61 protein-coding genes (2 of these 61 cut by a window edge) are annotated in these 57,671 nt (G+C 41.4%); 37 read left to right on the forward strand and 24 right to left on the reverse strand.

The features are described from left to right. The 15 genes in view from G613_RS0110200 to G613_RS0110270 are tightly spaced (at most 55 nt apart) and all read right to left on the reverse strand, a layout consistent with a single transcriptional unit that may run on beyond the window. Positions 1-66, reverse strand: partial view of a plasmid mobilization protein gene (locus G613_RS0110200; protein WP_022770701.1) — the start only. Its footprint begins 285 nt before the window's first position; the window shows 66 of its 351 coding nt (coding positions 1-66); it begins with the start codon at positions 64-66; its stop codon lies beyond the left edge, outside the window. A gap of 3 nt (positions 67-69) precedes the next feature. Further along, positions 70-582, reverse strand: a complete 513-nt coding sequence (locus G613_RS0110205; protein ID WP_155828066.1) for a hypothetical protein — start codon at positions 580-582, stop codon at positions 70-72. 55 nt (positions 583-637) lie between these two features. Continuing rightward, positions 638-991, reverse strand: coding sequence for a hypothetical protein (locus G613_RS0110210; protein ID WP_022770703.1), 354 nt, complete (start codon positions 989-991; stop codon positions 638-640). A gap of 46 nt (positions 992-1,037) precedes the next feature. Beyond that, positions 1,038-1,427, reverse strand: a complete 390-nt coding sequence (locus tag G613_RS0110215) for a single-stranded DNA-binding protein (protein ID WP_026489185.1) — start codon at positions 1,425-1,427, stop codon at positions 1,038-1,040. Between the two features lie 12 nt (positions 1,428-1,439). Next, positions 1,440-2,075: a CD1107 family mobile element protein gene (locus G613_RS0110220; RefSeq protein ID WP_029232570.1), complete on the reverse strand. Its 636-nt coding sequence runs from the start codon at positions 2,073-2,075 to the stop codon at positions 1,440-1,442. Then, complete coding sequence (locus G613_RS0110225) at positions 2,072-2,350, reverse strand: DUF4315 family protein (RefSeq protein ID WP_022770706.1); 279 nt, start codon at positions 2,348-2,350, stop codon at positions 2,072-2,074. The genes G613_RS0110220 and G613_RS0110225 overlap by 4 nt, the downstream gene beginning before the upstream one ends. A 12-nt stretch (positions 2,351-2,362) precedes the next feature. Further along, complete coding sequence (locus G613_RS0110230; RefSeq protein WP_029232572.1) at positions 2,363-4,048, reverse strand: C40 family peptidase; 1,686 nt, start codon at positions 4,046-4,048, stop codon at positions 2,363-2,365. Beyond that, positions 4,041-6,512: a VirB4-like conjugal transfer ATPase, CD1110 family gene (locus G613_RS0110235; RefSeq protein WP_029232573.1), complete on the reverse strand. Its 2,472-nt coding sequence runs from the start codon at positions 6,510-6,512 to the stop codon at positions 4,041-4,043. Before G613_RS0110235 ends, G613_RS0110230 begins: the two co-directional genes overlap by 8 nt. Before the next feature lie 9 nt (positions 6,513-6,521). Continuing rightward, positions 6,522-7,022, reverse strand: a complete 501-nt coding sequence (locus G613_RS0110240) for a PrgI family protein (protein WP_026489187.1) — start codon at positions 7,020-7,022, stop codon at positions 6,522-6,524. A 23-nt stretch (positions 7,023-7,045) separates the two neighbouring features. Then, a complete protein-coding gene (locus tag G613_RS0110245; protein ID WP_029232574.1) occupies positions 7,046-7,912 on the reverse strand; it encodes a VirB6/TrbL-like conjugal transfer protein, CD1112 family in 867 nt (288 codons plus the stop codon). Between the two features lie 54 nt (positions 7,913-7,966). After that, positions 7,967-8,188, reverse strand: coding sequence for a Maff2 family mobile element protein (locus G613_RS0110250; RefSeq protein WP_022770711.1), 222 nt, complete (start codon positions 8,186-8,188; stop codon positions 7,967-7,969). Between the two features lie 50 nt (positions 8,189-8,238). Next, on the reverse strand, positions 8,239-10,068 hold the full coding sequence (locus G613_RS0110255; RefSeq protein ID WP_022770712.1) for a VirD4-like conjugal transfer protein, CD1115 family: 1,830 nt from the start codon (positions 10,066-10,068) through the stop codon (positions 8,239-8,241). Next, positions 10,068-10,730, reverse strand: a complete 663-nt coding sequence (locus tag G613_RS0110260) for a PcfB family protein (protein ID WP_022770713.1) — start codon at positions 10,728-10,730, stop codon at positions 10,068-10,070. Before G613_RS0110260 ends, G613_RS0110255 begins: the two co-directional genes overlap by 1 nt. Next, a complete protein-coding gene (locus G613_RS0110265; RefSeq protein WP_022770714.1) occupies positions 10,711-10,926 on the reverse strand; it encodes a hypothetical protein in 216 nt (71 codons plus the stop codon). Before G613_RS0110265 ends, G613_RS0110260 begins: the two co-directional genes overlap by 20 nt. Before the next feature lie 15 nt (positions 10,927-10,941). Then, positions 10,942-11,151, reverse strand: a complete 210-nt coding sequence (locus G613_RS0110270; protein ID WP_022770715.1) for a helix-turn-helix domain-containing protein — start codon at positions 11,149-11,151, stop codon at positions 10,942-10,944. 266 nt (positions 11,152-11,417) lie between these two features. Here G613_RS0110270 and G613_RS18655 point away from each other — a divergent pair, with 266 nt between their 5' ends. After that, positions 11,418-11,741, forward strand: coding sequence for a helix-turn-helix domain-containing protein (locus G613_RS18655; RefSeq protein WP_022770716.1), 324 nt, complete (start codon positions 11,418-11,420; stop codon positions 11,739-11,741). A gap of 14 nt (positions 11,742-11,755) precedes the next feature. Here the strand turns inward: G613_RS18655 and G613_RS0110280 are convergent, their stop codons facing one another. Together G613_RS0110280 and G613_RS0110285 are read right to left on the reverse strand one after the other, a co-directional pair. Then, positions 11,756-12,070, reverse strand: coding sequence for a hypothetical protein (locus G613_RS0110280; protein ID WP_022770717.1), 315 nt, complete (start codon positions 12,068-12,070; stop codon positions 11,756-11,758). A gap of 26 nt (positions 12,071-12,096) precedes the next feature. Continuing rightward, on the reverse strand, positions 12,097-12,360 hold the full coding sequence (locus G613_RS0110285; protein WP_022770718.1) for a hypothetical protein: 264 nt from the start codon (positions 12,358-12,360) through the stop codon (positions 12,097-12,099). A gap of 637 nt (positions 12,361-12,997) precedes the next feature. Here G613_RS0110285 and G613_RS0110290 point away from each other — a divergent pair. The 12 genes from G613_RS0110290 (at position 12,998) to G613_RS0110345 (ending at position 27,239) form a co-directional block, all read left to right on the forward strand. Then, positions 12,998-13,804, forward strand: coding sequence for a ParA family protein (locus G613_RS0110290; RefSeq protein WP_026489190.1), 807 nt, complete (start codon positions 12,998-13,000; stop codon positions 13,802-13,804). Beyond that, a complete protein-coding gene (locus G613_RS0110295) occupies positions 13,797-14,204 on the forward strand; it encodes a hypothetical protein (RefSeq protein WP_022770720.1) in 408 nt (135 codons plus the stop codon). The genes G613_RS0110290 and G613_RS0110295 overlap by 8 nt, the downstream gene beginning before the upstream one ends. A gap of 1,205 nt (positions 14,205-15,409) precedes the next feature. Beyond that, the gene (locus G613_RS0110300; protein WP_022770721.1) at positions 15,410-16,747 is read left to right on the forward strand and encodes a replication initiation protein; all 1,338 of its coding nucleotides are present in this window, start codon (positions 15,410-15,412) and stop codon (positions 16,745-16,747) included. A 135-nt stretch (positions 16,748-16,882) separates the two neighbouring features. Further along, positions 16,883-17,110 (forward strand): hypothetical protein, encoded by a 228-nt coding sequence (locus tag G613_RS18020; protein WP_022770722.1) that lies wholly within the window; start codon positions 16,883-16,885, stop codon positions 17,108-17,110. 382 nt (positions 17,111-17,492) lie between these two features. Next, entirely contained in the window at positions 17,493-19,631 is a 2,139-nt protein-coding gene (locus G613_RS0110310) for an ATP-dependent helicase (protein ID WP_029232575.1), read from the forward strand. A gap of 14 nt (positions 19,632-19,645) precedes the next feature. After that, positions 19,646-20,335 (forward strand): YoaK family protein, encoded by a 690-nt coding sequence (locus tag G613_RS0110315; protein WP_026489192.1) that lies wholly within the window; start codon positions 19,646-19,648, stop codon positions 20,333-20,335. A 44-nt stretch (positions 20,336-20,379) separates the two neighbouring features. Then, on the forward strand, positions 20,380-20,670 hold the full coding sequence (locus G613_RS0110320; protein WP_022770725.1) for a Lar family restriction alleviation protein: 291 nt from the start codon (positions 20,380-20,382) through the stop codon (positions 20,668-20,670). A gap of 11 nt (positions 20,671-20,681) precedes the next feature. Next, on the forward strand, positions 20,682-21,692 hold the full coding sequence (locus G613_RS0110325) for a hypothetical protein (RefSeq protein ID WP_022770726.1): 1,011 nt from the start codon (positions 20,682-20,684) through the stop codon (positions 21,690-21,692). A gap of 135 nt (positions 21,693-21,827) precedes the next feature. Further along, positions 21,828-23,210 (forward strand): ATP-binding protein, encoded by a 1,383-nt coding sequence (locus tag G613_RS0110330; RefSeq protein WP_022770727.1) that lies wholly within the window; start codon positions 21,828-21,830, stop codon positions 23,208-23,210. Positions 23,211-23,233: 23 nt separating this feature from the next. Next, positions 23,234-23,947 (forward strand): sce7726 family protein, encoded by a 714-nt coding sequence (locus G613_RS0110335; RefSeq protein ID WP_022770728.1) that lies wholly within the window; start codon positions 23,234-23,236, stop codon positions 23,945-23,947. A 54-nt stretch (positions 23,948-24,001) separates the two neighbouring features. Beyond that, positions 24,002-24,901, forward strand: a complete 900-nt coding sequence (locus tag G613_RS0110340; protein WP_022770729.1) for a DMT family transporter — start codon at positions 24,002-24,004, stop codon at positions 24,899-24,901. 115 nt (positions 24,902-25,016) lie between these two features. Then, on the forward strand, positions 25,017-27,239 hold the full coding sequence (locus G613_RS0110345; RefSeq protein ID WP_029232576.1) for an EAL domain-containing protein: 2,223 nt from the start codon (positions 25,017-25,019) through the stop codon (positions 27,237-27,239). A 54-nt stretch (positions 27,240-27,293) separates the two neighbouring features. Here the strand turns inward: G613_RS0110345 and G613_RS0110350 are convergent, their stop codons facing one another. Further along, entirely contained in the window at positions 27,294-27,764 is a 471-nt protein-coding gene (locus tag G613_RS0110350) for an RpiB/LacA/LacB family sugar-phosphate isomerase (protein ID WP_022769249.1), read from the reverse strand. Positions 27,765-28,126: 362 nt separating this feature from the next. Here G613_RS0110350 and G613_RS0110355 point away from each other — a divergent pair, with 362 nt between their 5' ends. The 3 genes from G613_RS0110355 (at position 28,127) to G613_RS0110365 (ending at position 29,477) form a co-directional block, all read left to right on the forward strand. Then, positions 28,127-28,552 carry a hypothetical protein gene (locus G613_RS0110355; RefSeq protein ID WP_155828067.1) on the forward strand — a complete coding sequence of 142 codons (426 nt, stop codon included), beginning with the start codon at positions 28,127-28,129 and terminating at the stop codon, positions 28,550-28,552. Positions 28,553-28,572: 20 nt separating this feature from the next. After that, positions 28,573-29,031: a DnaJ domain-containing protein gene (locus G613_RS18660; protein WP_026489094.1), complete on the forward strand. Its 459-nt coding sequence runs from the start codon at positions 28,573-28,575 to the stop codon at positions 29,029-29,031. Between the two features lie 179 nt (positions 29,032-29,210). Continuing rightward, entirely contained in the window at positions 29,211-29,477 is a 267-nt protein-coding gene (locus G613_RS0110365) for a PspC domain-containing protein (RefSeq protein ID WP_029232577.1), read from the forward strand. 356 nt (positions 29,478-29,833) lie between these two features. Here G613_RS0110365 and G613_RS0110375 read toward each other — a convergent pair whose 3' ends face one another. After that, on the reverse strand, positions 29,834-30,142 hold the full coding sequence (locus G613_RS0110375; protein WP_022769245.1) for a hypothetical protein: 309 nt from the start codon (positions 30,140-30,142) through the stop codon (positions 29,834-29,836). A gap of 89 nt (positions 30,143-30,231) precedes the next feature. After that, a complete protein-coding gene (locus G613_RS0110380; RefSeq protein WP_026523002.1) occupies positions 30,232-30,558 on the reverse strand; it encodes a hypothetical protein in 327 nt (108 codons plus the stop codon). Positions 30,559-30,906: 348 nt separating this feature from the next. Here G613_RS0110380 and G613_RS0110385 point away from each other — a divergent pair, with 348 nt between their 5' ends. Together G613_RS0110385 and G613_RS0110390 are read left to right on the forward strand one after the other, a co-directional pair. Continuing rightward, positions 30,907-31,743 (forward strand): DUF5688 family protein, encoded by an 837-nt coding sequence (locus G613_RS0110385; RefSeq protein ID WP_081647148.1) that lies wholly within the window; start codon positions 30,907-30,909, stop codon positions 31,741-31,743. Positions 31,744-31,807: 64 nt separating this feature from the next. After that, positions 31,808-32,140, forward strand: a complete 333-nt coding sequence (locus G613_RS0110390) for a hypothetical protein (protein WP_022769241.1) — start codon at positions 31,808-31,810, stop codon at positions 32,138-32,140. A 556-nt stretch (positions 32,141-32,696) separates the two neighbouring features. Here G613_RS0110390 and G613_RS0110395 read toward each other — a convergent pair. Beyond that, positions 32,697-34,412: a hypothetical protein gene (locus G613_RS0110395; RefSeq protein ID WP_029232578.1), complete on the reverse strand. Its 1,716-nt coding sequence runs from the start codon at positions 34,410-34,412 to the stop codon at positions 32,697-32,699. Positions 34,413-34,527: 115 nt separating this feature from the next. Here G613_RS0110395 and G613_RS0110400 point away from each other — a divergent pair, with 115 nt between their 5' ends. The 3 genes from G613_RS0110400 to G613_RS0110410 are packed head-to-tail and all read left to right on the forward strand — an operon-like array spanning position 34,528 to position 36,249. Next, a complete protein-coding gene (locus G613_RS0110400; RefSeq protein ID WP_029232579.1) occupies positions 34,528-35,208 on the forward strand; it encodes a DUF4417 domain-containing protein in 681 nt (226 codons plus the stop codon). Continuing rightward, a complete protein-coding gene (locus G613_RS0110405; RefSeq protein WP_022769237.1) occupies positions 35,195-35,710 on the forward strand; it encodes a YwqJ-related putative deaminase in 516 nt (171 codons plus the stop codon). The genes G613_RS0110400 and G613_RS0110405 overlap by 14 nt, the downstream gene beginning before the upstream one ends. Beyond that, positions 35,707-36,249, forward strand: a complete 543-nt coding sequence (locus G613_RS0110410) for a hypothetical protein (protein ID WP_022769236.1) — start codon at positions 35,707-35,709, stop codon at positions 36,247-36,249. The genes G613_RS0110405 and G613_RS0110410 overlap by 4 nt, the downstream gene beginning before the upstream one ends. Before the next feature lie 71 nt (positions 36,250-36,320). Here G613_RS0110410 and G613_RS0110415 read toward each other — a convergent pair whose 3' ends face one another. Next, on the reverse strand, positions 36,321-37,553 hold the full coding sequence (locus G613_RS0110415) for an ATP-binding protein (RefSeq protein ID WP_029232580.1): 1,233 nt from the start codon (positions 37,551-37,553) through the stop codon (positions 36,321-36,323). Positions 37,554-37,821: 268 nt separating this feature from the next. Between G613_RS0110415 and G613_RS19495 the strand changes: the two genes are divergently transcribed. The 4 genes from G613_RS19495 (at position 37,822) to G613_RS18665 (ending at position 41,036) form a co-directional block, all read left to right on the forward strand. After that, positions 37,822-38,094: a hypothetical protein gene (locus G613_RS19495; RefSeq protein ID WP_155828069.1), complete on the forward strand. Its 273-nt coding sequence runs from the start codon at positions 37,822-37,824 to the stop codon at positions 38,092-38,094. Positions 38,095-38,563: 469 nt separating this feature from the next. Next, positions 38,564-39,739, forward strand: a complete 1,176-nt coding sequence (gene dnaX / locus G613_RS0110430) for a DNA polymerase III subunit gamma/tau (RefSeq protein WP_029232583.1) — start codon at positions 38,564-38,566, stop codon at positions 39,737-39,739. A 78-nt stretch (positions 39,740-39,817) separates the two neighbouring features. After that, positions 39,818-40,201 carry a hypothetical protein gene (locus G613_RS0110435; protein WP_029232584.1) on the forward strand — a complete coding sequence of 128 codons (384 nt, stop codon included), beginning with the start codon at positions 39,818-39,820 and terminating at the stop codon, positions 40,199-40,201. A 79-nt stretch (positions 40,202-40,280) separates the two neighbouring features. Further along, entirely contained in the window at positions 40,281-41,036 is a 756-nt protein-coding gene (locus tag G613_RS18665; RefSeq protein WP_029232585.1) for a metallophosphoesterase, read from the forward strand. A gap of 30 nt (positions 41,037-41,066) precedes the next feature. Here the strand turns inward: G613_RS18665 and ftsZ are convergent, their stop codons facing one another. Then, positions 41,067-42,245 (reverse strand): cell division protein FtsZ, encoded by a 1,179-nt coding sequence (gene ftsZ, locus G613_RS0110445; RefSeq protein WP_029232586.1) that lies wholly within the window; start codon positions 42,243-42,245, stop codon positions 41,067-41,069. Between the two features lie 164 nt (positions 42,246-42,409). On the opposite strand from ftsZ, the gene G613_RS18670 reads away from it, so the two are divergent. From G613_RS18670 to G613_RS0110495, 10 genes are all read left to right on the forward strand, one after another. Then, positions 42,410-42,853 (forward strand): helix-turn-helix domain-containing protein, encoded by a 444-nt coding sequence (locus tag G613_RS18670; protein ID WP_029232587.1) that lies wholly within the window; start codon positions 42,410-42,412, stop codon positions 42,851-42,853. After that, positions 42,831-43,259 (forward strand): ImmA/IrrE family metallo-endopeptidase, encoded by a 429-nt coding sequence (locus G613_RS18675; RefSeq protein WP_029232588.1) that lies wholly within the window; start codon positions 42,831-42,833, stop codon positions 43,257-43,259. Before G613_RS18670 ends, G613_RS18675 begins: the two co-directional genes overlap by 23 nt. Positions 43,260-43,341: 82 nt before the next feature. Next, on the forward strand, positions 43,342-43,989 hold the full coding sequence (locus G613_RS0110460) for a hypothetical protein (protein ID WP_029232589.1): 648 nt from the start codon (positions 43,342-43,344) through the stop codon (positions 43,987-43,989). 128 nt (positions 43,990-44,117) lie between these two features. Then, the gene (locus G613_RS0110465; RefSeq protein WP_242826135.1) at positions 44,118-45,155 is read left to right on the forward strand and encodes a helix-turn-helix transcriptional regulator; all 1,038 of its coding nucleotides are present in this window, start codon (positions 44,118-44,120) and stop codon (positions 45,153-45,155) included. Beyond that, the gene (locus tag G613_RS0110470; RefSeq protein ID WP_029232591.1) at positions 45,152-46,552 is read left to right on the forward strand and encodes an MBL fold metallo-hydrolase; all 1,401 of its coding nucleotides are present in this window, start codon (positions 45,152-45,154) and stop codon (positions 46,550-46,552) included. Before G613_RS0110465 ends, G613_RS0110470 begins: the two co-directional genes overlap by 4 nt. Then, positions 46,552-47,574, forward strand: coding sequence for a hypothetical protein (locus G613_RS0110475; RefSeq protein ID WP_029232592.1), 1,023 nt, complete (start codon positions 46,552-46,554; stop codon positions 47,572-47,574). Before G613_RS0110470 ends, G613_RS0110475 begins: the two co-directional genes overlap by 1 nt. Before the next feature lie 128 nt (positions 47,575-47,702). Then, entirely contained in the window at positions 47,703-49,136 is a 1,434-nt protein-coding gene (locus G613_RS0110480; RefSeq protein ID WP_029232593.1) for a hypothetical protein, read from the forward strand. A 97-nt stretch (positions 49,137-49,233) separates the two neighbouring features. Beyond that, positions 49,234-50,496, forward strand: coding sequence for an AAA family ATPase (locus tag G613_RS0110485; protein WP_029232594.1), 1,263 nt, complete (start codon positions 49,234-49,236; stop codon positions 50,494-50,496). A gap of 13 nt (positions 50,497-50,509) precedes the next feature. Next, the gene (locus tag G613_RS0110490; RefSeq protein WP_029232595.1) at positions 50,510-51,484 is read left to right on the forward strand and encodes a ParB/RepB/Spo0J family partition protein; all 975 of its coding nucleotides are present in this window, start codon (positions 50,510-50,512) and stop codon (positions 51,482-51,484) included. Between the two features lie 48 nt (positions 51,485-51,532). Next, positions 51,533-52,186, forward strand: a complete 654-nt coding sequence (locus tag G613_RS0110495; protein WP_029232596.1) for an HTH domain-containing protein — start codon at positions 51,533-51,535, stop codon at positions 52,184-52,186. 48 nt (positions 52,187-52,234) lie between these two features. On the opposite strand, the gene G613_RS18680 is transcribed toward G613_RS0110495, so the two are convergent. Then, entirely contained in the window at positions 52,235-52,732 is a 498-nt protein-coding gene (locus G613_RS18680) for an SLOG family protein (RefSeq protein ID WP_029232597.1), read from the reverse strand. Between the two features lie 224 nt (positions 52,733-52,956). On the opposite strand from G613_RS18680, the gene G613_RS0110505 reads away from it, so the two are divergent. Beyond that, positions 52,957-53,241 carry a hypothetical protein gene (locus G613_RS0110505; protein WP_029232598.1) on the forward strand — a complete coding sequence of 95 codons (285 nt, stop codon included), beginning with the start codon at positions 52,957-52,959 and terminating at the stop codon, positions 53,239-53,241. Next, positions 53,238-57,671, forward strand: partial view of a PolC-type DNA polymerase III gene (locus tag G613_RS0110510; protein WP_029232599.1) — the 5' portion only. Its footprint extends 27 nt past the window's final position; only the first 4,434 of its 4,461 coding nucleotides appear in the window; its start codon is at positions 53,238-53,240; the stop codon falls past the right edge of the window. Before G613_RS0110505 ends, G613_RS0110510 begins: the two co-directional genes overlap by 4 nt.

A 57,671-nucleotide genomic window follows, 5' to 3' on the forward strand; every position in this document is an offset into this window, starting at 1 on the left:
TCGAAGCTCTTCGTCCGAAACCCATAGTTTAATTTGATGTGGACGCTGTCTGGTATAGTTCTCCATTCATCACTTCTCCCTGTCAGGCGAATACATTTCAAGAGCCTTTATATCAAGCCTTATTGACTCCTTCAAATCATCAAGTCTCTTCTCTATTCTCTCGAGCTCTTTTTCAATACTGTTTTTCTGTTTTGCCTCCTTGTAATGCTTAGCTTTACCTACAACACCTTTATGAATATTTCTGCTTGGCTTAGAGCTCGAAATACTGTCTCTGTCGTCATAACCATCATGGGTATCAGGAACATCAACGCCCTGTTCCGTGTCCGAGTAAATCGTCTCTTCTTTTACATCTGGCTTCATCGTCATCTCCTCTTCCTTTCTGTCGAATCTGTGAAATCTGGGGCCTTTATCGGGTCTGTTTTGAAGGTAAGCATCCATCTTTTCTCTGGCATAGGAATCTAGCGCTGCAGCGTTCTTATCCTTTGCTATATGCCCCTTAAATTCATCTCTATGGGCACTTATGTATCCGTTTATGATATGAACATCTACGCCCTTTTTTGAAGCGTATTTTGCTATGTTCATAAATTCACCCGGGGATGAGTTTTTCTTTGAATCCGGGGCTATATTTTCGTTTTTCTCACTCATTCTTTTGCCCTTTCTTCAAATCCAGCTCCTCATAAAACTTTGTATCCCGCTCCAGCATCTGGTCTGTAAAAGACTCCATTTTATCCAGGCAATAATTTAGCCAAGGCTCATCATACAGAAGCCTTATATACATGTCTCTGATAGCCATGTAATCATCAAAAAACAGACATGTCCTGATGGTATCCGTCATCTTTTTAGTCTCTTTATCTCGGACCACATGCGAGAAACGGATTATTCTTTTATAGCGACTGTTTTTGTCGAGCTTTATTGCTGTCACTATCAGATTGAACTCATCAAAACACAGCTCCTGTTTGAACTTTTCGTTTGTATGTATTGTGCTGATCATGCTGTCCTCTTTTTATGAAAGCCAGGGCAATGCCCTGGCCTTATCTTTACTTGAATGGCAGATTTTCATCGTCCGGCATAGAGAATGTTTCCTCTGCTTCTGATGATCCTGAGCCCTTGCTATCTGCAAATTCCTGATCTTCTGCAACAACATCTGTCGTGTACACCCGCACACCATCCTTGTTGGTATAGCTGCCAGTCTGTATGCGACCTACAACAGCCACTTTCATTCCCTTTTTGAAATACTTTCCGGCAAAATCTGCGGAAGACCCGAAAGCAACTATGCCTATAAAATCAGCTGTCTGTTCCTCTTCTGTCTTCTTGGATCTTCTCCTGTCAACCGCAAGTGTATACCTGGTTACAGATGTCGAATTGTCCTGGGCAGGCTTCACATCAGGATCCTTTGTGAGCCTCCCCATAAGTTCTACTTTGTTCATGGCTTCTCCTCCTTAGTCGAATGCATTTGTATCGTCATAAGATGTTTCCTGCTCATCCTCAAACTGATATGCTTCCTCAAATTCCTCCGCTTCTTCCTGATCTTTCTTTGGCTTATATACCCAGTAGTAGAAGATCACTCCAACTCCTGCCAGGCCTATGAGGATAAACACCATGATCAGGGAAGCACTTCCTGACTTCTTAGGCTGTTCCGGCTCAGGTTCCTGGGGAACTTCCGGCTCTTTGGGTTCTTCCACCAGAGGTGTCTCCTCTTCCTTAATCTGAACTGTTCCATCTTCTTCCTCTGCTTTTTCAGCGAGTGCTAACAAGTCTCTCTCCTTAGTCGTATCAAGGAAATAAACGTTATTGTTCTCTTTATCAAGATCGATGATCAGGTAGAATACATTTCCCGCATCAGTTGCTATTGTGTAGAACTGTTTTGAGCCATTCAGGACATTATCTATCACAGTGCCCGTTCCATCATATGACAGCGGTGTGTGGTCATCCTCCTGCACAGGTGCGGTTTCAGGATTCTCCGGAAGGGTCTGTGTCTCTTCAGATTCAACCGGATCTCCCTGTGCCATTACAGGCACAGTAAACATGTTTATCAGAAGCCCCATCAGGGCTAATGTCTTAACCACTTTCTTCATACTGCTTTTTCCTCCAACTCTTCTTTCTGAGGTGCCTTTACAGGCTCTGAGACAGGCTTCCCTGACTTTATACTGGCCAAAAGAGCTCCCAGCTCCTCCGGGGAAATATTCAAAGCCCTTATACTTGAAACCATCTGGGCATTTTCAGCTTCCAGCCTCTTGTTCTCAAGGCTCCTTATCCTGTCGTTACAAGCTTTAAGTTTTTCTTCCAGTGCTTTCTTTTTCTCAAGCTCTTTCTCGATATCAACAGCAATCTTCTCCATTACCTTATCCATCTACTCTCCTCCTTAAGCTCTATATCTGCCGTAGCTATAAAAATGTCGTCTCCACCATCCCGTAGTGATGTTGCAGTATTTTACAGGGCTACCGCAGTTTATTACCATGTAATTTCCAACGTATATGCACACGTGAGTGACAGGATTACCGGATGCATATGTTCCTGATAAAAACACAAGATCCCCGGGTTTTACCTCATCTGCCGATATCGGATTGCAGTGGTTATACAATTCCTGTGCCGTTAGTCTCGGCATTGATGCGTATCCGGAAGTGTTATACACGTAATAGACAAAGCCTGAGCAATCAAATCCATCAGGCGTAGTTCCTCCCCAGACATATGGGGTATCTATGAGACTATCTGCAAGTGAATACAAAGAAGCGAAAGCCGGATCATCACTAAGGATATTCGCAGGAGCCTTGTAAGTATTCCTGGAGCCTCTGCTCATGCCTTCTGAATCGTCAGCATTGTACCCGTCCCACAGATACGCCTTATGCCCCTTTACTCCAAGCTGGACTGAAAACCTTTCATCACCCTGGCTATCAAGAAGCGCATACGCCGTCTTTACTTCTCCCTGGTTCTTCACATGGACATGCAGAATATGCACATTTACAATCTCAGTGCCTATATAAACGCCGTGTTCATCGTATTTTGGCTCTTCTCTCTCAACCCATTCATCAGTTGTGTACCAGTGATACTGGGTTTCAAAGAATGTATCTTCATAACCTGTTACAGCGCCTGCAGTAAACGGCTCATGAAGGAGCGCATTTAAATACGTTGCTATCGCATAGGGATTGTGCTCTATTGATGCCACATCTGAGTAGTCATACTCATCGTATCCCGGATAGTTGGTTTCAATGTTTGCAACCCAATCCCGTAACTCATCCTCTCTTCCCTTGTAGTAATCCTCTGCGGCATATATATCCGAATCCTCCGCAAGATACGTTGTTGCAAGACCTGACGTCTCACCGGATGTAAACACCATGGAAAAAAGATTCAGGATCATGTTCGTAACAAGAACGACTATAAAGACCGCCCCGCCAATCAAGAGAAGATGCGGACGTTTTGCAATTTCTTTAGCAAGGCTCTTAAGCATATTCCCAGCCTTTGAAGCAAGGTTTTTTCCCTGCTTTTTGGCCGTCTGCCCAGCTTTATTAAGCGTTTTATGTTTTTGCTCAAATATCTTCCTGGAAAACTTCCTCTGATTGGCTTTTTTACGGAACTCCTTGTATGCCTTATGGGAATCAAGCGGCTTGTCCTTGCTTATGACATCAGACACCTTGAAGTGCTTGTCTCCCTTTTGGAACCATTTCTCCAGCGATTTGGTATCTCCGGTCTCAAGAGCTTTCTTGTATTCCTTTTCAAATTCCTTGGTGGTGTATCTCTGGGCCCTTACCGCCTTCGCCTTTTGTTTATGCAGCTGCCTGGATATAGCTTTTTGCATAGAGGTCTCAGAATCTACAATGAACGAACCATTACTATCGCCATAAGAGTCCCTTGCGCTCTCCTTTGCAGCGAACTTAACAGTGGCAAGCTTCGCCCTTTTAAGCTTGATGGTAGCTTTTACTCCTCCTTTAGCAGCAATCTTCCCTGCTTCTAAAGTCTTTTCTGCCACAAACTCTTTTGCGTTTCCCATTTTTGCAGCACGGAATTTTGCCCCGGAATTCATGGGTGCGCTGCCACTTTTGAACTCAGCCATTTACCACCTTCATTTCATCAGGTCTGGTCGTAAGCACGTCATAGATCTTGCCCTTGGGGAACTCATCCTTAAACGGGATTATCATCGTTCCAAACCTCATGAGACCTTCTCCTGAATCAGTCTGGGTAACATAGTCCAGCTCTTCATCCGAGATAGACAGGGCTTCCGCCAGAATATCCTTATCTCGCTTTGATTGAGGCAACATGTATATGAATTCGGAATTTGAAAAGATCTGCTCGATCTGTGACGACTTCAACAGGTCAGTAACGTTTTGTGTCAGGCCGGTCGGAACACCTCCCCACTTTCTGAATCGCTTCCAAAATTCCACAAAGTATATGGCTGTCTGCGGGTCGCGCAGCATCAAGTGAAATTCGTCTATGTCCAGTAGAGTCTTTTTCTTCTGATCTCTGTTAAAAGAGACTCTGGTCCATATGAAATTTATCAGTATGACAAGAGCTACCTCCCTCAGATTTGCAGTAAGACGCTTTATGTTAAAGCAGACCACTCTGTTGTTAAGGTCTATGTCCGTATGATGATTGAAAACATTCAGCGTACCTGTAATGTATATCTGGAAACAATCAGCAATTCTCTGCGCTTTGGGATTAGGATGTTTCCTGAGCGCCTCGTAGAAGTCGCTTAGCGTAGGCATCTCCTCTGCTGTAGGATTTCTTTTCATGCCATACCAGTACTTCTCCCGAAGCTCCTCATACATATTCTTGGCAATCTCATCCACAATACTGGCCTCGTCGCCTTCCAAACCAGCTCTCACGCCATTTATCTTCTGACTTGCCACCTGCTCTGCGATTGAGAGAAGGAACTGGCTCTTCATTGCGATAGGATCCTCATCCTTAAATCCGACGTCAAAGTTGATATCCATTGGATTTATGTGCTGCATAGAAGATGCTGAGAAATCCACCACCTGGCCGCCGATCAGCTCAACCATTCCCTGATACTCATCTTCCGGGTCGATGACCATGATGTCGCAAGAATCATAGTTAAGGAAATACATCAGCTTTTCACGCTTTCCGGCAAAAGACTTGCCACCTCCCGGGACACCCAGATACAGGCCATTGGGATTCTTAAGTGCTGTCCTGTCTGCCAGGATCAGCTCTTTTGTCAGCGGGTTTATGCCATAATATGGCGAATTTGGCATGAATATCTTTACTGCAGTAAATGGATTCAGCATGGCAAGCTGGCTTGTCATAATGGTTCTCTGAATCTCAATCTTGTTTACACCCAATGGAAGAGTCGATACGAAACCCTGTTCCTGCTGATCTCTTAAAAGAATAAGCTGGCAGGACTGCTTATTTGCTATCTTCTCAACGCTCTTCCATACTGCCGTAAGCTCTTTTGGAGACTGAGCAAAGCATGTGACTAGGATTGTCATGTTAAAGAGGTTCTCATTACTGGAGTTGATCTCCTTAAGCATTTTGGCAGTATCCTCACCATTTGCAGTCAACTCCGGGGGAAGAATATCGATATCATAACCTTCGTTAGAGGCATGCTTTTGCTCTTTTATCTTGGAAGAGTTCAGCTGCATATTTCTTTTTTCGATATATTTCTTAGCCTTTACTCTGTCGATCGGATCCAGATGAATGCTAATGATTATAGGTGTTTCAATGTTAAGAATATCTGTGATCATCCTGTCATCAACCAATGGGCAATCCAGTGACAGCAGGGACACATTTCCGAACACATCACCCATTCTGAAATACTTACCGTTTACAGGGAATCTAAAGGACATAGGTGCTATGAAATCCTTGGTATTTAAGCCATCCTTCGACAAAACATTCCAGTTAAAGCGGAACTTATCATCCCCTTCCGGGTGCATAGCCGAATGCAGGACTTTTAATCGTTCTGCTCCATTAAGAACATGGCTTCTGGCCTTAAGTCCAGCCTTCTTAAAGTTCTCCTGCACCGCGCTGTCTACATCCTTCATTTTCTTGGCCGCCAGCTCAGGGTCCTTCTCTTCAATGACGTAAGTCAGATACCTGTTCTTTTTGATTCCTTTATTACCTTTTCTCTCCTTGTCTAAAAGGATCTCAGACAATTCATCCCTGAGCTCATCATAGCCATCATCCTGTCCAAGGATATATAGTGCTTTTCTTATTTCTTCCGGGGTTATCCTCGTATTCATGTAGGTCATTTCAACATGGGTATCCTCGGTAAAGTAGTTATAAAGGTCAGAAAGCTTGGAAAATACTGTCTTTTTATCTTCATTGTCTTTTAGTTCATAATTGATATCTTCAAAGGCAATGGTCTTGGAAAAACTGTATCCATCATGCTGGCACATCCCATTACGGTACATCGCCTTATAGGGAATGGTGCCCTGCGCAGTCAGAGGAAACCTTCCTTCTTTCTGAGCTTTCCTTATGGCTTTCTCCAGCTTTTTGGCATCTTCTTTGGAGATTTTTCCATCTGTACCCTTTATGATCAGTTTTTTATTTTCTTTCTGTTTTCCCATGAATCCACCTCAGGCTGTTATACTATTGTCTTTTTGTTCTTTATTTGCCCTAAACAGCCTTATTTTGTTATTAGCCTTAGTTTTATGCCTTAAGGTCTTTTCTTCTCTCTTTTTGGCTTTAAATGCCTTTTTCACGGCTGCCTTTCTGACAAAGCCCTTATACTTTTCCTCAAGCAGAATCTGCTTCTTTATCGCCGTATATCTGTTATCCGTTGAAAAAGGCCTGTTTGTCTGTGTTAGGAACACCAGACGCACCTTGTCGCGGATAAGCTTCTCCACGTATCTCCCATGCACATCCTCATAGGTTCCGCCGAAAAAGATCGGAATACTTATCAGGCAGATGATAAGGCATGCAAACGTATTGTCCATTCCGCTTTTCAGGCATAAAACGTATACTGGTGCATCAATCAGAATGACAATTGCGAAGCATACAACCTGCCTGACAGTAAAACCGGAAATTGGCTTATCCTTGATCTTGTTCAGGTCACAATGATTCTCTGTATATGCCATCTATCTTTTTCCTCCTAAATCGCTTAATGGGCTCCAAGAGTGACGTCTGCGACCTTCTTTGTTGAAAAGAGTCCCATACAGAGCGCCAATGTGTACATAAGAGTGCTCCACGCCATGGTGCTTATGGTCAGATCAGTCCTTGTAGCCAGCTCTGAGATCAGCACTTCAAATATCGCAATAATGATCAGTGTAAAGAAGCCTTGAAGTCCCAGTGATGCCAGATTTTTTAAATAGTTCTGACCAGTCTGGTTCTGTCCCTGATCCATAAGTGTTGCCATAGGTATCGCTGCAGCAGAGGAATACACAAGAATGCTGATTATCCTGAAATACATAGCCACTTTACACAGCACAGCAACAATGCTGACAAGAACCTTGCACATCATAAGCTGTATAGTCATACCCAGAACTTTTCCTATGTCTGTAGGATCTACCAGATCAATCAGTTCATTTAGTTTGTCCTGAAGATTGATATCTGCTTCTGTCAGAGTTATGATCGCACCTGCTTTTGCCAGTATCCAGCCGACAACATCGAATATCGCAAGGACAATGTCATAGGTCTTTGTAACAAGCACGATTCCAATCGTCGTGTACAGGATCCATTTGAACACAGGCATGAAAGTCATGTCCTTATATGTATTCTTATCCTCGATTATCTTGATAAAGTTGATGGTCATCAGATAACAGAGAATGAGGCACGCAACCGGCACTATAGCTGTGTCAGATATTCTTCGTATCATTGTGAAAAGCGTAGCATCATATGTCCCGGGATTGACATCAATTAGACCTCTGACGTCGCCTGTCAGTCCTGATAACGCCTCAAAAAAGTCATTGGCCGCCCCCTTAAGCATTTCTAAAAACATCGCTTGAAAATAGTTACTTAGCCATTCCATTTTGTTTTTTCCCTTTAAGAAAAGGGCTTATTTCAGCCCTTTCCTTGCATGTTATTAAGTTAATGTGATCATTCCAGAAAGCTTTGGTACAAGAACCTGTCCTACAGCGATGATGATTGCACCACCGATGAACATGGCAATACCAGTTGCTCTTACAGCCGGGTTATTATCAGCCTGGGACTTACCTACTTCGATCAGGCCTCCAATAATTGTTGCTGCCCCCAAAAGTGTAACGATTGTCTGGAGCAAACCTACTCCTGTTGTAAAGAACTCCATGATTCTCCTCCTTTTTCAGTGTTTTTTATAAATAAAGCCTGTGGCTGTATTTATCCTGCTTTACTTTCACTTTCATCAGAAAGGTCTATGACTGTTGTTTCATACTCAGTGTCTTCGCACAAAAAGCCCATTCTGTAGTTTTCAAGATAATCCTCGAGATTAAAGCTGTTCTTATCATCAGCATCAGCTGTGAATTTATAGAGCGGATGCTTGGAAGTGTCATATTTATCCGAATAAAACGGCGGTACTCCCCTGAGCTTTACGAGCAGCTTGTTTCCCGGCATGTTACCTATATCTTCAACACTCATAAGCTTTTTCCCAGCCTTCCTATAGCTGTTACCGCTGCTTCGCGTCTGGCCGTAGGTATCAGATTGCCCCAAAACATCTATAGTCTCCTGGCCCAAAAGATCTGACCAGTCTTTCCAGGAAGTAAACTCATTACCTCCAAGGAATCCCTTAACGTCACAAGACGCTTCAATGTTCTCCGCCTTTTTATCTCCATAAAGGTCTATAAGCTGATTCTTTGCCTGGAAGAACATCCACATGGAAATTCCTCTTGAACGAAGCTGTGATATAAGATGCTCAAGCTTTGGGACCTGCCCTGTGTTATAGGTCTCATCCCACAAGACTCTGACATGGTACTTGAGATGTCCTCCACTAAGATCCGCCTTAGTTTTCAGCGTATTAAACATCTGTGATAGCGCCATCGAAACAAGGAAGTTAAATGTGGTATCTGAGTCATCTATGATGAAAAACACAATGGTCTTCTCATCACCGATCTTATCCAGCTCAAGCTCATCAAATTCCATCTTTTCCCTAACAGTATCTATATCAAAGGGTGATAATCTTGCTCCTACAGAAGCCAGAATGCTCCTTTTGGTCTTGCCAGCACCTATAAGGAACTTCTTATATTGCCTCACGGAATAGGTTTCACCATTTTCCTCTTCATGTTCCTCGAACAGGATGTCTACAGCGCATTTTTCAGCTTCCATTGAGGTATATTCTTCTTCCTCACCCTTATCGTTGATCCTTGTCTTCTTGACAGGTACCGGATCTGTTACCTTGATCTTGGCTATAAGGTCCAACATTGTGATCATGTTTCTGGCATCAGTGACTTCTCTTTCGCAGATATATCCTATGATTGCGTTATAGAGAAGTTTCTCTGCCTTGGGCCAGAAAGGGTCCTGTCCCTTTTCATCAGGCTCTTTTGTATTTTCCATGAGTGTTGATACCATTTTCTGGATATCAGTCTCTTTTTTTATATAAGCGAACGGGTTATAACCCATAGATTTATCAAAATCTATTGTGTTAAAGACCTTTATCTTATATCCCATCTTTGTAATGAGGCTCCCGCAGCTATCAAGCAGCGTTCCTTTGGGATCAACTACCACGTAGCTTGAATGGAACTGTAAGAGATTGGGTAGCAACATACTAAATGTCTTACCAGCACCAGAGCCTCCGTAGAATATAGCATTCTTATTTCTGCCCATATACCAGGGCTTAACCTTTTCTTCCATCGTCAGGAACTCTGTTTTTGAAAGGATACAGTTCTCTCTAAACTTTGGATTTACGAATGGCTTTATATCTGCAGCTGTTCCGATCCTTGCATTTCCATATTCTTCGCCTGGTCTCATCTTCTTTCTGGTCGAATCCTTGTACCAGATATATAGGAACAAGAATGCACATCCCACGAGGCCCCATAACAGATCCCAGAGGTTAAAGGACAATATTGGCCAGCCGAACAAATTGCCGTAGTCAATATTTGTTATCTTGTCCGAAGCGTTGTTTCCTTCTGCAACCCGATAGATGTAGCCAAACTTATCCATAAAGTAGAATGCAGCTGCATAAGGGATCAGTTTATATAACTTGCTCTTGTCCATTACTTGGTACGCTCCATTGGCTCCAACTCCTTAACATCTATGTCGATATGCGAGTTGATTTCTTTGTTTACTGTATTTGCATGTTCTTCATAGAGCTTTAATCGCTCTTTTATACCTAAGGCTTCTTTTGTCTTAGCTTCTGTTGCTTTTGCCGGCTTCTTTTCGCCTGCAGTTACATCCTTTTCTGCTTCACGCTCAGCATTTCTCTCTGTTTCCTTTTCTGTCTGGTTACCAAGCAGCTCATTCTTCACATCCTGCTGATATTTGTCCTTCACATAATCCTCAAACAGATGGCTCATTACCTCTGCATTTTTCCCAGAGAAAAAGAAATGCATTGTGTTCGGATCTACTGAATCCTTAACTATGGCAAAGTCCACACCGTTCTTTTTGCAGGTACGTGAGAACTCTTTGAAATCTGTCTGATTTACATCCAGCTTTCCTATAGGTCCGGAGTGATTTTTATCGAACTTCAAAAACTTCTTGAGCGCTTTTGGACCCTCATAAACTCTTGTACGGTTGTGAAACTTGTTATAGGCCTGCCCTATCAAAAAAGCTGCTGCTTTACCGCCAATCTTAAGCCCCTTTTTACCTAATTTAACTGCGACATGAATTGTTGTTTTTGCGCCTATAGCGCTAACCCTTTTAGCATCTTCCTCTGTCATTTCTAGCACGCCTCCACTTTTCCAGGTCTTCTATGAACGATAAAATATGCTTTCTTTGTTCATTAGCCAGATTAAGCGATTTGATCCTTGTTCTTATCTCTTCTATGGATTCTTTCTTTTCCAGAAGCCGATACATTATTTCAGACTCAATTTTGTTGATTAGTTCATTTCTCCAGATCTGATCTCCAACGCTCATCTCTTACCCCCACTCTCACGTTAAATCCGACTCGTTTATTACAAATTCCCCTATTTCTACTCCAAGGCATCTGCATAGCAGTTCATACTCTGCAAACTTAAATGCCCGTTCTCCGTTCACTTTTTTGTATAGGCTGTGCCTGCTCATTCCACAGGCATTTGCTATCTCTCCGAATTTGATACCGGAATTCCTGATAGCTTCATGAAGCTTTTCATAATCTAGCATTATATACCAACCAAACTTATATCATATAATTTACATTCATCTTTCCGAGTCAATAATATATTTCCTTTGTTTTGATTTGTCAACAAAAATATTAACAAAAGTTATACTGTATAAGTTTCAACGCAATATATAATGTTTATATTCAATTTTCTAAAAGTTCTCTAAAATCGCGCAAATTAAACAAACTTAATCGTTTTTGTTTCTTTTTTGTGCTATAATTCTCATTGCTTATATATAATTTTAATTCATATTTTGGAGATATTATTATGGACGTTCTTTACGAGAATATTGCTAGACTTAGACGTGAACAGGGCCTCAGACAGGCGGATCTGGCACAGAAAGTTGGCTATTCAGCCAACACCATGATTGCCCACATAGAGCAAGGTACTGTTGATCTTCCCTACTCAAAGATACAGGGCTTTGCGAAAGCTTTGAATGTTACTGTTCCGCAGCTTATAGGTTATGAATCAGATGAATTTACAACCAAGATGGCTACTCTTTCAGAAGAGGGCAAACAATTTTTAAGACAATGTCTGGACTTTGCGCTCTTCACTTACGGTACAGAGTCTAAAGATTCTGAAGAGAAATAAAAAGATGCGCCAGCTCACACTGGCGCAATATCTTTTGTCAGAAATTGTATTATGTCTTCGTTTACTTCTACCAAATAGACAAATAGCATAACAAGTAGTTTATAGAGGACAAATATAACCGATGAGATTCCCATGGATATCAGTGCAACCTTAAATGTTCCTACTTGAGCAAACCAAAATACAAACCCTAGAATCGTGATAAGGGCCATCGCTCCTCCAATTATATAACCGAAGAATAAAATCCAGAATTCCCCGACCATATCCAGGAATTTTATGATTATGTAGATTGGTAAATACAGAATCAAAAGTATTATCTTTAATGCCTTCATATTCCCTCCGTCACAATACTTATCATTCAGTTTCCCTGGGCCATCTCTAACAACCTGTTATCTTCTTTACACTCTTCTACTTCTCCTACATAGTTCACCAGAACTGATCTAACAGGTTCGTCGAACCCTATCTCATCAATCACCTTAAGAATTGTTCTTCTCTTGATACTCATGGCTGCAGCTATGAATATTTCAGCCTTAAGCTCTACTATGTACCTACGGTCAAAATGGCAATTCTTTTTGACCTTATGTAGATTCTGTTTAAAGTCTTCTTTCGCATCAAATTGCATATTCGCACCTCTCATTCTGGAATAGATGAATTAAAATTATATGAAAGTGTGCTTTAATACTGTTTTTATACCTTTAAACTTATAAAATATAATTAAAAATGCATTTTTAATATATTGCGTTTATTCTCTTCTGTCAATCCAATGTATCTCTATTAGATTTTCTAATAGAATAATTGTTTAGATTATTTATCCTCTATTCAAATTACATGTCTCTAATAGACTTGCTAATAGATATCTAATAGACTTCTATTAGATATTTGTAATAAAATCCTATTATAGTTTCTATTAGCATGTCTAATATTATAATATATTAGTTATTCTAATATGTATTCTAATTTATTATCTAATAATTCTGTATATTAATATATCTATTATATTATCTAATCTATTTTATATTATATCCTACAATATATTATCTTATACATTTTATATTTCTATTTACAATATGTATTGCATTTTATATTTGAATTACTATTTGTATTTTATATTATAATATGTTATTCTATTATATATTAGATTTGAGAATTTATTATATTACACAATACAATATATATTTGTAATGTATTTTGCATTAGGCATCCAATTATATATTGCAATAGATATTCTATTAGATTATCTATTAGTGCAGGAGGATTAAATGGCAATAAAGATAGCAGTAGCAAATCAAAAGGGCGGAGTAGGTAAAACCACAACAGCAGTAAACCTTGCAGATGCATTAAGACACTTCAACTATAAGGTACTGTTCATAGATCTTGACCCACAGCATAACTCAACCAGCACCTATGGAGCTGTAATAGAAGATGAGAACACCATAGTAGATCTGTTGAAGAAGGACTGTACTGCAAAAGAAGCTATTCAGACAACTCCTTTAGGAGACATAATCGCAGGAGATGGCCTTCTGGCAACAGAAGAGAACTACTTTAATTCACAAAAAGCCAGAGAGAGGATTCTTAAGAGCCAGTTAAAAGAACTGGAAGATGATTACGATTTCATCATCATGGATACACCGCCAAACCTTGGAATCTATATGATAAATGCTCTTACAGCCGCTGATGGCTGCATTATTCCTATAAAAGCAGAGCAATATGCTATAGATGGTCTTGGACTTCTTATTGAGACAATAAACGAAGTAATTGATCTTTTAAATGAAAACCTCAAAATCTATGGTGTCCTGATGACTTCATATGACGCAAGAAATGGTCTGGATGTAGGAATAAAAGAAGCTCTTCCGGAAGTGGGCGAAGCAAGAGGATTTAAAGCATTCGATACACAGATCCGTATCAGCCAGGATGTTAAGAAAGCCCAGGCAATCAGAGATTCCGTTGATGAAGACGGCAACCTTATAGTGGCAAACAGATCACTTTTTGAAAACTTTAAAGCAAGTAACGCAGCTGTAGACTATGTTAATTTCACAAAAGAAGTATTGGAGGTAATCAATGGCTAAGCACACACAGAAAAACGATGCACTTGGAATGTTTGGTAACACAAAACCAGTAAATATCAAGAAACAGCCTGCAAAAGAGACTCCAAAGAAAGCTGAAATTGTAGAGGAAGCAGAGAAGAAAGCTCCATCACCTAAAGCTGAAAAGGTAGAAGAGAAGATTCCTGAAAAGAAGACAGAACCAAAAGTTGAGCAGGAAGCTAATCCTGTAGAAACACCAGCATTGTCAGGAATGGGATTAAAGCTTACAATGGATCTGGAGAAGAAAGAACGCACTAAGAGAACAAGATGTTTCTATCTTAGCGATGAAACTTATGAAAAGCTTGTAGAAATGTCAAAAAAGAGTCAGTCAAATGCTTCTGAGTATCTGGAATTCATTTTAAAGCAGGTACTGTTTAATTAAGGATTTATCCACAACCAATAATTACGTTTTTAGATTGCTTATATAAATATATATTAATAAACAACAACAGAGAAAAATTAATTTGTTTGTTTAGGGACTGCGAAAGCCCAGTATTTAAGCCAATTGTAGCGATTTGGAAAGTAAGAAATGGATTAATAGAGCGTAGCTGTTGGTTACACGTAACGTAGAAAATGGATTATATTGGCGGTAAGAATGGTGATTGTCAGAAAAAACATACACCAATCTTACCGCTTTTTGTACCCATAAATAACGTAAATGCAGGTAAATACGTAAAGTCTGGATACAAATGATGACCTGGAAAGGGCAGTAGAAAGGCTTATTCCGAAAGTACGTAATAATTGGTTGTGGATAACTCGGAATATACACCTAAAACTACGCATTTAGATCAAAATAGGTGTTTTTAACGTAATTTTTGGTGTATATATCATTGACCAAACCGGTTAAGAATCATAAGGAGCCTATATTTGAGCTTATATATAACGAGAAATATCTACGTAGAAATTGGATGTATAATCAGTACACCAAAAATTACGTTTTTAGACTCAAAAACAGTGTCTCAGGATACTTTTGGGCAAAATCTAGATTGAAGAATATCCAGTATTTATGCGTCATGTAGAAATCTACGTAAAAATTGGTGTATAGGGAATATGAGTGTACCAATTTTTACGTGTTCAGAACCAGATAAGAACTATCTACGTAGAAAATGGATTAATATAATAGAATATCGACTATATCGGTCAATATATTAAAAATCACGTTGATGCCAGATATAGTACACGATTGAAGCATTATTAGACAGAAGTATGTATACACCAAAAATTACGTAGATGGGCTTAGATGATCTTCGTTAGAAGTAAAAGCGTAAAAAATGGTGCATGTTTTTTGTGGCAAATACTCCAGATAAATAGAAAGAAGGATATATAAACGTAGTTTTTGGATTGAAAGATACACCAAAAGCTACGTTTTTTGCATAGAAGGCCGGAATACAAACTACGTAGAGTTTGGTGGCTAGAATCAATCCAATCTCTACTGATTTTTCTTTAAAAGCGTAGTAAATGGTTGTAAAATATAAACCAAACGCTACGCTTTTTGTTGACATCGGCGTAGAGCTTGGTTTATTCTAAAATCAAGGGTAAATACGTAGAAAATGGTTTAATGAACGTAGTAATTGGTGGGGGAATTAGATGAGTAAGGCAAATGAGCCGCTTTATAATTTGAGCTTGGTAAAATCAAATGACATGATTTCAGCCAAGTATAAGGCGACACTTCTTGAAAACCAGGTTATGGCCATTGCTTTAACCAGAATAGAAGTGAATGAGAATGATAAAGAGCATCCTTTAGTAGCCCGGCTGTATCCGAGAGAACTCAAAAAACTAGTAAGTGATGACAGACATATATATAGAGATCTTAAAGATCTTGCGAAGACAATAACCGGACATACGATGTTTCTTGAGGATGGAAAGGGAAACTTCAAGGCTTTTTCTGTAGTTCCTAATGCTATCTATAAGGATGGAGTCTTTAGTATTATCTTTAACAGTGAGCTTAAAGAGCATATCTTAGGACTGGAGAAGAACTATACAACGTTGGAATTGTCAGTAATGACTGATTTTGAAAGGAACTCTTCATTCCGTATATATGAGCTACTAAAGAAGGATCTTTACAAGAGTAAGCCCGATGTTAATGACGGAAGAGTAGATGTACAGTACAATCTGTCAGAGTTCAGATTCATGATTGGCCTTGCAAATGGTGATGATCCGATAGTTGCTAAGGTTATGGCCAGACAAGGGCAGAATATTGATTGGGATGCTGTTTATGCGAAACTCCCCAAAGACAGCAAGAAATATGATCCCTGGTACGAGGTTCAGAGAAATGTCCTTAGACCTGCTCAGAAGGAACTCAAAGAAAAGAGCGATATAAGGTTTGAGTATGAAGGCCTGAAGAATGGCAAGAAAACAGCAGAGATTCTTTTCCATATCTATCCTAATAAGCCTTCAATTTCTGTTATTTCCAAGTCCAAGGTTATAGAGAGGGAACAGCTTAACAGACAGCTTGAAATCCCTTACGATCTGGAACAGTTTGCGCCGCTATATGATGAATTTATAGGTCATAACGAGTTGACCAAGGAAGATATTGATCTGCTTCTTGTAAAAGCTGATTTCGACAGCAAGAAAGTTATAGCTGCGATCGATTATGCTGATGAGCAGCCACATGTATATAACTACATGGGATTTCTTATTAGAGCTATCGAAGAAGGCTACACGCAAACATTTACAATTAATGGAGATGCAGAAAAAGGCGCAGGATTCGTCAAATTTAAGGAAGCGTATAAAGAAGGCAAGAGGACAGGAGATATTCAGAAGGCTGCCTGGGAAAGAATTCAGAAAAATGATGACTTCCAGGAGTTTGAGGCAATGATTGTCGAGAACGGACTGACTATAGAGCAGCTTGTTTCAATCTATTCTCTTGATGAGGTAATAAAGTTCTATTCAGACTGGAAATTCGGCAGACCACTGAACTTTTAAGACTATAAGACGTTCTAATAGAAACCCTATTAGAACGTCTATTTTTTGATAAAAAGGACTAATTTTAACGTGTTGATAATTTATTAACGATTTGCTATAATGCGAGATAGCTTGCGTCGAAGGGAGGAGTGTGCAATGTGTAATTATTGTGTTCCTGGAAGTGAAAAGCTTGAAGAATGCATCTATAACAAGAAGATAGATGCAGGCATTCTAGGGGGACTATTCCTTGACATGAGAGTTGATAGTGACAACAGCGCGGTAAGAGTAGACATCGGCAATTCGAATGGTGAGGGAGCTGGAGACTTAATCAAAATCAATTATTGCCCTTTTTGTGGCAGGGATTTGAACGAGGAAGCCAGCTAAAGTATTGAGGCTAGTGTTGATATAAATGTGTGAAAGAAGGCAGATCAGATCATTCTGGTCTGCTATTTTTTTACAGCCAAACAAAGGGTATAATATAGCAGTTGATGGCCGGGGAAAAGTTGACTAAAAAGGAAGAGATGACCGTTTACCTGCTCTATCTGAAGAACGATTAGAGAAACGCCATGGATAACACATGATATCTATAAATGCTACAGTAACAACCCTTTTATAATAAGGCATTAAACCAAATATTAAATCGCGCTTTAACAAGTTAAAATTTGAAATCAAAGGCGTTTTTGAGGTGTTTTTGTACATGGAATGTATTTTAAAGGTGACTAAAAAGGGAATGATATTTAAACCTTGTATCGAATAAGGAATCATAATGACAGATCAGGAATTTATAGCCAAATATGGAAGCAAACTAAATACTCAGCAGCTGGAAGCTGTCAGGGCCACGGAAGGACCGGTGCTTCTTCTTGCTGTTCCAGGGAGCGGTAAGACCACGGTTCTGGTCAATCGACTTGGATACATGCTCTATGTTAAGGGGATTGATCCTTCAAATATCCTAACTCTTACCTATACAGTGGCAGCTACGAGGGATATGGCAGAACGTTTTACAGCTCTTTTTGGAGAGGATATCTCTGACAGGCTTGAGTTCAGGACCATAAATGGAATATGTGCCAAGATCATAGCTCACTATGGAAGACTTATCGGCAAGACTTCATTTGAGCTTATCACTGACGAAAAGATCTCCGGTAAGCTCCTTACTGACATCTTTGTGAAAATCATGAAGGAGTACCCCACAGAGAGCGATATAAAGACAGTACGGACGCTTATCACCTACTGCAAGAACATGATGCTCGAGCCTAAAGAGATTAAAGAGCTGGGTGAAAATGAAGGAATAGAGCTTCTGGATATCTACGAGAGCTACAATCGTGAGCTCAAGGCCAGAAGTCTTATGGACTATGATGATCAGATGATCTATGCCTACAGGATGCTTAAAGGTTCAAAAGATTTATTAGAGTTCTACAGGGATAAGTATCGCTATATCTGTGTGGATGAAGCCCAGGACACCTCAAAGGTTCAGCATATGATAATAGCTCTTTTGTCAGGTGAAAAGGGCAATCTGTTTATGGTAGGGGATGAGGACCAGAGTATATATGGATTCAGAGCAGCATATCCTGATGCGCTTCTTCATTTCGAGAAGGAGCATCGTGGAGCCAAAGTCCTTATCATGGACAAGAACTACAGGTCCAATGCCAAGATTGTAGAAACGGCAGACAGATTCATTCAAAAGAACTTCAGCCGTCATGAAAAGCATATGTGCGCTACAAGGGAGGCAGAGAGCGACATCAGCTTTATATCCTTAAGTACCAGGGAATCTCAGTATAAGTACCTGCTGGAGATGGCAAAAGACGTAAAGACCCAGACAGCAGTACTTTATAGGGATAATGAGAGCATTTTGCCGCTTGTAGATCTGCTACTTAGGGAAAATGTTCCTTACAGGATAAAGAATGCAGACATGGCTTTCTTTACACACAGAGTAGTGGTAGATGCTGTAAATATCCTGAAGTTCTGCCTTAACCCTTCAGATCCCGAGTTGTTTATGAGGATATACTTCAAGTTCCAGACCTTCCTTCGTAAACCTGACGCTGAAGCCATGTGCAGGATAGCGGATGGCAGGCATATAGGGATCTTGGACGCTGCAGAGTATGTTGATATCAATAAGCACGTTTTGGGCAATGTTAGGGCTCTCAGGACTCACTTTAGGAATATGGCCTCAGAATCCACTTATAAAGCCATAAACAGGATAGACAGGTTTATGGGCTATGGAGATTACCTTCGGGATAACAATATTGATGACAACAAGCTCTTTATCCTGAAGATGATATCTAAGAATGAGCCTACGATAGAAGGATTTCTTGAAAGGCTTGAAGAACTGCGCCAGATCCTTACTGATGGTGAGGTCAATTACAAAAGCAAGCTGATACTTTCTACCATACATTCCAGCAAGGGCCTTGAGTATGACACTGTGTACCTGATGGACGTAATAAATGGTGTATTCCCAAGTAAGATCATTGGCTTTAAGTCGGCTTCCCCAAAGGAAAAGCGTGATTATGAGGAGGAGCGAAGGATCTTTTACGTTGGAATTACCAGGGCAAAGGATAAGCTCTGCATATTCAAGTACGGCGATGAGGCTTCCATATTTGTCTCAGAGATAAATCCTGAGCAAAAGCCCATAAAGAAAGAGAAGGTAAAACGGAAGAAGGAGAATGTACTTCGTAAGCCGACTCCTCTTTTAAAGAATAGGCCCGCGGTTACAAGTAAGGATAATGTCCCGGATAGTCTTATTATAGGTGAGCGTATATCATCTCCCAGGTACGGAGAAGGCACCATTACTGATGTTGTTTGGGATGACGATGAGATTCCTATGAAGTTTACCGTGGAGTTTGATTCTGGGAATGAGAGGATATTCATGTATCCCTTTGCTTTTACGACAGGGATGAAGGTAATAGAGTGAGAGGCGATGGTAAGGTGACAGTAAGAAAACGGATAAGAAAGATCTTTACAAAGCAGGAGCAGATGTCAGAAGCTCTTTTTCTGAATCTTATCCTGGCATTTAGCGGCGGTTTTCAGGACGCATACACCTACATGGTGAGGGATAATGTATTTGCCAATGCTCAGACCGGAAATGTAGTGCTTATGAGCACTTATCTCATGCAGGGACTGTGGCAAAGAGGACTGATGTACCTGTTTCCGCTGTTTTCCTTCATGGCAGGTATATTTATCTCTGATAACGTAGGCTTTTATTATCGGAATGCGAAAAAGATACACTGGAGACAGGGGATAGTAGCTGTAGAAGCGTTGATAATGTTGATTGCGGCATTTCTTCCGCAAAACCTGAATATGCTCTGTAACTGTCTCATCTCTTTTTCCTGCGCGCTGCAGGTGCAGTCCTTTAAGAAAGTGCATGGAAATGTGTATGCCAGCACCATGTGCATCGGAAACATAAGGAGCGGAGTGGTGTCTTTTTCCAAGTATCTTAAGACCAAGGATGTTAAGGATATCAGAAAAGCAGGAGACTATTTTGCAGTGATAGTGACTTTTGCAATAGGAGCCGGATTTGGCGGCAATCTATCAGAGCTATACATGGAAAAGACAATCCTCGTATCTTGTGTGTTGTTAATCATCTGCTCGTTTCTTATGGATCTTGATAAAGACTGATATTGCTGCAGTCTAGGTACATGTTTAACGGAGAGGAGACCATAATGAACGTAACCAGGATAGAGGATGATCGCTTAAAACCATGCCCATTCTGCGGTGAGAAACCGTGGCTGGCGCAGAGTTATGCAAAATATGGCTTTTGTAGCAGCCTGGATGAATTACCAGAGGGAGCTGAAGCCAGGGAGAATAGAGGAACAGAAGAAGACCCCAGTATCTTATGGGAAATGAAGACTTATCGTGTGAAGTGTGGCACATCTAAATGCTTTGGAAATCACTCGCAGTATTATTATCTTAGCATAGATGAAGCATTAAAATATTGGAATAACAGGGTTTGAGAGGAGATTGTATGAAAAAAGTTGAGATTATTGCGCTGATAGGTGCTATTACAGTATTGTCTGCAGGTTGTGGCAGCAAGCCTGCAGATGTGTCGGGTAAAGAAACAGCAATAGAGACTGCCACTGCGGAGGATTCAGTAAAAGAGAGCCTTCAGGCGCCGGTAGTAAAGGACGGAGTGATGGAGCCGGGAGAAGATGCCATAAACGTTGTATTTGAGTGGAATCCTGTTGATGGTGCAGATGGCTACGAAGTCCTCGAAGAGAATAAGTTTTGTGAAGAAGATGAGTATCGAGAAGTGACCGAGGATAGCACATCTGTTATCACTGATACCTCTTATGTTACCGGAGCGCAGGATGACTTTGATTTCAGGATTAAGGTAAGAGCTTACCGGGGAGACGGTGAAAACAGGGAATATAGTGAGTGGAGTGACTACTCATATGGCAGTTCCTACGATAAAGCGGACAAGGTATCAGGCATTGAGTCTTCAACAGGATCTGCCACACCTGAAGAAGCAGATGCTCTGTTTAAGCAGGCTATAAACGGGGAAATTATTGTCAATGCAGTCTACGAGGACGGGACTGATATTTCTTTCTGGATACCTGATCTGCCACAAGACCCTGAGGAGTGGGACAGTTATTCTGTTGGCGAGAGAGTAGACCTTGATAACGACGGAGTTAATGAGCTTATTCTAAACGGACCCTATGGCGGCAAATACCTGGATGCAAGGGACGGCGGAGTTTATCAGCTCGCTGAGGGAGAAGGAACTGCTGGGCAGCTGTATTACGCGGAATATGATGGAAAGACATATATCTGTCACGTGGACAATTCTCATGGCGGCAGAGAGATCTTTTTGATGGACCAGTACAATGGGAATGGCGCAATCGTAGAATCTACGTCGCTTACAGCTGAATACTGGGACTACGTAGAGTTTACTGCGGATGCTGCTGTATGCCATTTTGGAGACGAGGAAATATCGGTTGAAAGATATCTGGAACTAAGAAAAGAGATTTTTAAGTATTAAAGATGAATACAGAAATGACTAAACTGCAGGACATCTTGCCTTTTTGGGAAAAACTGTATATAATTCTAATTAACCGAAATGGATTTGGGCTAAATTGATTTCGGTTAATTGCATTTAGGTGGATGGAGGATAAACATGAAGGATATATTCCGAGGTCGATCTGCTGAGCTTAAGATACTTGATAAAAAATTCAAACAAAAGGGCTTTGTAATGACGGTTTTGTACGGCCGAAGAAGAGTAGGCAAAACGAAACTGGTTAATAAGTTTATTCAGGATCATGACTGTAAGAGCATCTCTTTCACAGCAGTCGAGCGAGAAGAGTCTGAATTACTGTCAATGATGACAGAGGCTGTCCTTACGGCGCTAGCACCGGATATGCTTGGAGATATCAGCTTTAACAGTTTTGAGAAATTATTTGATTTCATCGGCAGACAGGCTGAAAGGGAGAGAATAGTTTTCTTTATAGATGAATACCCATATCTGGCAAAGCAATGTCCATATATTCAGTCAGTTCTGCAGAAGACCATAGATACAAGGTGGAACACGGGGAATCTGTTTTTTATTCTGTGTGGTTCTCTTGTCAGTTTCATGAAAGAAGAGGTACTTGCAGAGTCTGCTCCATTACATGGCAGAAGCAATTTAGAGCTTAAGCTCAGACCATTCAATTATCTGGAGACAGCAGATTTCCTCGAGGGATTTTCGAATGAAGACAAAGCTATATGCTATGGGCTAACGAATGGTGTAGCGAAATATCTAGAACAATTTGATACGAGTTTGTCATTAGAAGAGAACATTATAGACCAGTTCTACTCTGTAGGAGGTTATTTCTCTGAAGAGCAGGTTAAGACGGTTGTTTCAAGCGAAAAACAGAGCCCTGCTCTTTATAATTCGATTATTTCGGCGGTGGCTACAGGGCATACAAAGAATGGAGAAATAGCCACTTATATCGGTTCTGATGATGTAACGTATCCATTAAAGGTCCTTGTTGGTGCAGAAATACTGGAAAAAAGGATGTCTAAGAAGCCGTACTATGTACTAAATGATAGCATGCTGGAATTTTGGTTTAGATATGTTAACAGGGCAACCAGTCTCATAAATGCAGGCAGAGGAGAAACATATTATCATTCCAATGTTAAGGAACATCTGCATGATTTCATGGGAAAAGTATTTGAAAAGATGGCTAAAGAGTATCTTATATTGAATGCCGGACTTAATGGATTGCCGGTTTTGACAGAGATAACTGATTATCAGGCATCAGTTCTTGATGAGAACAAGGAGCAGATGCAGATAGAGATCGATCTTCTTGGAAAGAACGACAAGAACATTATGTTGGTTGGCGAGTGTAAGTTTAAGAATTCCCCGTTCGATAAAGAAGAGTTTGAATGGTTCATGGACAAAATTAAATACATACCTGCGTCAGCTCCAGTGATATGTATTTTTTCTCTTGGTGGTTTTACAAAGTACGTAAAGGAAAATGCGGGAACGTGCATGCTAATCGGCATTGATGATATGTATTGAACATCCCAGAAGAGTGCAGAATAATGCTAAAAGATAAAGATATTCGGGAACCGCTTTTTGACTTCCTTGAGGATACATATGGGAAAGTCCGGATAATTGAAGAAAAGACCATGGGTCGCTCCAGAGCGGATCTTGTGATGGTTACAGAAGACAGCCTCGTTGGTATTGAGATAAAGAGCGATGCTGATACCTATGCAAGGTTGGTGACTCAGGTAAAGGACTACGACAAGTACTATGATTACAACATTGCTGTAGTTGGTTCCAGCCATGGGATCCATATAAAAGAGCATGTTCCGGTGCATTGGGGCATAATCACCGTTGAAGAGGTGGATGGAGTACCTGATTTTTACATGCTAAGAAAGCCTGAAACCAACCCAAACATGAAGCTTGAGAATAAGCTTAAGATCCTTTGGAGACCTGAGCTTGCTCTTATTCAGGAAAAGTATGGAATGGCAAAGTACAAGGAAAAGAGCAAGTCTTTTGTAATTGATAAGATCAGCGCTCTTGTTCCGGATATTGTTACTATGGAGGCCCTGTCCGGTACTATCAGCAATATTCTCTTTGAAAGAGACTACAGCAAGGTGGCGGAAACCCTTACAGAGTACCGCAAGGGAGAGCTTCAGAAGGCTATAGAAAAAGAGACTGATCCTAAGAAAAAGCTTGAACTCATGGTAGAACAGGCTGAAAAGAGTAATAACTTTACTAAAAAGACCAAGAGAAGACGCAGGAGAAGATAAGATGGCATCGCCAGTTAGTATAAAGAGTGCAACTGCGAAGAAAGCGCAGAAAACATGAAAGAGATAAATATCAAAGGCATTCTTCTTACAATAATCGGAGCAGCTTGCTGGGGGTTGTCCGGATCCGTGGGGCAGTACTTATTTGACGTTCAGGGGATGGACAGCAGATGGCTGGTGCCGATAAGGCTTGGAGTATCGGGAATACTCATACTGATTTACTGTTTTATAAAATATGGTAAAACAACTCTTAATCCCTGGAAGACCAGAAACAGGGCGGTTCTTATGGTCGTATATGGCGTTCTGGGCGTATCGGCCTGTCAGTTCCTGTATTTCCTTACGATTGAGCTGTCAAATGCAGCTATAGGAACGATTTTACAGGATCTGGCACCTCTTTTTATTCTGGGATATACCTGCATAACCATGAAAAGAAAGCCGGGGGCTTTTGAGGTTATATCAATCATACTGGCGATGCTTGGAGTATTTCTTTTAACTACTCATGGAAGTATAGATAACATGTCTGTCTCAGCGCCGGCGCTTATTGCAGGAGTCGGAAGTGCGTTTTGTGTTATGGTCTACAACGTTCTTGCACCAAAGCTTTCAGATGACATACCGGTCATTGTGGCCCAGGGATGGTCATTCCTTATGGGAGGCATCGCAACTGCGCTGTTATTCAGAACATGGACTATAGATTATAAGCCAGGATTTATGGGCTTACTTGGTATCGCTTTTGTTGTTGTCATAGGAAATATCTGCGCTTTTACTTTGTATATCAGTGGTGTGAAGCAGATAGGCCCACAAAAGGCAATCTTGTATAGCTTCGCAGAGCCAATAACTGCAGCAATCATTTCCGTTACTGTGCTTGGAACGTCGTTTACTGTATTTGATGCATTGGGATTTTTGTTGATCTTTGCTATGCTGTGGCTTATAACATTGTTTGGTAAAAAACAAAGCTAAAATAAAGGATTGCTTTTATCGTTTTGTTATTCATATTTTATCGAATATTAACATAATAATGATAGAATTAAATATGAACATTTAAGGCAAAGTACAACGATAAGGCGAGTGTATCATGAAATCAAAAAGGATCTATACTACTATCAGCATAGCCCTCCTTTTCCTGGTAATCTGTCTGGGCGTCTTTTTGACGCCTGTTTTTGCTTCGTCTGATTCTCCTGCTACAGTATTTACAATTGGTGTGCCTGTAGATAGATGTCCTATGTTCTATCTTGATACAGCCACCGGCGAGATTGCAGGAATCGGCGTTGATCTTATGGAATCCGCTGCCAAAGAGGCTGGTTTCAATGTCACATTCAAAGCTATAAGTGAATCAAATCTTAAGGAAGCCCTTGATAGTACTGAGTACGATCTTGTTATGCCCTTTGGAAGTGCTGTTTCAAGTGCATCTGGTCAAGCGACCATCGTATCGGACAATCTCATCCAGACCCCATTTACCCTTGTGACTACAGATAAGCACTCTATTTCTGACATAAATACCATCAGAGTAGGCATGCTAAAATCACAGGGCGGAGTAGCAGAAACTGTAAAGCAGTTATACCCTGGAATAACGATAAACCTTTACAATTCCATGGCTGATTGCATTAAAGCGCTTAGAAATGAAGAGGTAGATGCACTTTTACATAACTCATATGCGTGGAGCTATGTGCTTCAAAAGCCATCCTATAAGGATCTTAAAGTACAGCCTTCTGCCATGTTTTCCATGGATTTTCGTGCCGGAACTCTTGAAACCCCCGAGGGAAGAAAACGCATTGAACTTCTAAACGAAGGAATTGCAGCTATTCCTGAAACCAAAAAGCAGGCTATAGCCCTTGATTACACGACCAGAGATCTTTATGTGTATACTTTCGGAGACTATCTATTCCAATATAAGTACTTCCTTATTGCTGGGACCATCCTTTTTGCTGCCCTTGTTATAATGCTTGTCTTAAGACAGAAAGCATATTTTGAAGAGCAGAAGGAAAAGATGCGTCTAATGGAGGATATTGATCCTCTCACCGGTGTACTTAGTCACAATGGTTTCCGTAAAAAGGTAGAGGAACTTCTTACCAATAATCCTGACACACCATATACGATATCTTATAACAACATAAAAGACTTTAAGTTCATCAACGACAGCTTTGGATGGAAGGCCGGAGATGAGCTGTTAAAATTTTGGACTGAGAGAAGCCTTGAAGTACTTACCGATAAAGAAGCTATAGGAAGGTATGATGGAGATCATTTTGTTATCCTTCGATGTATTGGCGGCAATGAACAGATTCTTCAGGATGAAAAATATATTTTGACTCCTGTTCGCAATTATTTTAGCGATCGTGGAAAAGACTTTGTTGTAAGGCTCTGCTCTGGTATTTATGTTCTTATGCCTGATGACTATAAAGACATAAACGTGGATAAGATGCTTGATTATGCCCGCATTGCAGAAAGAAAAGTCAGAGAATCCAAGAAAGAAGGATTTGAGTTTTATAACCCAAAGCAGTGGGACATGGGAAGGAAAAGTGCTGGTATCGCAAGTCGCCTTCCTGCAGCTATTGAGTCTGGGGAAATACAAGTATGGTATCAGCCACAGGTCAACTATAAGACTGGGATGATAACTGGTGCAGAGGCTCTTTGCCGCTGGAAAAGCAAGAAGGATGGAAACATTTCTCCGGGAGAATTTATTCCGGTTTTGGAAGATGCTGGGCTTATCTATGATCTTGACTGTCACGTTTGGGACACTGTGTGTAAAGATCTAAAACGATGGAATGATCAGGGCAGACAACTGTGTGTATCAGTAAACCTATCAAGACTTGATATAGTAAAGAACCCTGATGTAGCCGACCACTTTAATACATTAAAAGAGTTCTATAACCTATCGCCTGGTCAACTTCGTATTGAGATAACGGAAAGCGCATATGTCGAAAACTCCGATACCATCATCAAAACAACAACCAAACTTCGTGAAGCAGGCTTTGAAGTTGAAATGGACGACTTTGGAAGTGGTTACTCATCACTGAATATGTTAAAAGAAGTTATCCTTGATCGCATAAAGCTTGATCTTCGATTTATTACCGGTTCAGGCGACCAAAAGATGGGTCGGACAATACTTAGCTACATGGTCCAGATGATCCATGCTATTGGAACTTCTATTATCGCAGAAGGTGTTGAGACACTGGAACAGGCTGATTTCCTCGGAAGTCTTGGATGTGAGGAAATGCAGGGATATTATTTCTACAAGCCTATGCCGGTAGATGAGTTTGAAGCATTAACAGCATATCCCTCAAAGAAACAAAGTCAATAGAAACTAATGCCAGGCAAGGGAACACCTCTCATGCCTGGCATTATTGTTGTTTCGTTAAATAATCTGATCAAGGGGTACACAGTGCTTGTCGTTTATGTCACACACTTTTTTGACTCTGTTTCTGTACTTCTCTTCCATGAGTGGCGCAGTGTTTAGCCATGTCTTTACAACCTCCATAGCCATAAGACCGCCAATTATCTTGGCTCCAAGGCACAGGATGTTTGAATCCGTATGCTGGCGAGCTAATGTGGCACATAAAGGATCCTGGCATACGGCGGCATAACAGCCATTTATCTTGTTTGCAATAAGGGCGCTTCCATAGCCCACGCCATCACAGAAAATGCCTCTCTCGCACTCCCCTTTAGCAACTGCAAGCGCTGCAGGATATACAAAGTCAGAGAGATCACAGCTCTTTTCATCATAGGTCCCGAAGTCCTCAACTTCATAGCCTTCTTTTATGAGATAAGCCTTGATTTCGTTCTTCATTGCGGTGCCAGCGTGATCGTTTGCCATAGCAATCTTCATGGGTTAGCCCTCCTAAGCTTTTCTTTGATTATATCATGGGCTAAGCCTGGTATGTAGCTTGGCAGACTTCCAGGTATTAGATTCATGTTTTTAAAGTTGGTTTTAGGTTGAAGCTGTATTATATGGCTATAAGGATATACAGATCCTTACCCCACACATACTTTCATAACACTTTTGGGCTGCCTTCGTGGTAGCCCCACCTCTCAAAATTAGTCAGGAGAGCCAGGCTCTTATCATAAAAGAGAAATAAGACATCAGTTTTCGCTGATGCGGATATGTAAAAGCATATCGATGAAGCATAGAATAATACAAACAGAGCATTGTAAGGAAAATCAATGCCGATGATAAAAGAGGTTAAAGATATGGACAAGATCAGACAATTTGGTAATCAGATGCAGTACAGGATGGCACAGTTCATGTATGGCCGCAACGGGTTTGATACACTGGCGCGGACATGCAATGGAATAGCGATCTTTCTGTTGGTAATAAACCTGTTTGCTCAGAGCAGGATAGTATATCTCTTGTGGCTTGTATTCTTTTCTTATGCATGCTTTAGGGTATATTCAAGAAACATATCTAAAAGATATGCTGAGAATCAGAAGTTCCTTAATATGACTGAGGTTCCAAGAAGATATGTTAAGCTATTTAAACTTCAGTGGCATGACAGAAAAGTGAGCAGATATTACATCTGCAAGAACTGCCATCAGCAGATAAGAGTACCAAAAGGAAAGGGCAGGATTGAGATCAGATGCCCTAAGTGCAGCGAACGTTTCATTAAAAAGACCTGATCGGTCTGGAGGATAATGTTATGATGATGGATCCCTACAAGGTTCTTGGAGTAGCCCCGGGGGCTTCAGAAGAAGAGATCAAAAAAGCACACAGAACGCTTGCGAAAAAGTATCATCCGGACTTGAATCCCGGAAATGCAGCAGCTGCTGAAAAGATGAATGAGATAAATGCAGCTTACGATATTCTTACAAAACCGGGTGCTGAGAGATACAGACAGGCACAGACATATACGCAGGAGCGTACCTATGCCGAGAAAGAGGAGACTCCTTTCGAAGAGTACGGAACATACTGGCAGTGGGGTACTCAGGATCTTGGCAGAGGCTATAACAGACCGGAAGAGAGCTGGAATACCTGGAACAACTGGACCGGTTGGAACAGGACTCCGGTATATGGCACCTCCATTCTTGGAAAGATCTTCAGATGGTTTATCATCCTGCAGCTACTGTCAATGTTCTTCAGGATGTTCATGTTCTTTTAACGATAATGAAATGAAGTCAGCTGATATGCATTCTTTTATGTGTATCAGCTTTCTTTTGCGAAAAAAGAAAAATAAGGATAGGCTTTTCTGCTAACCGGATATGTATTACCAATATGGGCAGACATATAATCATCTCATAAGAACAAAACAACCAGATTCATTTATAAGAGGTGTGGGTTATGACTGAAAAGAGATTATATAAAAGTGCAGATAAAAAGATATCAGGTGTATGTGGTGGAATTGCTGAGTACTTCGGCATAGATCCTGCAATCGTAAGGATCATCTGGGCATGCACATTCCTGTTTACAGGCGCTGGGTTAATTGCATACATTGTTGCAGCAATAGTGATGAATGAAAATCCTGGATATGAGGAAGATCACAGCGAAGACAGGTACACATATTCTTATGACTCAGAAACTATCAAAGGCTTCAAGCCGGAAGTATAGTTCTGTTCATATATCAGGCCCTCTGGTCAGATGACCAGGGGGTTTTTTATGTTTTTAGGTAATTTATAGGTTTGTACGGTATTGTGAACTTGTCAGGGGACATGGGTCCGCCTGATCACACACATTCATAACACATGGGTCGCCCTTGATTGGGCGGCCACCTCCAGACTTTACGCCTCACTTATGTGGGGCTTTTTTCATGAAATGGCGGTGCTATATTGCGAAAGCACCGGAGCTTTTGCTTTGTGGCACCACTTTTAAGGGCATGGAAGGCGCGGAAGGGGAGAAGTAGAGCGCGCCTTTTATCCTATAAGGGAACCCCAGACACCCTCGCCCGTTCCCTTAGACCTTCCCAATTATTCTTCGTCCCAGTCGTATTTAAATTCGTAGCCGTCCTCTGGCTCGCCTATCTCATAGCCGAGTTCATCGGATAGCTTCTCTTTTAATTCCGCGAACCAGTCGTCCCATATTTCCTCTGGTACATCTCCATAGAACTGGATCCCTGAAGGCTCTACTGAGGCTTCTATGTTTATTCCTTCTCCTGTCCAGAGTGGAGTATCTGAAGTCTCGTCATAGTATTCCATGCTTCTATAGACCTCATCTATCTTTTCCCATACCCAGTCTGGTGCTGTATAGTGGATGTTCAGGTTTGCATTTACTATCATGGGGCCTCCTTACAATGGGTTTTTGTCATATTCTTATAATGCGTTTTTTATTCCTTCTCTTTTTACTCTAGCATACTATTTGACTTTCTCTATGTTCTTTCTTTTCTTGTGGTTCTATTATTTTCTCTAATATGCTTTCTTATAGATATTCTAATACATTCTTTTGCGGGGCTTTTTGCGTGGGTTTTTGCATTGGATTTGCTTACAAGAGATCTTTTTTCTGGATCATTTGTGTACCATTCCGAGCAGCTTCGCAGGTCTGCCCGAGCTCCCAGACCAATATGCCCCTGACTTCCACCAAGGAAGTCTGAATACGTGGCATACAAGGAATTATTATAGTCCCCTTCTCCAACGGGTTCCCGGGGGAACCCCCTCTTTTTTCGTGCGTATTTTCCTGGTGCTTTCCTGCCTTTCATGTATAAATGCACTTTCCCAGTCCACCGCCTATCGGTTTGCTGATGTGCATCGTAACAGTGTCAGTCCCACCAGCAAGGGCTGCCCTACGGCGTCTCGCTTACTTGTCCCTTGCAGGTGGTCCTGCCACCGTTCCTGAAGATGCACGCAAACCCGATAGATAGGCGATGAACTCAGAAAGCACATTTATTAACACATGAAAGGATGGAAAAAAGCACATGGAAAATATCGCACGAAAAAAGGATCGCTCCCCTCCAGAAAAGCTCAGAATCTTGAAAGCACATTTCAAGGGCTTTGAAAGCCTGAAAACAGAAAACCAAAATCAAAACATATATAAGGAGAAAATGACAATGATTACAAAGAACATGATTATCGAGGGACTTGAAAACAGAGGTTACATCGTGGATGCACACACTTGCATCAAGAATGGAATTGAGAAAGAGGGTCTTTGCATCAAGAAGAATGCAGATGATACAATCGCACCCACTGTTTACGCTGATGAACTTATCGAGAGAGCAGAACTTAGCGGAATGGGAGTTGAGCAGGTCATTGACAGTGTTGTTGCCATGATTTCAAGGGAGTTTACTTTTGACGTTGAGAAGATTAACGACGTGGAGTATTTCAAGACCAATGCACGCATCGGAGTGCAGAGAGAGGGCAGCGAGGACCTTGTAAAGAGACCCACACAGTTTGAGGGCATCGAGGAATACATCTACATTGCTGATGAACACGAGGGAGAGAGCTTTTCAATCAAGGTAAGACCGCAGATGCTCGATATGTGGAGGATTGACGAAGAGACCGCTTTTGTAAGGGCAGAGGAGAACACCCACAAGGACACAAAGATAACACCACTTGGCGATGTGATAAGGAACATGATGGGCGATGATTTTGCTGATGAATTTGGAGAGGAAGCAAACAGTGTTGCGCCGATGTATGTTATCAGCAACAAGAGCCAGGTCAAGGGAGCAAGTGCGATGCTCGATACAAAGGCAATCAAGGAACTTGCGGACAGAATAGGGGTTCACGAGTTTGTACTTCTTCCGAGCAGTATCCACGAGTGCATCTTGGTTCCCAAGTTTGAGGATATGAGCCTTGATGTATTCAATAACATGGTAACAGAAGTCAACGAAACGACTGTTGACCCCATGGACAAACTCGTTGACAGAGCATATCTTCTGACCGCATAAGGCTAAAAAGACATAAAGCAGGGAGAGGGGAAACCCTCTTTCCTGCGGAAAGGAGAACGAGGAAATGACAAACGAACAGATTATATTTAACAACCGCATGGAACTTATGAAAGAGGGTATAATAGGAACCACCGGCAAGAACATCGTTATCGAGGATGAAGAGGGAAGAAAGACCCTCACCAAAGAGCCGGAGCAGATACACACATACATGGAATGGAAAAGGCGGGGTTACACCGTAAAGCACGGAGAAAAAGCCGTTTCCGAGATCCCCATTTGGAAGTGCATGGGAGGACATAAAGGAAAGGAGGGAGAAGAACAGGGGAAGATGTTCATGAAACAGGCTTTTTTCTTTAAGGCATCCCAGGTAGAGCCGACAGAAGAGAGCAAGGCAGTTTAATACGGAGAAAAAAATGCAGCGGGCGGGAATTTATCACAGAAATCCTTTTGGCACCTGGCTGCATTTTTTGGTGGGGGAGCCGAGCCTGCCCTTTCCCCCACGCCCCCTTCCCCACACGGATAGCTGGTCCGCGGAGCGGGAGAATTTAGTGCGTCCCAGCTATCCGTGCATCGGGCGGCGATGGAGACGGGAGAACTAAGTTCGCCGCCCGAATAAAGTCAGGAACCCCCCGACACCCCGGCCATAAAGAAGACTGATAGGCCGCGCCCGGTTCCCGACACCCTCCCCAGGCAACGCCCCGCGGGGGCTAAAAAGCAGAAGATAGCCAGTCTGCTAAAAGGGTATGATCAGATGCATCCTGGCTATCAGATGCGGCGGGCGGCTATTGAAAAGGGAGAATTAAGCTCGCCGCCCGAACAAAGTCAGGAACTCCCCCGACACCCTGGCCATAAAGAAGACTGATATGACACGCCCGGTTCCCGACACCTTCCCCACAAGGGCGTATGATAGAAAAGAATAACGGAGATGTCTGGGCAGACATCTCCGCGTAGATAGGTTAATTCTTTGCTTTTTTGAAAGAGGATAGTTCTTTTTCAACAGTTTTACTAGGGATCATCCCGCTTTTGTATATTACTGCGACTTCGGCTAGGACGGTTGCTGAGTTTTGCTTGAATGAGATTTTATTAGAAACCCAGCACATATTATATTCATTATGAAATGTAATCGTTTTGCCAAATAATTGTATATATTCGAATTCGGAATCCCACTTTACAATCTTATTTTCCTTTATAAGCTGCCTAAGAACTTTCGTATCTTCTGCCGTGCATTTCATTGTTACGTTTTGATTTGTTAGTCTAACGAATCCTTTGTCGATGATAGTATATAAAGCTTCTGCAAAATATGCATCATCACGTTTCATATCCCGGACATCAAAAACTGTTCTATATGTCGCTTCGATTTTATATACTTTCTTGAAAAAATCGAGAAGTTTAAGGGAATCATCTAACAGTGTTTCGTTATCTGAAGCAAAACTCGTGGTGGAAATAAACTCTGTGTATGCTCCTTTATTTATACATTTATAGAAAGTCAGTTTTTCTGCGGCTTTCATCTTGGATAGCGTTGAGTAGTATCCTATGTTGTCTAATGAAGAGCTGGGATTTTTGATATTTATCTTGAGAGTGGTCTCTGATCTAGTGATATCCTTTTTTATCTTTGGAACTTTGAATATGATGCTCATTACTATGTGTGGGTCGTCATCAGATGTGAATGATGCATAAATACTGTCACCCTGTACTTCGCGTTCTATCTTATAGTTGTATAAAGGAAGTATGGTTTCTCCATATTCATTTCTAAGTTCAAGCGGAAGAGTGTTTCCTGTAGCTTGGATGAACAGCACGCCTGGGCATGCTGGGATGGCGGAATCATCGTATTGTGCTGAATACATATCCGGTAGCAGGGTTGATTCTCCGACAAATAGTTTGTTTTCTATATGCCTTAATAGGTTTTGGGCATAGTCATATATATCTAAGCTACAGATTGGTAATTCTAGTTTTTTTCCTGAGAAAACAAGATAACTGAATAAGGAATCAAAATTTTCATACTCATCAGGGAGGGAGTTCTTGGCAACTTTGAGCCGCAAGATAAACGAGTGACGAGGATCTTTTGCTGTTAAAGACACATTGTAGTTTTCGCTAGGTATATTGAAACTCAACATTTGCCCAAGATTAATTGGCTTTGAGGGTAAATTGCCTTCAATAGAACGCAAGCGATCGTTGATCTGTTTAAGATAGCTTTGATCATTTTCTGTTGCCATCGCGCCGTCCATCGAAGTCATTGGCTTGGCTCTGTTGCTGACGCTTAGACAGTACATGAAAGTATGTGCAAGAAATAAGCCTTCCTCATTTTCTTTGTAAAGATCAATATACTCCTTTCGTTTGATATCGCTTATAACAAATGAAGTCTGAATCGCATTGTATATTTCTTTACTCCAATCATGACCTGTATGCGGGTTTAGTTTTGGAACAATTTCTTTAATAAAGTATTTCTCATAAAAAGCAATAACTGTTTTCTTCTGGACGATATCTACTATTGATCCATCGACGTCTTTTGATCTGTTTACCAATCTGGAAAAGTAAGTGTCACTGAAGTCGATATTCAGATTGAATCTTTCGTTTAATGGTGAAAAGAGCAGGGTTGCCTCATCAAACTGAGTGCTTAATCCGCTGATTCTACCATGTGCTGCTTTTATATAAAAAGAAATGTTTAAATCCATATTTTTTCTCCTTGAAAAAAAGATGCAAAAACTGTGCAAAATCAATGCAAGTACATTTTTACCCTTCTATTTTAGCCTAGAAATATGAAGTTCACCAATAAAGGAGGGTATGCAAATGAAGAAAAGAAGATTCGATATGGATGATGGTTTTAGGCCTGAGATTGTGGAGGGGGCTAGGTTTGAAGGAATATTGGAGATATCTGTCATAGAAAAGCCTGATCAAATTGTAATTCCAGAAAGCATTGTCCCTTTTAGTCGTGTCACAGCGGAGATAATTGGCAACACAGCTCTTTGCTTTAATGACATGGATGTTATCTTTGCGGATGTTATACGCAGGCCAGAAGAGTATATGGAAGTTATCGATAGGTATCCAATTGTGATAAGCCCAGATGTGTCGATGTACAGAGATCAACCCCTGTCTACGCAGATAATGAATGTATATCGGAATAGAGCTATAGGTTACTATTTGCAATCAAAGGGAAAATATGTCGTACCACAGATTCGCTGGGGAGATGAGAGGACATACACAAAGATGGTACTTCCTGAAAAGGTGGCATTTCTTGGAGCACCGAGGAATAGCATAGTTATGATTAGCCCATATGGATGCATCCAGGGGAAGGACAATAAGATGCATTTTAAAAACGGGCTTTATGCGATGCTAGAGGAGCTTGAACCGCAGGTTGTCTTAGTATATGGAAACATGCCTGATACAGTGTTCGCGGAATATCTTAAGTATACGCGATTTGTTCACTTTGAGGATTATACATCCAGGAGGTGCAAAGATGGGAAGCGGTGAAGGAGGAAGATATTCCGGTACAAGTGGAGCTAAGGCTGGCAGAGGTCCCTTTGCTAGGGTTATGCATTCGCGTGTAAGTAGTTGGGCAAATAAAAAGGCGTCTTTCTTAGACGGAGTATCGAAACGACAAAGAGATAAGTTTACTACGGCGACAGTAGTGTATGACGAATCTACCGGAAAGTATTATTATGGAATGAATAGGGGAATTCAGATAGACAACGATAAGAAAAATCCTATTTTGTTTGGGGACGGTAATCGAAAAGGAATTCTTCCAGAGAAGTCGCTGAATCAGTACTCGGTGGGTAACTGTGCAGAAGTGCATGCTGTGAATAAAGCATTGAATGCGGGCGCCAATCTTAAAGATTTGCATATTACTACTATTCACACAACAAAGTCTAGCATGGGGGATCCCAAGAGAGCATGTGAAAACTGTACATATACATTTAAAGGGAAAGTAAAACATAATAATACTGGTTGGTATAAAAAGGAGACGGGAAAATGATTAGAGAACAACTGGCATCAATATCTATGAATGGACGAATGGCATATGGCATCATGTGTGTAGAGCAGTTTCTTTTATCATTATATCCAGACAGGGATTGGACTATCCTTTCGGAACAGATGTGGCCGGTAACCAATATGTTCTGGGATGAATGGAATGAAAGATTTATGGAGATAATTCCTAAGTATCTCTTTGAATTTGAAAACTACAAAGAAGCTGAGTTTGAGTATTTGTCTGAAAATGATTATGCAGAGTTCGTGAAATTGTATTCTGGAATATCTGATGGGGAAAAGGAAGATGTTTCTGACCCTGTTAATTTCTTGCTCTTGGCCTTATACCGCATTGAAGAAGTTTATGCATATGCGAGCATACCTGGGAAGGGCGAAGAGTGCTTGGATATTCTCGATGAAATGATGTCTGTACTAAATGATGCATCCGTAAAATTGCCGGATGTAAATAAAGTGGCGTTTTCATCATTTGATGAAAAGAATGGATGGGGAGAGTCCTTTGAAGGGCGAGACTTGTCATTTGTATTATGATTATTTGGAATACAAGTTGGGCATTTCGGCCAAAATCCGATTGAATCGGATTTTGGCCGAAATGCTTTTCTTTATATATACCACACAGGAACTATCAGGTTATTACTGTCTACTGCTGAAAGCTCAGGTTTCATGCATATAATCGCGCCAGAGCCTCTTGGTGTTGTTGCTTTGTCTAATACTGAGAAAGCACCTACCAGCTCAGTGCCGGGATTGACCGATCTTTTGACCTCTATTGGATGGAGCATTCCATCACTTTCAAGGATCATATCCACTTCTTTATTGTCTTTATCCCTGTAATACCAGAAGAGGCAGTCCTTGGCTGCGTTTTTATAGGATTTGATGATCTCCATGACAACGTAGTTTTCAAGGATGTGTCCTGCCAGGGCGCCGTTTGCAAGGATCTCCGGTGATGAATATTTTGTCAGGTAAGCCACAAGGCCGGTATCAAAGAAATACAGTTTTGGTGTCTTGATTGTTCTATGGAGCAGGTTGTTGCTGTATGGCCGAAGCAGTGTGATGATCTCTGACTTTTCCAGTACCTGTAGCCAGCGCTTTGCGGTATCATCGTTTATTCCGACGTCTCCTGCTATGGCATGTACATTAAGCACCTCGCCTATCCTTGATGCAGCTGACCTTATGAAGTCCTGAAATAAGAGCTTGTCTACTCCCTGGATCAGGTCGCTTACATCTCTTTCGATATATGTCTGGATGTAACTGCTGTAGTAAACATCCCTGTCAGAAAACTTTCCGCTGATAAGACCGGGCATCCCGCCCATCCAGATGCGTTCATATATTTCATCTAGTGTTGCCGGAGCATGTGTCTTTTTACGCTTCTTAAGTTCGTTAAGATCAACAGAAAATGGCCTGGAGTCATCTTTTCCATATGCCTCGTGCTGGGAAAGTGGAGGGAGCCTTAGTATCGCTACTCTTCCTGCTAATGACTCCTGCGCCAGGTCCATGAGCTTGAAGGCTTGAGACCCTGTCAGCCAGAATGATCCCGGGGCAGCACCCTTGTCTATTGCGATCTTGATATATGAAAAGAGCTCAGGAGCATACTGCACTTCATCGATCATGACAGGAGGTTCGTGGATCTGCAGAAACATTGCAGGATCTTTCTTGGCAAGAGCACGCTCTTCCAGATCATCTAATGTGACGATCTCCCTTTCTTCTCCACGTTCCTTCATGATGGTCTCGAACAAAGTGCTCTTTCCGACCTGTCTTGCACCTGTGATCAGGATGGCCGAGTATTCTTTGTTAAGCTCTATTATCTTGGATTTAAGATCTCTTTCGATATGTCTCATGATAAATCCTTTCGGCTAAAATATGATTCAATCATATTTTAGCCGAAAATGATTGCCATATCAATAGGGGTGGGATATTAACAATTTGTTCAATCTATGTTAAAGGCATGTTAATGCTCTTTTGATACCATGTCTTTAGACAGTTAAGCAAATACTTTTTCTTTTTCATAATCGGGCGGCGCCAGAAGGCACCGCCCACCTCCTTTTTATGGGGAGATGGGAACTGCTATCAGATAAGAGATGATATACGAATGTATATGAAAGTGATATGCATTTGTATATAAAAGATGAAAACGAAGATACCTGGGATGACAGGCATCTTCGTTTTTTGCTAGGTAAAAAGCACCGCTCCGGGGTGCGTATGATCTTGTTGGTGTCAGAATATTATAACTGCAAATGCTGCAAACAGGCTGCTTACAATAGCAGATGCAGACGCGATCATAATGACCTTTTCTTTGACAGCAGATACGTCAAAGTATTTGTTATGTATCCTTATGGTATTTATGATCTTTGGGGAATTCTTGTGATAGTAACAGGTTGATGAATTTGAACTGTACATGGGCATGTCCTCCATTGTACGAAGGAAATAAACTTACCTTGTGACTCGAAACAATGAAACAAAAATACAATATCTTGTGTCCTCTAAGAGCATTATATACTAGATATTCTAAAATTAGTGTTAACAATTCGAAAGAATTTATTAAACGTTTTAGCAGTGATAATGCAGGGTGGCATCGTCTTTTTTTACATGACCAGGCTGCTGTCGCGCCATTTTGATAAGATGGCTCAAATACTTTTTGAAGGGAAATAGCTATGGAAGAGCGGCTGGTATGTGAGACGTGCGGATGTACTTTCTTTGACCAAGAGGATGAAGGATATTATTGCTCAGACTGTGAGCGGTTCTATTCATTCTGCGAAGCATTTGAGTTAATGGACAGGCAGGCTTATAGGGAATATGAAGCTGCTATTGAGGCAAGTACTGTGCTCTTCTCGATCGCGTGGGTGTTTAGATGGGATACATAGCGCTTTACAGGAAGTTCAGACCGCAGAATTATGACGAGGTTAAGGGTCAGGATCATATCGTTAAGGCACTTAGGAATCAGGTAAAACATGACGTGGTCTCTCATGCATATCTTTTTCATGGTACGAGGGGGACCGGAAAGACAACGATGGCCAGGATCTTTGCGAAGGCGGTTAACTGTGAGAACCCAGTGGATGGTAATCCTTGCGGAGGGTGCGAGTTTTGCAGATCTATCATGGATGGAAGTAGTGCAAATGTTATTGAGATAGATGCGGCTTCTAATAACAAGGTCAGTGACATCAAAAGGATCCTTGAGGATGTTTCGTATCCGCCAATAAATGGGAAATGGAAGATATACATTATTGATGAGGTCCATTCGCTTAAGGGACAGAGGGGAGAGGCTTTTGATATGCTTCTAAAGACCCTGGAAGAGCCTCCGGCGCATGCGGTTTTCATCATGGCAACGACAGATCCTCAAAAAGTCCCTGCGACCATTCTATCCAGGTGCCAGCGGTATGAATTTCGGAGGATCTCAGTTGACCTTATAAAGATGACGCTTCAGAGTGTGGCGGCCTCTGAAGGGATAGATGCTGAAAACAGGGCGCTGGAATACATTGCGAGAGTGGCAGATGGGTCTATGAGAGATGCGCTGAGTATATTGGAGCATTTCGTGACAATAGGCGAAGATAGGCAGCTTACGTACAACTTTGTGGTTAAGGCTTTGGCTAAGAGTGATATGGAGAAGATGCATAAGCTGTTTCAGGCGCTATATCACAAGGATCTTCGGACATCAGTACTGATCTTATCAGAAGCTAATAGTAGCGGAATCAATCTATTTGGGTTTATAAACGACTTCGTCTGGTTCCTTAGAAGTATTATGATCGCGCAGGTGACGGAAAATCTTGAGGATTTCTTTGATGCACCGGAGGAGACGATAAGATCTGTAAAGGAACTTGCTGGGAGTGTGGATCAGTATACGATTAATGAACTGGTAAGGATTTTTTCGGATCTGTCTTCTAACATAGCTCGTTCAGGTCAAAAGAGGGTAATGATAGAAGCTCTGTTTGTCCGGCTTTGTAGGAAAGATGAGAAAAAAACTATGGAGGACAGGATAAGCCTTCTTGAGGAGCATGAAAAAGACATTAGAAATCAAATAAGCATATAGATCAGGCGGGCCTTCGGGCCCGCCAATTCATGTACAAAAAAAGGTACATGAAATCTTTTATAATGAGGTTATAAAACAATGAGAAGGCACTTAAACACAGGAGATACAGGAATGTGCAAAGAGGGACCAAGAGGAGTTTTCTGGCTTGTAGAAGATGAACTTATTATTGCCAGATATGAAGAATGGGCAACCGAAGGCCTGTCAAAGGCTGGAAACAACTACAATCATGAGAGGCTTTGGGAGAGTGTTAAGCCAAGGGGATGTAATAAGAAATACAACTATTATCCTCGGGGAAGAGTGGAAGTCTCGAACAAGGGAAAACCGCTTGTTTATATGAGTCCTTATATAGGGAACGAGCAGGTACAAGAGGTTCTGGAGGTATTTGGGATAAATGAAGCCCCCATAATACATATAGATGGCAGCAAGCACTACCATTGCCACTTTGATGAGGAGATGCCTTGATATACTTAAGGTATGACGTGTGGACATATTTTGTCCTCGTTTTATAGTAAAGTATTATAAGGCTTTTTTAGGGGGTACTATGTCAACATATGTAGTGGCAGATATACATGGACAAATGAATACGTTTCTGGCTGGTCTCAAGGCTATTGAGTTCTCGCATGAGGATCAGCTGTTTGTCCTGGGTGATGCCATAGACAGAGGCCTTGATGGAATCAAGATTCTCCAAAAGATCATGGCAGAGGCTAATATGGACCTGATTATTGGAAATCATGAGTTCATGATGCTAAATTCTGTGGACCCCGGAGGCAAGAATGAGTGGAACGGAAAAGACTGGGACCTTTGGCTATTTTACAATGGTGGTGACAAGACGTACGCGCAGTATGAGACCTTGAAGAAAGCTGAAAGAAAAGAACTTTTAAAATGGCTTAATGACCGGTATGTTATGGTGACATTGGAATTGGAAGGCAGAAAGATTTGTCTTTCCCATTCATATTATAAGAATGGTCTTGAGAATCTGAAGTACAAGGATATGAACTACCAGGATGTTTGGAACATTGTCTGGACGTCCATATATCGTGATGATTTCGAGACTAAGGGCGATAACATATACGCTGACTATGATTATACATTTGTCACAGGACATGTTCCGGTACAGAGGATTCGCAAATGGATTGAGGTTGAGGATGATTTTGGGTGCCTGAAGTCTTTTCGAAAAGGAAATTTAATCGATATCGATGGAGGCTGTTCTTTCGGAGAAATCGATGAAGTTGATAACGGATTGATCTTCTTACGACTTGAGGATATGGAGGAGTTCCCAGTACCTTACGTTGGTTGATTAAAGCCAGGTTTCCCTGGCTTTAATAGTTTAGCTTGGCTTATGGAGCAAAAACTCTGGAATTTGCAGTTGGACAGGCTTCGGCTTTGGTTTCGACTGAAGAGTAGAAACAGTCGGGATGTCTGATGCCTGCTTTGCATTCTTTAGGAAGTCCAGGTTGGGATTTATCTGAGGAGCGGGCTCTTTAGGCGTGACGAGTACTTTTGTGGCAAATTCTTTTGGGTCAGGAGTTGAGGGTTCCTGAACAGTAGAAACCTGCTTCATTCCAGTTGCAATAACTGTTACGACTATTTCCTCAGAAGATGGATCGCCGCTTACAGTACCCCAGAAGATGTTAACATTGTCGCCAGCCTGCTCTCTTATGTAGGAAACAGCTTTATTAAGAGCAACAAGGTCGACTCTTCCGCTAGTGTTCAGAAGTATATTGGATGCTCCGGTTATTCTGGTGTCGAGAAGTTGAGAGCTGATAGCTTTTTCTACAGCATCAACTATTGTCTCTTCTCCGGAAGCTATTCCGATGCCAAATAAGCCGTAACCTTTGTCTTTAAGTGTGGATCTGAGGTCGTTAAAGTCAAGGTTTATTGTTCCGTGATTGAAGATGATATTAGTGATGCCTTCGACTGTGTATCTCAGAACTGAATCACACAGGGTGAAGGCTTCATCAAGAAAGAACTGCTTATCAGTGATTGTGAGGAGCTTGTCATTAGGAATGACCAGCAGAGTGTCGATGTTCTGCTCAAGTTTTTTTAACCCCGTCTGAGCTGCATAGACTCTGGGCTTGCTCTCGAAAGAGAAGGGCATTGTAACTACTGCAACGGTAAGGATTCCCAGGTTTTTACAAATCTGAGCTACGACCGGAATGGCGCCGGTTCCAGTGCCGCCACCCATTCCGCAGGTTAGGATTACCATATTTGCATCATGGACGAGCTCTGCTATATCTTCTTCGCTCTCTTTTGCGGCGGACTCCCCTACAGTAGGGTCGCCGCCGGCACCGAACCCTTGCGTGAGTTTTGTGCCGAGCTGAAGTCGTTTGGTGGCTGGACATTTATCCAGAGTCATGGAATCAGTATTAAGTGCTGCGTATGTAACATAATCGGATGCCTTTTCGATCATCCTTGTTATGGCGTTGTTTCCCCCACCGCCAATGCCAATGACCATGACTTTTGGCATGGTTTTGCTGTTTGCAAAAGATTCTTTTATCTCAAGCATGTTTACCTCCCGTTTGCACAAGTGCAAGTTTGGCGTAATGATGATTTGCATTTATGCAAGTAATGTTATGATTTACAATATAGCGTTTATGCAAATCAATGTCAATAATAATTTGCATAAATGCAAATTTTGGTGTATGATGTACCACAGACGAGGTAACGCATATGCAGATTGGTGAAAGACTTAAAAACAAAAGAAAAGAACTGGGAATATCTGTAGAGAGCATTGCAGAGCAGCTTGGTGTGTCCTATACGACCATATATCGCTATGAAGCATCAAGCATAAGCAAGATTCCTGTGGAAACATTTGATAAGATATGCAAGATCTTAGGTGTCACACCGGCTGAACTGATGGGGAATGAAGAGGCCACTGATGCTGACAAAGAAGAGATTGCAAAGCTGCCAAATCATTTTGAGAATCCGCAGGAAGCAATTGAATTTATTCTAAAAACACCGACGCTTGCTGCGTTTGGTGGTTATGACCCTACCCAGATGGATGAGGAGACAATCGTCGAATTTGCAAATGAGCTACTGGGCCATTTAAAAGTTATGAGTCATAGATATCAGACAAAGGGGGCTCCGGGGGATGAGAAAGCAGGAAATCGTTGATTTTGCAAATGGACTGAGGAATACATATCATACCAATGATCCATTTGAGATAGCCAAGATCTGGGGAATAAGAATATTAGAGCGTGATCATGGATTCAAGGGCTTTAAAGCGCAGGCTGTTAAGTTCCGTGGATACGCACCATACATAGCAATAAACTCCAATTATACGGAGGCATCAAAAAAAATCTTATGTGCCCATGAACTGGGTCATATCTTCTTACATGATGAGACACTGAATTACTTCGCTGATATTGGCGGAAAGATCAATATGCAGTCAGAATATGAGGCAAACCTCTTTGTGCTGGCTCTTTTGGAGGACCAGGCAAGACTGAAGGTGGATATGACAGAGATTCCGCCGTATCTGCTTCAGAATATAGTAGAGCAGAGCATAGAGCTTGAAAAATGAATATGAATTAGCTTATCTGGGGCATGTGCCAAAAAAGGCACATGCCCCTTGCTATTATGTGAGTAGAAGAGGAGCACTGGTCATGAGACGGTTGATTAAATCAAAGGACAATTTCATAACATGTCCATTAGAAAATATGTCTCTTAGAGTAGTTTTAGGGGAGCATTTTATCCTTAAGGAGGATGAAGCCATAGTCTCAGATCCATTGTATAAAGTGATACCCAGTACTCCTGATGTCTTAGATGGTGAGCTTACACCATTGGATATAGATCTTTTCATATGTGGTGATTATTCCTGGTACATTACGTACTGTGGAGATATGCAGCTTTCCGAAAGCGGCTTTGATCCAAGAAAGGTTTATGCAATTTCGGTGTTTTATGAAGAGGAAAGTTGCGGTAATAAAATGACGCTCCTGGCAAGAAGAGTTATTGCTAAGGATGAAAATGACAGAGAGGCCAACCTTCGTCTAAAGAATGATGTAAGTATGGCTCTTTATGAGCATCTTTCATATTTAAGGGATAATCGTATCGGCTGGATAGAAGCGGGTGATAATCTGGAAAAATGTGTCAGTATGGTATATACGCTCAAGGAAGTAATTGATCCGGAAGATTTGATGATAGAGGGTGTATTTAAGGATATGGTCATTAGCTTGGACCAGTTTCATTACGATAGAACTCTGAAAAATGGAGAAGTGGCCTGGCTAATAGCCTATGGCCATAGGGATTGGTAAAGAGCTTGAGGTGATGTGCTAAAAAAGGCACATCGCTTTTTTTATTGTATTGCTGAAAGAAGTATAAATAATGTATTAAAAAGCGTTAACAAATGAACTTTCTTCGAATCGAGAGATGTAAAATGGACATGAAAACTGATTTACTTGATAGCAACGATAAAGATTTGGAGGATTGCTCCATGTACGGAACCGGCACTAAGAAAATGCTGAACATGCTTATTCTGGATATTCTGAAAGAGTATTCCGACAGTGAGCATAGGTTGCTCCAGCAGGATATCATAGATCTGTTGATGTCCAATTATGGCTTTAGCTGTGAAAGAAGGGCGGTAAGCAACAACATAAAATGCCTTAAGGAAATGGGTTATGACATTGTTGCAGACAAAGGGTATTATCTAAAAAGCCGCGAGTTTACTGATGCGGAGCTGCGTCTTTTAATTGACAGTATATTTTCGTCCGGTTCTACCACAGATAAGGAAGCTCATCGCTTGGTAAAAAAGCTGGAGAGCTTTTCTAATAAGTACTTCAAATCTCATGTTTCTCATATACATACTTCTTCAAGCGGCATGAATACAGCTAATTCACAGGTGATGGATTCAATAGCCATAATTGATACAGCTATTTCAAAGGGCAGGAAGATAAGCTTTTCCTATCTTCAATATGGTATTGACTTTAAGCTTCATCCCAAGCGCAGTGATCGGTATGTGGCGAGCCCATATCAGATGGTAAATCACAGGGGCAGATACTATCTTATTGCTAATTATGAGGGAAAAGAAAACATTTCTCATTTCAGGATAGACAGGTTCAGTGATGTGGAGATTCTTGATGAAAAGCGTAGGCCAATTAACAGCTTTGAGGGTTATGAGAATGGACTAGATATGTCTAAGTTTCTCTCTGAGCATGTTTATATGTATGGCGGCAAGAGCATACATGTGAAATTTAGGATAAATGAGCGCTTCATGGATAATCTGATAGACAATTTTGGCACGAACTTCAGGGCAGATCCTGATGGTGAAGAGGATATGATCGTATCCTTAAAAAGTAATCCAGACGCATTCTTCTATTGGGCGTTGCAATATGGCTTAAATGTGGAAGTGTTGGAGCCGGAGAGCATGAGAGAACGGATACTGAAGGCATGTAGAGAGATAGAGGCTAAGTATAAGAAATGATTAAAACCTATGAAAACATTAAAATTTTTCAGGGCGATCAGATTGGCGGTTGCGTAACTGTGATATCTTCCACAGTCAATGGTAAAACTCACAGGATTATGATAGATTATGGCTCCTCGTTGGAAGGAAGTGGAACAGTAAAAGATTTTGATTACCCCTGGGACAAAGAGCCGATAGACGCTGTGTTCTTTACTCATTATCATGGCGATCATGTTGGTCGTATCGGTGAGATTCCAAAGAGCGTGAAGACGCTTTATATGGGTGAGACTGCACGAAAGGTAATGATCAACATTCAACGTGCTCTGACTCGGACAAAGGATGGAGACGCTGCAAGAGCGGAATTAGAACTTCTTAATGACGACGGAAGGATTCGCACCTTCAAGAAGGCCAGGTGTATTTATAAGCACATAACGGATATTCCAGGATTCAAGATTGAACCCTATAGTGTGGACCATTCTGCATATGATGCATATATGTTCCTCATAGAGGTGGAGGATGACTCAGTACCTGGTGGCAAGACGATAATCTTGCACACCGGAGATTTCAGAGGCCATGGCAGAAGGGGTAAAGCTATGCTTCCGGTAATAAACTACTACATCCGTAGATATGGAAACAAGGAAGGTACAGGAAAACCCAAGAGAGATGTGGATGTACTTATTACTGAAGGAACAATGATCAGTAGATCCGATGAGCCGGTTCTAACTGAATTCGAGCTTCAGTTAGAGGCGACGAAGTATCTGCATGAGCACAAATATGCTTTCTTGATCTGCTCGTCCACCAATCTTGATTCCCTTGCAAGCTTTTACCAGGCAGCGCAGGATGCGTCTGTTCCTTACGGTAGATATCTTTATACCTACAATAACTATTTCAAAACACAGCTAGATACATTCACAAAGACCGCTGGCAAGTATACTGATCTCTACAAGTTCGAGAATGTATATGAGTTGGAATTGGAAAGAGAGCTTAAGAGGCCTGAGTGGACAAAGAAAAAGACACAGAAAGAACTTATGGAATACACGGGTTTTCTTGCCGTAATTAAACCAGCTGAGTGGTGTGAGAAGTTTGTTGATCCTTTTATTGAAGATTATAAGAATGGACACATAAATGAGATGCCTGTAATAATCTATTCAATGTGGGACGGCTATATAGACAAAACAAAGGGTGCCAGAAAAGATGAATGGATTAAGTTCATAGAGCGCCAGGAAGCTAAAGGCGTAGAAATCAAGCATCTTCATACGAGTGGCCATGCATCGGTGCAGATGCTCACCGATGTAATAAAGGCAGTTAATCCAACAAGAGCTGTCATTCCAATGCATACAGAGGATGCGGAAGGATTTAAGTATCTGGATATGGATGAGGGATTAAAAGACAAAGTGTTTATAGAAAGGAGCTGCTGATGATTGAAAAGAATATTCGCGCCTTATCAAAGGATTTTATGGAGGATTTGCTTGAGGGTCCTTTAACACCTCTTCTTCAGCGAGTATTAAAAGATGATACTTTATGCATGGAACTGAGAGGAAAGACTGTGGATATCTATTATAGAGGCGGTGCATTATATGTTGTTGAAGAGCTAGGCAATCATAAATATAAAGTTTCGTATAATAGGAATTATGATGGTGATTCTGATATGAGTGATAAGGAGGCGGATCTTGTAGAAATCAAGACGATTGGCCAGGCAGTGGAGGATGTTCCAAGGCATAAGCAGGATATGGACTTTTATTTTGCCAAACATCAGAAACTTGAACGCGAATTCCAACAATTGATAGTGCGGGAAAATAATAATTCTGGAAAAGTCACGGATGCAACAGATTATTATATTCTTGATATTGAATATGCCTTTAATGGAAGTAATGATTGCGGAGATAAGATAAGTGCAAGGTATGACATGTTGGCAGTAAGATGGCCATCTGAAGGACCAGCGCGAAAAAAGCGAGATAGTTTACCAATCTCTTTTATAGAAGTTAAATATGGAGATGGTGCTATGGGTAGTGGAACAGATTTATCTGTGGCAGGAATACGTACGCATATTAATGACTATATTATTTTTCGGAAAGATAATGCGTTGCTCAATCATCTAGCAAATGACATGGCAAAAGTGTTCAATCAGAAACATATGCTTGGTCTTATAAGTAGCTATCCTGAAAAGAGAGGGAAACTAAATATTTCATTATCATGTGATAAGCCTGAATTCTTGCTTATGTTAGTGAACCATGATCCAGCAAAGAGTACAATGATTTCAGAAATAAAGGCGGCAATTATGGATTGGAATGATAAACCGGAAAGCATTTATCTCGATGAAATAAAAGTGGTTCAATCATCACTTGTGGGTCATGGTTTATATGGATTAGATAGAAATGGGGACAGCAGATTTAAGAGCATTAGAGAATATTACAAAGAAGTGACTGGTGAAAATATTTAGTTTATCGGCAAATACGGCAATATAAGCAATGTGCTAAAAAGGGCGCATTGCTTTTTTTATTATATGTTTGATAAATAGCATGTTCGGCGATTATGACTTCAATAACAGAAAAGAAAGGGAAGTAGATAATGGTTAAAGAGATGAAAGATATAGTTTTATCACAAGAGTATAAATTCGGCGAAGACTATAAGAAATTTACCGTAACAACTCAAAGGAGCGTTGGTGATGGGAGATCTAGTGTGAAGGTAACGGATGCTACAATCTATGATGGACCTGATGCTGGAATAACAATCCATAACCCCGTTTCGTATTTTTCTGGGCTGTGTGAGGAGGGGCTGTTGAGCGGCTTGGTACCAGATGGCAAAACTGCTTTGGAAGTATTGGAAAACCTGTGCCAAAGAGGTTTTTCTGAGAAATATTCCAATGCACCTGAGGACGTACATGCACGCCTGGCACATGAGATTGAAGTTATAAAACAAAAAGGAATGGTAGGCGGATTCCTTATTATTCAGGATTTCATCAAATATGCGAGATCGAAGAATATTATGATATCTCCGGGGAGCGGAGCTCTACCAGGTTGCCTTGTATCATATTGCCTTGGAATAACGAGAATAGACCCAATAAAGGAAAACCTTTCTTTTGAACGCTTCTTAAACATAGAAAAAGAGACACAATCTTACTGCATAAGAATTGATGCAGAGAAAGGGGGCAAGCCTTTAATATTCGACTATCTTTCTGAAAAGTATGGAAGCGGAATGCCTGAGCTTTTAGAAATGTTGGAAGTTAGCATTAAAGAATGGGTGGAGCTTTCGATTGTCAAAGATACTCTTGAGAATATATCAGGGAGCAAAGGGGAGAGGATAGACTTAGCAGGTATTGATGAAGACGACCCAGCCGTGTTTGACCATCTACTTTCAGGTGACACGGAGGGTATTTTCTTCTTTGACAAGAATGATCCGCATTCATATTCAACGTGGTGGCATCTTGATGACAATGGTAAATGGCATGAATATCATGAACCATTGGTAGCTAAGAACGCTGATTTGTATGAGGCAATACGGCCTAAAAATATGGATGAGCTCATGGCGGCAATAGCCTTGGACAGGCCTTTGCCTGAAGAACATGTAGGGAAGTATCTGCACAACATAAAGAATCCGCAGAATATTACATATGAATGTCAGGTGCTCGGAGCAATTTTGGCTACAACATATGGCTGTGTGATCTATCAGGAACAACTTATGAGGATATTACAGGATATAGGGGGCTTTTCTCCAGAAAAAAGTGACTTATGCCGTAGAGACTTATCGAAGAGGATGCAATCCACTCTGGAAGAATGGAGAGAGGACTTTGTAAATGGAGCTACATCATCAAAGATTATAGGAACTGATACTGCAAATGCCATATTTAACGAGCTTTGGGATGCAGCGAGATGTAGCTTTAATAAATCGCATGTGGCCGCTTTTTCACTGATGATATATGAAATGGCCTGGCTTAAGGTCCATTATAGATCCGAGTTCATGGAAGCGGTTGAGAAATACAGAGGCAAAAAATCTGATATTTAACAGTAAAAAGTGATGTGCTAAAAAATGCACATCACTTTTTCTATCATGTGACTATAAAAGTACACGCTGTTTTTAGATTTAGGAAAGGAACACAAAAATGAATGATTACTTTGAAGAGATAAAAGGCTACGCAGAAATAAAAAGGGAACTGACTATTATTATTGATATGCTCAATAATCCAGAGGTATACAAAGAACTTGGTGCGAATATGGATAATGGTGTAATCATTGTGGGCAGTCCCGGGACCGGAAAAAGCACTATGGTAAATAGTTTGATCAAGGCTATAAATCGGAAGGCATATGTATTAAGGAAAAAGGTCTCAGATGGGAAGTTTTTAGATGAGGTGGTAGAGACATTTAAAACCGCTGCCGAAAATGCGCCCTCCATTGTTTTCATGGATGATTTGGATAAGTTTTCAGATAAAGATGATAGTGAGGATGCTGAAGAATTTGTTGCTGTACAGTCCTGTATAGATGAGGTAAAAGGTAAAGATGTCTTTGTTATTGCAACTGCTAACGGCACGAGAAAGATTCCTGATTCCCTGCTTCGTCCGGGAAGACTTGGGAGGAGAATAAATACTCGAGAGCCAAAGGACTATGAGGCTGCAGAGATAGTTAGGTTTTACCTCGACAAAATTGGTATGAAAGGAAAATTGGATGAAGTTTCAATAGCAAAGCTCCTATCAGGAGAGTCATGCGCAACACTTGAATGTGTAATAAAAAATGCTGCGATGAATGCTGCTTTTAATAGGCAGAAGGTCGTTGATATGAATAACATAGTTGAGGCCTTTCTTACACAAGAGTTTGGAGCAGAATTATTTGATCCACACATGAGCCAGGAGACTTTGACACGTGTGGCATATCATGAAGCTGGACATGCAATGGTGGCTGAAATTTTGGATCCTGGTAGTGTAAGTATAGCCTCGATAAGGCAAGCAGATGATGACAAGGCTGGATTTGTAAGGTACTACAGGAGGGAAGAAAAAGAAAGGACATGTGAGTATAGAGAAAACATGATTAAGATCTCCCTTGCTGGAAGAGCGGTTACAGAGCTGGTGTTTGGAGAAGTTGATGAAGGGGCTACTGGTGATCTGGATAATGCTTTTTCTAGTGCGAGAGTGTTAGCGGATAATCTATGTGTTTATGGATTTCAGAATTGGATTGACGACCGGAGTATTCATGACTTTTCGGCTGAGAATCGTAATAGAACTATGGCAATGATACTTGAGAGAAACTATATAGAGGTTAAAAAGATTATTGCTGATAACAGACCGCTACTTGAGAGAATTGTAGATGAACTTCTGAAAAAAACGACTCTTATTTATTCTGATATTCAGGCAATATGCAGCAGCTTTCGTTGATGGAAGGAGCCTTATGGAAAAAATGAATTGTGAAATTACTGAAAATATAACTGAAATCGACATAACAGCGGTTAAATATATCGACCAAGAACCTGCAAAAGTAACCAATGAGAGAAATCTGGAAGAACTTGCTGAGAGTATCAAGGAGGTTGGAGTTATAAATCCCCTCATAGTATATGAGGAAAACGGAGCATACATATTGGGTGGAGGTGTAAGAAGGTGGCTGGCAGCTAAGATGGCCGGGCTTAAAACTATACCAGCAATAGTCATGCCCAAAGACAATATAGTAAAATTCGCGGACAACGTAGAGGAAGTGAGTGTTAATGATGAAGCAGTAAGAAGAATTAAAGAACTGTATCAAAAAGAAAGTTCAGAGCTTGCTACTCTCACTAGCTTAACAGAGAGTTATGAGGGTTATAGAGAAAGCGTCAAGAGGGTTATGAAAAGAAGGGCTGACACCAAAGGAATTGTTGGTGTGGTTGCGGATATCTTTAGGACGGAACCAAAATACGAGACAGCTGTTGAGGTGGCGTTGGGTGATAGTATTCAGAGCATTGTTACTGATAATGAAGAAACCGCCAAGAAGATGATCAAGTATCTTAGAGAATCCAAGGTGGGAAGAGCCAACTTTATTCCGCTTACAGCCGTTGATAACCCTTCACAAGTTAAGACGAAGGAAATCTTTAATGAGCCTGGGGTCCTTGGAACAGTAAATGAGCTGGTTCATACAGACCCTCAGTATGAGGGAGTTGCCAAGTTGTTACTGGGTGAGATCATCGCAGTGGACAACATCGATAATGCGGTAAAAGTCGCCTGTAAGTATAAGTACACAATAAAGATTGTGACGTTTAATGGGGATTTTATTTCTCCCGGCGGAATTATCAGTGGAGGCGCATTCAAAGATAAGCGAATTGCAAGACGAAGGAAGCTGGAAGATCTTAAGAGAAATGTTTCTATATACAAAACATATGTTGACGAGTTTTGCTGATAACTGAGATGAGGGGTACAACCCTGTTGTCGCGAGGGGGTGCTATTCTTGATAAAACGATACGGAATTGAGGACATAGAAATGATGACCATTAACGGAATAAGTAAGAACTGGGACAGGCTGATCCAGTGTTTTGGGCTGACCGAGACCCAGGTAAAAGAGGTCGAAAAGAATGTCCCAACTGGAAGCTGCGAAGTTATGAAGGTGGATTGTTTTACAGATATCATTGCAATGCCACAGATGGTGGCGATTGTTGTCTGGGATGAGATGTCTGAGATAGACAAAGGCTCTTTTGAGGAGTTTTACACTGAGATATCACCATTCCCCGAGACTCTTGTAGTGATTGGTAATGCAGATTTGAATTCAGAGCTGAAACGGCAGGTGCTGGAGTATGATTCCTATGAATCGCTGACGCAGAACCTTAAATATGTTCTACTTGGAGCATATAAGAAGACCAAGAAGAACGAGAACTTTAGCTCTAATCTAGCAAATGCATTATTTATCCTAAAAGAGATCAAGAACAGACCCTATATCACAACAAAACAACTCGCAGATGCCTTGGAACTATCTCCTAGGACAGTTCAGCGCTATATTGAGACACTTCGCGTGGCTGGGGAGTGGATAGACTATGATATGTCCCATAAAGGCTGGAAGCTTGGGGCTTGCGAGTCGTTTTTTACAGAAGGCGTGTGGGAAGATTGATATGATTAAGTGATGAGGATGCAGCGACAGCTGCATCCTCATCATTGCTTAATCCTTCTTACAAATTTGAATCACGTCTCGCCCATTGGCCTCAGCATACTTTATTGTTTCAAGGGTACCGCCCGTAGCACCGGTATACACCGCTATAACCCTTGACGAATGGTCGACCATCCACTCGTTTCTAGCAAAGAAAGCTGCTCTTCCAGGCTTATTTCTAATAAATACGTGGTCATCTGCCAGTTTGAAAATCTCATTATACCTCTCAATCCAGTCGCTTTCCCATTGTCTTTCCATTCCAGGGAACGCACATGCAGCAAAGAGTCTTATATCTTCGTACTCTTTTTTCTTCTTTAAGATTATCTCTGCCGCCCAGATATCAACTCCTCTTTGCATACCGCTAATAAAATCGGTATATCCATTCTCAATCGCGGCATCTATCTGCTGGTCAAGCCAATTGACAACCTCCTCTTCACTGTATTGATTTAGGCGTTCCGGTCTATGACCGGTAAATGAACAAGCATGCTTTACATCTATTTCTTTCATCATCAGGTCCCTCCTTGTCATGAGAAGGGTATCAAACACTATGTGAAAAAATATGTTCATGCCGCCAAGTATGATAAAACCGAGGTTATATAAGTGGACCAAAAAATAACAACAGTAATGAATGTGAGTGGTCAGAAGTTGTCCACCTCATTTTCTATACTAAACAATGGGTTTTATCACCCTTTGTTTTGAGGAAGAATGCCGTATTTATGCGGCTTGGAGGGGTTATGGGTAGAAAGAAGGACAAGAGAAAATGGGATCCTGACGAGATTGAATTTGATCTCGATAAGCTCTCGGAATATATGAAAAATCTTAAGCCCGGGCAGTACGCTGATGTGGACGATATGGTTGCTCAGTGTACGTCTACAGATCTTAATCTGGAAAAACTCTCCAGATATGTCAGTGGGATAAGGCCTGGGGAATACCTGGTGTTTGATAAGCTTGTTATTTCGTGTTCCGAGGATGGTTTTGAAATACAGGAGATTGATGTTGAGGGGGAAAATGATTCATGAATAAGCCTTTTCTGCAGGCATTTCCAACGCTTGCGTTGGATGCATCTACAAAAGACATCTTTAAAGATGTCGTCATAGATAAGATCTCATCAACCAGAAAGCAGGATTTTATTCGTATTTATATCTCCAGCAGCATTCTGATCGAGAAACCAGAGATATATAAGGTAGAAAAAGAAATAAAAGATCAGCTCTTTTCCGGGCTGTCCGTTACAGTAAAGATTTACGAGAAGTACGACCTGTCCTCACAGTATACTCCAGAGTATTTGTTTGAACTGTATCGTGACAGTATCTTTGTTGAGCTCAAAGCTTATGACCCCATAGAATACACGCTGGTTAGGAAGGCTGACTTCTGGTTTGGCGAGGATTATAAGGTTGTCATTTACCTTGAAGATACTGTCATTGCCAGGAAGAAAGCTCAGGATATAGCCCGCGTCTTTGAAAAGATATTTAACGAGCGTTGTGGATTGGGAGCTTCTGTGAGTGTTGAGTATAAAGAGCCTTCAGAGGAAACAACCAAAGCCAACTACTCAGAAGAAGTAGTTGTGAGGGCCGTTAAGGCAGTAGAAGCGACAGATAAAGAAAAGCCGGAGGCTGAACCCAAGGAAAAGAAAGACTCCAAGGCCAAAGGAAAGGGCTTTGGAAATGGGAAGGGCTCTTATAAGAACGGATACTTTGTCAGATCCAAGCTTCCTGATGATCCCAACGTTATATATGGAAAGAACTTTGAGGATGAGGCTACTGCGATTGAGAATATCCTCGGCGATGGAGATGAGGTAACTATTCGAGGCAAGGTTCTAAGCTATGAATGCAAGCCATATAAGCAGAATGAACGTGCGATTCTTATGTTTGTCGTATCGGATTTTACTGACAGCATAAAGGTCAAAATCTTTGTGGCGGCTGAAGCTGTGCCTGAGCTTGAGAAAAAGATTTATCCTGGAGCCTTCCTTAAGATCAAGGGAATGGCACTGATGGATAAGTTCGATCATGAAGTGTCTATGCAGAGCATTACCGGCATAAAGACGATTCCTGATTTCACAGAGAAAAGAGTAGATAACTCTGCGGAAAAGAGAGTTGAACTACACTGCCATACAAAAATGAGCGACATGGATGGTGTATCAAGCGCAGGAGATATCATAGCTCAGGCATATGCATGGGGGATGCCTGGTATAGCCATAACAGACCACGGTGTTGTTCAGGGACTGACAGAAGGGTATCACTACATTCAGAAGTATAAGGATAAGCATAAGGACTCTGATATTGACCAGTTCAAGATGATTCTTGGAGTGGAGGGTTACCTTGTTGATGACTTTTTCAAGATAGTTCTTAACAACAAGGGACAGCGGTTGAAGGGCAGTACCCTGGTCGTATTTGATCTCGAAACCATAGGATTGTCTCCTGTAAAGGGCAAGATAATCGAGATTGGGGCGGTGAAGATAAAAGAAGGAACAGTGATCGGGCGCTTTTCGCAGTTTGTTGATCCCAAGATTCCGATACCGCCCTACACAACCAGGCTTACTAGCATTACAGATGACATGGTTATTGGTGAACCTACAATAGAGCAGGCTTTGCCAAAGTTCTTGGATTTTTGCGGAGACTGCGTTCTTGTAGGCCACAATGTTTCTTTTGATATCGGTTTTATTAAGGAAAACTGTAAGCGACTTGGGATTGAGAAAGAGTTCACTTGTATAGATACTATGGGCCTTTCCAGAGCTTTTTATCCGGAGCAGGCAAGACACAATCTTGATGCTGTGTGTAAAAAGCTTGAAGTTGTAAATGAGCACCACCACAGAGCAATAGCTGATGCTGAGTGCACTGCGCAGATATATGAAAAGTTTGAGCAGAAGCTTTTTGAAAGAGAAATCTTTGACCTGGAGAAGCTAAAAGAATTGGAGGAGCTTAGCCCAGAGGCCATAAAGAGACTGCCGTCTCATCACGTAATTCTATTGGCGACTGACGTTATCGGAAGGACTAACCTGTATACCCTTATCAGCAAATCCCACCTGGATTATTTCCATGGAAAACCGCGTATGCCAAAGAGCGAGATCATGAAGTACAGGGAGGAACTGATCATTGGATCCGCATGCTGCGCAGGAGAGGTGTATGAAGCTGTTCTTGGAGGAAAACCAGAGGATGAGATTGCCAAGATAGTAGAATTTTACGATTACCTTGAGATTCAGCCGATTGCCAATAACCGTTTCATGATTGGCAGCGAGAAATTCGAAGGGATTACCTCAGAGGAAGATCTTAGAGATATAAACCGCGAGATTGTTGCGCTTGGAGAAAAGTATAACAAGCCCGTTGTCGCAACTTGTGACGTACATTTCTTAAATCCGGAGGATGAGATATACAGGCGAGTCATCATGAAGATAAAGGGTATGGATGACGAGGAGCCTGCGCCTTTGTATCTTCGGACTACAGAGGAGATGCTTAAGGAGTTTGAGTATCTCGGAGATGAAAAGGCCAGAGAGGTTGTAATAGAAAATTCTAATAGAATTGCTAATAGATGTAAAAATATAGCTCCTGTAAGGCCCGATAAATGTCCGCCTGTTATCGAGAACTCTGATGAGACCCTCAGGAAGATATGCTACGAAAAGATTCACGAAATCTATGGCGAGCAGCTTCCGCCAATAGTTGAAGAGAGACTGGAAAAAGAGCTTAAGTCCATTATAGGCAACGGCTATGCGGTTCTTTACATTATTGCTCAGAAGCTCGTATGGAAATCCTTGGAAGATGGATATCTCGTTGGATCCAGAGGATCAGTAGGGTCATCTTTTGTGGCCTTTGCAGCTGGAATCACTGAGGTTAACTCTCTGCCGCCGCACTATCTATGCCCCAACTGTAAATACAGTGACTTTGACAGTGAGGACGTTCTGAAGTACTCAGGAAACTCAGGTTGTGACATGCCTGATAAGATGTGTCCGAAGTGCGGTACCAAGATGAAGAAGGATGGCTTTGACATTCCGTTTGAGACATTCCTGGGCTTTAAGGGAGACAAAGAGCCTGATATCGACCTTAACTTTTCCGGTGAATACCAGGCCAAAGCCCATAAGTACACGGAAGTTATCTTTGGAGAAGGCCAGACCTTCAGAGCCGGAACTATAGCATCTGTTGCGGACAAAACTGCCTACGGATATGTAAAGAAGTATTTCGAGCTGGAGAATATCACAAAGAGGAATGCAGAGGTGGAACGTATCGCCCAGGGATGTATTGGAGTACGTCGTGGAACCGGTCAGCATCCGGGGGGCATTATTGTCCTTCCGGTAGGTGAGAACATACACAGTTTTACACCAATTCAGCACCCGGCTAATGATGTGCATACGCCTATAATCACTACACATTTTGACTACCACTCGATAGATCATAACTTGCTGAAGCTAGATATTCTTGGACATGATGATCCTACTATGATCAGGTTCTTAAATGACTGCACAGGACGAGATCCGCAGGAGGTGCCACTTGACGATGAGAAGGTAATGTCTCTTTTCATGAATACAGAGGCGTTGGGTATCACTCCAAAGCAGATAAGCGGCACCAAGCTTGGCTGTTTGGGGCTTCCTGAGTTTGGAACGGACTTTGCCATGAACATGGTTATTGATGCTGCGCCTCAGTCCTTTTCAGATCTTATAAGGATTTCAGGTCTTTCTCATGGTACTGATGTATGGTTGGGCAATGCGAAAGACCTTATAGAAGCTGGTACAGCAACTCTTAGCTCCTGCATTTGTTGTAGAGACGATATCATGGTCTACCTGATTCACATGGGACTTGATAAGTCAGAGTCCTTCAAGATCATGGAGGCTGTGCGTAAAGGAAAGGTTGCTGCGGGCAAGGAGAACAACTGGGAGGATTGGAAGAAAGACATGCTGGATCACGGTGTCCCTGAGTGGTACATCGAGTCCTGCCAGAAGATCCAGTACATGTTCCCCAAGGCTCATGCTGCAGCCTACGTAATGATGGCCTGGAGAATCGCTTATTTCAAGGTTTATATGCCGGAAGCCTTTTATGCCGCATGGTTTTCAATAAGAGCGAAGGCAATAAATTACGAGAGGATGTTCCAGGGGCTTACGACCTTGAGGCGACATATGGCCGAGTACAGGGAAAAAGGGGATGAAATGACTGCCGCTGAGGAGGATGAACTTGCTGCTATGAGGCTGGCAGAGGAAATGTATGAAAGAGGTATTGAAGTAGAGCCTATCGATATCTATAGGGCTGATTCCAGGTCTTTTAAAGTATTCGGAAAAAAGATTATGCCGAGCCTTAAGAGTATCGACAAGCTTGGTGAAAAGGCTGCAGATCAGATAGTTGAGGCTGCGAAGAACGGTCCATTTACATCAAGGGATGACTTTAAGGCAAGAACCAAGTGCCCACAGGTTGTCATGGATACTATGCATCGCCTTGGTATGTTTGGGGATCTTCCGGAATCGAGTCAGCTC

Origin of the sequence: Butyrivibrio sp. VCB2006 (assembly GCF_000420945.1) — a bacterium.
Taxonomy (GTDB): Bacteria; Bacillota; Clostridia; order Lachnospirales; family Lachnospiraceae; genus Butyrivibrio.

Excerpts from the sequence above, each read along its gene's own strand:
- G613_RS0110205 (WP_155828066.1), bottom strand. The coding sequence starts at position 582 with ATGAACATAGCAAAATACGCTTCAAAAAAGGGCGTAGATGTTCATATC.
- G613_RS0110210 (WP_022770703.1), bottom strand. The coding sequence starts at position 991 with ATGATCAGCACAATACATACAAACGAAAAGTTCAAACAGGAGCTGTGT.
- G613_RS0110215 (WP_026489185.1), bottom strand. The coding sequence starts at position 1,427 with ATGAACAAAGTAGAACTTATGGGGAGGCTCACAAAGGATCCTGATGTG.
- G613_RS0110220 (WP_029232570.1), bottom strand. The coding sequence starts at position 2,075 with ATGAAGAAAGTGGTTAAGACATTAGCCCTGATGGGGCTTCTGATAAAC.
- G613_RS0110225 (WP_022770706.1), bottom strand. The coding sequence starts at position 2,350 with ATGGATAAGGTAATGGAGAAGATTGCTGTTGATATCGAGAAAGAGCTT.
- G613_RS0110230 (WP_029232572.1), bottom strand. The coding sequence starts at position 4,048 with ATGGCTGAGTTCAAAAGTGGCAGCGCACCCATGAATTCCGGGGCAAAA.
- G613_RS0110235 (WP_029232573.1), bottom strand. The coding sequence starts at position 6,512 with ATGGGAAAACAGAAAGAAAATAAAAAACTGATCATAAAGGGTACAGAT.
- G613_RS0110240 (WP_026489187.1), bottom strand. The coding sequence starts at position 7,022 with ATGGCATATACAGAGAATCATTGTGACCTGAACAAGATCAAGGATAAG.
- G613_RS0110245 (WP_029232574.1), bottom strand. The coding sequence starts at position 7,912 with ATGGAATGGCTAAGTAACTATTTTCAAGCGATGTTTTTAGAAATGCTT.
- G613_RS0110250 (WP_022770711.1), bottom strand. The coding sequence starts at position 8,188 with ATGGAGTTCTTTACAACAGGAGTAGGTTTGCTCCAGACAATCGTTACA.
- G613_RS0110255 (WP_022770712.1), bottom strand. The coding sequence starts at position 10,068 with ATGGACAAGAGCAAGTTATATAAACTGATCCCTTATGCAGCTGCATTC.
- G613_RS0110260 (WP_022770713.1), bottom strand. The coding sequence starts at position 10,730 with ATGACAGAGGAAGATGCTAAAAGGGTTAGCGCTATAGGCGCAAAAACA.
- G613_RS0110265 (WP_022770714.1), bottom strand. The coding sequence starts at position 10,926 with ATGAGCGTTGGAGATCAGATCTGGAGAAATGAACTAATCAACAAAATT.
- G613_RS0110270 (WP_022770715.1), bottom strand. The coding sequence starts at position 11,151 with ATGCTAGATTATGAAAAGCTTCATGAAGCTATCAGGAATTCCGGTATC.
- G613_RS18655 (WP_022770716.1), top strand. The coding sequence starts at position 11,418 with ATGGACGTTCTTTACGAGAATATTGCTAGACTTAGACGTGAACAGGGC.
- G613_RS0110280 (WP_022770717.1), bottom strand. The coding sequence starts at position 12,070 with ATGAAGGCATTAAAGATAATACTTTTGATTCTGTATTTACCAATCTAC.
- G613_RS0110285 (WP_022770718.1), bottom strand. The coding sequence starts at position 12,360 with ATGCAATTTGATGCGAAAGAAGACTTTAAACAGAATCTACATAAGGTC.
- G613_RS0110290 (WP_026489190.1), top strand. The coding sequence starts at position 12,998 with ATGGCAATAAAGATAGCAGTAGCAAATCAAAAGGGCGGAGTAGGTAAA.
- G613_RS0110295 (WP_022770720.1), top strand. The coding sequence starts at position 13,797 with ATGGCTAAGCACACACAGAAAAACGATGCACTTGGAATGTTTGGTAAC.
- G613_RS0110300 (WP_022770721.1), top strand. The coding sequence starts at position 15,410 with ATGAGTAAGGCAAATGAGCCGCTTTATAATTTGAGCTTGGTAAAATCA.
- G613_RS18020 (WP_022770722.1), top strand. The coding sequence starts at position 16,883 with ATGTGTAATTATTGTGTTCCTGGAAGTGAAAAGCTTGAAGAATGCATC.
- G613_RS0110310 (WP_029232575.1), top strand. The coding sequence starts at position 17,493 with ATGACAGATCAGGAATTTATAGCCAAATATGGAAGCAAACTAAATACT.
- G613_RS0110320 (WP_022770725.1), top strand. The coding sequence starts at position 20,380 with ATGAACGTAACCAGGATAGAGGATGATCGCTTAAAACCATGCCCATTC.
- G613_RS0110325 (WP_022770726.1), top strand. The coding sequence starts at position 20,682 with ATGAAAAAAGTTGAGATTATTGCGCTGATAGGTGCTATTACAGTATTG.
- G613_RS0110330 (WP_022770727.1), top strand. The coding sequence starts at position 21,828 with ATGAAGGATATATTCCGAGGTCGATCTGCTGAGCTTAAGATACTTGAT.
- G613_RS0110335 (WP_022770728.1), top strand. The coding sequence starts at position 23,234 with ATGCTAAAAGATAAAGATATTCGGGAACCGCTTTTTGACTTCCTTGAG.
- G613_RS0110340 (WP_022770729.1), top strand. The coding sequence starts at position 24,002 with ATGAAAGAGATAAATATCAAAGGCATTCTTCTTACAATAATCGGAGCA.
- G613_RS0110345 (WP_029232576.1), top strand. The coding sequence starts at position 25,017 with ATGAAATCAAAAAGGATCTATACTACTATCAGCATAGCCCTCCTTTTC.
- G613_RS0110350 (WP_022769249.1), bottom strand. The coding sequence starts at position 27,764 with ATGAAGATTGCTATGGCAAACGATCACGCTGGCACCGCAATGAAGAAC.
- G613_RS0110355 (WP_155828067.1), top strand. The coding sequence starts at position 28,127 with ATGGACAAGATCAGACAATTTGGTAATCAGATGCAGTACAGGATGGCA.
- G613_RS18660 (WP_026489094.1), top strand. The coding sequence starts at position 28,573 with ATGATGATGGATCCCTACAAGGTTCTTGGAGTAGCCCCGGGGGCTTCA.
- G613_RS0110365 (WP_029232577.1), top strand. The coding sequence starts at position 29,211 with ATGACTGAAAAGAGATTATATAAAAGTGCAGATAAAAAGATATCAGGT.
- G613_RS0110375 (WP_022769245.1), bottom strand. The coding sequence starts at position 30,142 with ATGATAGTAAATGCAAACCTGAACATCCACTATACAGCACCAGACTGG.
- G613_RS0110380 (WP_026523002.1), bottom strand. The coding sequence starts at position 30,558 with ATGAAAGGCAGGAAAGCACCAGGAAAATACGCACGAAAAAAGAGGGGG.
- G613_RS0110385 (WP_081647148.1), top strand. The coding sequence starts at position 30,907 with ATGATTACAAAGAACATGATTATCGAGGGACTTGAAAACAGAGGTTAC.
- G613_RS0110390 (WP_022769241.1), top strand. The coding sequence starts at position 31,808 with ATGACAAACGAACAGATTATATTTAACAACCGCATGGAACTTATGAAA.
- G613_RS0110395 (WP_029232578.1), bottom strand. The coding sequence starts at position 34,412 with ATGGATTTAAACATTTCTTTTTATATAAAAGCAGCACATGGTAGAATC.
- G613_RS0110400 (WP_029232579.1), top strand. The coding sequence starts at position 34,528 with ATGAAGAAAAGAAGATTCGATATGGATGATGGTTTTAGGCCTGAGATT.
- G613_RS0110405 (WP_022769237.1), top strand. The coding sequence starts at position 35,195 with ATGGGAAGCGGTGAAGGAGGAAGATATTCCGGTACAAGTGGAGCTAAG.
- G613_RS0110410 (WP_022769236.1), top strand. The coding sequence starts at position 35,707 with ATGATTAGAGAACAACTGGCATCAATATCTATGAATGGACGAATGGCA.
- G613_RS0110415 (WP_029232580.1), bottom strand. The coding sequence starts at position 37,553 with ATGAGACATATCGAAAGAGATCTTAAATCCAAGATAATAGAGCTTAAC.
- G613_RS19495 (WP_155828069.1), top strand. The coding sequence starts at position 37,822 with ATGCATTTGTATATAAAAGATGAAAACGAAGATACCTGGGATGACAGG.
- dnaX (WP_029232583.1), top strand. The coding sequence starts at position 38,564 with ATGGGATACATAGCGCTTTACAGGAAGTTCAGACCGCAGAATTATGAC.
- G613_RS0110435 (WP_029232584.1), top strand. The coding sequence starts at position 39,818 with ATGAGAAGGCACTTAAACACAGGAGATACAGGAATGTGCAAAGAGGGA.
- G613_RS18665 (WP_029232585.1), top strand. The coding sequence starts at position 40,281 with ATGTCAACATATGTAGTGGCAGATATACATGGACAAATGAATACGTTT.
- ftsZ (WP_029232586.1), bottom strand. The coding sequence starts at position 42,245 with ATGCTTGAGATAAAAGAATCTTTTGCAAACAGCAAAACCATGCCAAAA.
- G613_RS18670 (WP_029232587.1), top strand. The coding sequence starts at position 42,410 with ATGCAGATTGGTGAAAGACTTAAAAACAAAAGAAAAGAACTGGGAATA.
- G613_RS18675 (WP_029232588.1), top strand. The coding sequence starts at position 42,831 with ATGAGAAAGCAGGAAATCGTTGATTTTGCAAATGGACTGAGGAATACA.
- G613_RS0110460 (WP_029232589.1), top strand. The coding sequence starts at position 43,342 with ATGAGACGGTTGATTAAATCAAAGGACAATTTCATAACATGTCCATTA.
- G613_RS0110465 (WP_242826135.1), top strand. The coding sequence starts at position 44,118 with ATGAAAACTGATTTACTTGATAGCAACGATAAAGATTTGGAGGATTGC.
- G613_RS0110470 (WP_029232591.1), top strand. The coding sequence starts at position 45,152 with ATGATTAAAACCTATGAAAACATTAAAATTTTTCAGGGCGATCAGATT.
- G613_RS0110475 (WP_029232592.1), top strand. The coding sequence starts at position 46,552 with ATGATTGAAAAGAATATTCGCGCCTTATCAAAGGATTTTATGGAGGAT.
- G613_RS0110480 (WP_029232593.1), top strand. The coding sequence starts at position 47,703 with ATGGTTAAAGAGATGAAAGATATAGTTTTATCACAAGAGTATAAATTC.
- G613_RS0110485 (WP_029232594.1), top strand. The coding sequence starts at position 49,234 with ATGAATGATTACTTTGAAGAGATAAAAGGCTACGCAGAAATAAAAAGG.
- G613_RS0110490 (WP_029232595.1), top strand. The coding sequence starts at position 50,510 with ATGGAAAAAATGAATTGTGAAATTACTGAAAATATAACTGAAATCGAC.
- G613_RS18680 (WP_029232597.1), bottom strand. The coding sequence starts at position 52,732 with ATGATGAAAGAAATAGATGTAAAGCATGCTTGTTCATTTACCGGTCAT.
- G613_RS0110505 (WP_029232598.1), top strand. The coding sequence starts at position 52,957 with ATGGGTAGAAAGAAGGACAAGAGAAAATGGGATCCTGACGAGATTGAA.